Annotated in this window: 54 protein-coding genes (1 of these 54 running past the window's edge); 19 read left to right on the top strand and 35 right to left on the bottom strand. The window is 68.3% G+C overall.

Annotated features, from left to right (window positions below):
- On the bottom strand, positions 1-687 hold the 5' portion of the coding sequence (locus EJP67_RS32440) for an AbrB family transcriptional regulator (protein ID WP_126025822.1). It extends 396 nt beyond the left edge of the window; the window shows 687 of its 1083 coding nt (coding positions 1-687); it begins with the start codon at positions 685-687; its stop codon lies off the left edge, out of view.
- 78 nt (positions 688-765) lie between these two features.
- Between EJP67_RS32440 and EJP67_RS32435 the strand changes: the two genes are divergently transcribed.
- Positions 766-1644 carry a ChaN family lipoprotein gene (locus EJP67_RS32435; RefSeq protein ID WP_126025821.1) on the top strand — a complete coding sequence of 293 codons (879 nt, stop codon included), beginning with the start codon at positions 766-768 and terminating at the stop codon, positions 1642-1644.
- 40 nt (positions 1645-1684) lie between these two features.
- Here the strand turns inward: EJP67_RS32435 and EJP67_RS32430 are convergent, their stop codons facing one another.
- Both EJP67_RS32430 and aptA read right to left on the bottom strand, forming a co-directional pair.
- Entirely contained in the window at positions 1685-2266 is a 582-nt protein-coding gene (locus EJP67_RS32430; RefSeq protein WP_126025820.1) for a methylated-DNA--[protein]-cysteine S-methyltransferase, read from the bottom strand.
- A gap of 130 nt (positions 2267-2396) precedes the next feature.
- Positions 2397-3731 (bottom strand): omega-aminotransferase AptA, encoded by a 1335-nt coding sequence (gene aptA / locus EJP67_RS32425; RefSeq protein ID WP_126025819.1) that lies wholly within the window; start codon positions 3729-3731, stop codon positions 2397-2399.
- Positions 3732-3806: 75 nt separating this feature from the next.
- Between aptA and purU the strand changes: the two genes are divergently transcribed.
- A complete protein-coding gene (purU, locus tag EJP67_RS32420) occupies positions 3807-4673 on the top strand; it encodes a formyltetrahydrofolate deformylase (RefSeq protein WP_126025818.1) in 867 nt (288 codons plus the stop codon).
- 69 nt (positions 4674-4742) lie between these two features.
- Here the strand turns inward: purU and EJP67_RS32415 are convergent, their stop codons facing one another.
- From EJP67_RS32415 to EJP67_RS32400, 4 genes are all read right to left on the bottom strand, one after another.
- Positions 4743-5117 carry a YXWGXW repeat-containing protein gene (locus EJP67_RS32415; protein WP_126025817.1) on the bottom strand — a complete coding sequence of 125 codons (375 nt, stop codon included), beginning with the start codon at positions 5115-5117 and terminating at the stop codon, positions 4743-4745.
- 163 nt (positions 5118-5280) lie between these two features.
- Positions 5281-6600 (bottom strand): GDSL-type esterase/lipase family protein, encoded by a 1320-nt coding sequence (locus EJP67_RS32410; protein ID WP_126025816.1) that lies wholly within the window; start codon positions 6598-6600, stop codon positions 5281-5283.
- Positions 6601-6665: 65 nt separating this feature from the next.
- Entirely contained in the window at positions 6666-9962 is a 3297-nt protein-coding gene (locus tag EJP67_RS32405; protein WP_126025840.1) for a carboxyl transferase domain-containing protein, read from the bottom strand.
- A 13-nt stretch (positions 9963-9975) separates the two neighbouring features.
- Positions 9976-11589 carry an AMP-binding protein gene (locus EJP67_RS32400; protein ID WP_126025815.1) on the bottom strand — a complete coding sequence of 538 codons (1614 nt, stop codon included), beginning with the start codon at positions 11587-11589 and terminating at the stop codon, positions 9976-9978.
- An 85-nt stretch (positions 11590-11674) separates the two neighbouring features.
- Here EJP67_RS32400 and EJP67_RS32395 point away from each other — a divergent pair, with 85 nt between their 5' ends.
- The 3 genes from EJP67_RS32395 to EJP67_RS32385 all read left to right on the top strand — a co-directional run bounded on the left by EJP67_RS32395 (position 11675) and on the right by EJP67_RS32385 (position 17015).
- Positions 11675-12370, top strand: coding sequence for a TetR/AcrR family transcriptional regulator (locus EJP67_RS32395; protein ID WP_126025814.1), 696 nt, complete (start codon positions 11675-11677; stop codon positions 12368-12370).
- Between the two features lie 27 nt (positions 12371-12397).
- Positions 12398-13654 (top strand): branched-chain amino acid ABC transporter substrate-binding protein, encoded by a 1257-nt coding sequence (locus EJP67_RS32390; protein ID WP_126025813.1) that lies wholly within the window; start codon positions 12398-12400, stop codon positions 13652-13654.
- Positions 13655-13796: 142 nt separating this feature from the next.
- A complete protein-coding gene (locus EJP67_RS32385) occupies positions 13797-17015 on the top strand; it encodes a bifunctional cytochrome P450/NADPH--P450 reductase (RefSeq protein WP_126025812.1) in 3219 nt (1072 codons plus the stop codon).
- A gap of 15 nt (positions 17016-17030) precedes the next feature.
- On the opposite strand, the gene EJP67_RS32380 is transcribed toward EJP67_RS32385, so the two are convergent.
- Entirely contained in the window at positions 17031-17645 is a 615-nt protein-coding gene (locus EJP67_RS32380; protein WP_126025811.1) for a DUF1444 domain-containing protein, read from the bottom strand.
- Between the two features lie 196 nt (positions 17646-17841).
- On the opposite strand from EJP67_RS32380, the gene EJP67_RS32375 reads away from it, so the two are divergent.
- Genes EJP67_RS32375 through EJP67_RS32355 form a run of 5 tightly spaced genes read left to right on the top strand, consistent with a single transcriptional unit; the run spans position 17842 to position 23224 of the window.
- The gene (locus EJP67_RS32375) at positions 17842-20136 is read left to right on the top strand and encodes a type VI secretion system Vgr family protein (protein WP_126025810.1); all 2295 of its coding nucleotides are present in this window, start codon (positions 17842-17844) and stop codon (positions 20134-20136) included.
- Positions 20129-21295, top strand: a complete 1167-nt coding sequence (locus EJP67_RS32370; RefSeq protein ID WP_126025809.1) for a DUF2169 family type VI secretion system accessory protein — start codon at positions 20129-20131, stop codon at positions 21293-21295. Before EJP67_RS32375 ends, EJP67_RS32370 begins: the two co-directional genes overlap by 8 nt.
- On the top strand, positions 21292-21639 hold the full coding sequence (locus tag EJP67_RS32365) for a PAAR-like domain-containing protein (protein WP_126025808.1): 348 nt from the start codon (positions 21292-21294) through the stop codon (positions 21637-21639). The genes EJP67_RS32370 and EJP67_RS32365 overlap by 4 nt, the downstream gene beginning before the upstream one ends.
- Complete coding sequence (locus tag EJP67_RS32360) at positions 21639-22802, top strand: hypothetical protein (RefSeq protein ID WP_126025807.1); 1164 nt, start codon at positions 21639-21641, stop codon at positions 22800-22802. The genes EJP67_RS32365 and EJP67_RS32360 overlap by 1 nt, the downstream gene beginning before the upstream one ends.
- Entirely contained in the window at positions 22799-23224 is a 426-nt protein-coding gene (locus tag EJP67_RS32355) for a hypothetical protein (RefSeq protein ID WP_126025806.1), read from the top strand. The genes EJP67_RS32360 and EJP67_RS32355 overlap by 4 nt, the downstream gene beginning before the upstream one ends.
- A 57-nt stretch (positions 23225-23281) precedes the next feature.
- Here the strand turns inward: EJP67_RS32355 and EJP67_RS32350 are convergent, their stop codons facing one another.
- The 5 genes from EJP67_RS32350 to EJP67_RS32330 form a co-directional block, all read right to left on the bottom strand.
- The gene (locus tag EJP67_RS32350) at positions 23282-24067 is read right to left on the bottom strand and encodes an esterase/lipase family protein (protein WP_126025805.1); all 786 of its coding nucleotides are present in this window, start codon (positions 24065-24067) and stop codon (positions 23282-23284) included.
- A gap of 88 nt (positions 24068-24155) precedes the next feature.
- Positions 24156-24791 (bottom strand): TetR/AcrR family transcriptional regulator, encoded by a 636-nt coding sequence (locus tag EJP67_RS32345; RefSeq protein WP_126025804.1) that lies wholly within the window; start codon positions 24789-24791, stop codon positions 24156-24158.
- A gap of 26 nt (positions 24792-24817) precedes the next feature.
- Positions 24818-25276, bottom strand: a complete 459-nt coding sequence (locus EJP67_RS32340) for a phasin family protein (RefSeq protein ID WP_126025803.1) — start codon at positions 25274-25276, stop codon at positions 24818-24820.
- 54 nt (positions 25277-25330) lie between these two features.
- Positions 25331-25888, bottom strand: coding sequence for a hypothetical protein (locus EJP67_RS32335; RefSeq protein ID WP_206169590.1), 558 nt, complete (start codon positions 25886-25888; stop codon positions 25331-25333).
- Between the two features lie 167 nt (positions 25889-26055).
- Positions 26056-27765 (bottom strand): WS/DGAT/MGAT family O-acyltransferase, encoded by a 1710-nt coding sequence (locus EJP67_RS32330; RefSeq protein ID WP_126025801.1) that lies wholly within the window; start codon positions 27763-27765, stop codon positions 26056-26058.
- A gap of 215 nt (positions 27766-27980) precedes the next feature.
- On the opposite strand from EJP67_RS32330, the gene EJP67_RS32325 reads away from it, so the two are divergent.
- Both EJP67_RS32325 and rocF read left to right on the top strand, forming a co-directional pair.
- A complete protein-coding gene (locus EJP67_RS32325; RefSeq protein WP_126025800.1) occupies positions 27981-30053 on the top strand; it encodes a prolyl oligopeptidase family serine peptidase in 2073 nt (690 codons plus the stop codon).
- 1 nt (position 30054) lies between these two features.
- Positions 30055-30975 (top strand): arginase, encoded by a 921-nt coding sequence (gene rocF, locus EJP67_RS32320; protein WP_126025799.1) that lies wholly within the window; start codon positions 30055-30057, stop codon positions 30973-30975.
- A 6-nt stretch (positions 30976-30981) separates the two neighbouring features.
- Here the strand turns inward: rocF and EJP67_RS32315 are convergent, their stop codons facing one another.
- From EJP67_RS32315 to EJP67_RS32245, 15 genes are all read right to left on the bottom strand, one after another.
- Positions 30982-31545, bottom strand: a complete 564-nt coding sequence (locus tag EJP67_RS32315; RefSeq protein ID WP_126025798.1) for a DUF805 domain-containing protein — start codon at positions 31543-31545, stop codon at positions 30982-30984.
- Positions 31546-31595: 50 nt separating this feature from the next.
- On the bottom strand, positions 31596-32990 hold the full coding sequence (locus tag EJP67_RS32310; RefSeq protein WP_126025797.1) for a DUF58 domain-containing protein: 1395 nt from the start codon (positions 32988-32990) through the stop codon (positions 31596-31598).
- A gap of 11 nt (positions 32991-33001) precedes the next feature.
- Entirely contained in the window at positions 33002-33997 is a 996-nt protein-coding gene (locus EJP67_RS32305; protein ID WP_019657549.1) for an AAA family ATPase, read from the bottom strand.
- 14 nt (positions 33998-34011) lie between these two features.
- Complete coding sequence (locus tag EJP67_RS32300) at positions 34012-35280, bottom strand: DUF4350 domain-containing protein (protein ID WP_126025796.1); 1269 nt, start codon at positions 35278-35280, stop codon at positions 34012-34014.
- Complete coding sequence (locus EJP67_RS32295; RefSeq protein ID WP_240650851.1) at positions 35277-36071, bottom strand: DUF4129 domain-containing protein; 795 nt, start codon at positions 36069-36071, stop codon at positions 35277-35279. Before EJP67_RS32295 ends, EJP67_RS32300 begins: the two co-directional genes overlap by 4 nt.
- The gene (locus tag EJP67_RS32290) at positions 36058-36789 is read right to left on the bottom strand and encodes a hypothetical protein (RefSeq protein WP_126025795.1); all 732 of its coding nucleotides are present in this window, start codon (positions 36787-36789) and stop codon (positions 36058-36060) included. Before EJP67_RS32290 ends, EJP67_RS32295 begins: the two co-directional genes overlap by 14 nt.
- Positions 36779-37768 carry a stage II sporulation protein M gene (locus EJP67_RS32285; protein ID WP_126025794.1) on the bottom strand — a complete coding sequence of 330 codons (990 nt, stop codon included), beginning with the start codon at positions 37766-37768 and terminating at the stop codon, positions 36779-36781. The genes EJP67_RS32290 and EJP67_RS32285 overlap by 11 nt, the downstream gene beginning before the upstream one ends.
- Positions 37765-38487: an RDD family protein gene (locus tag EJP67_RS32280; RefSeq protein WP_126025793.1), complete on the bottom strand. Its 723-nt coding sequence runs from the start codon at positions 38485-38487 to the stop codon at positions 37765-37767. Before EJP67_RS32280 ends, EJP67_RS32285 begins: the two co-directional genes overlap by 4 nt.
- A 16-nt stretch (positions 38488-38503) precedes the next feature.
- Positions 38504-39022: an RDD family protein gene (locus EJP67_RS32275; protein WP_126025792.1), complete on the bottom strand. Its 519-nt coding sequence runs from the start codon at positions 39020-39022 to the stop codon at positions 38504-38506.
- A gap of 73 nt (positions 39023-39095) precedes the next feature.
- Complete coding sequence (locus EJP67_RS32270) at positions 39096-40097, bottom strand: FUSC family protein (RefSeq protein WP_126025791.1); 1002 nt, start codon at positions 40095-40097, stop codon at positions 39096-39098.
- Entirely contained in the window at positions 40094-40564 is a 471-nt protein-coding gene (locus EJP67_RS32265; protein WP_126025790.1) for a MarR family winged helix-turn-helix transcriptional regulator, read from the bottom strand. The genes EJP67_RS32270 and EJP67_RS32265 overlap by 4 nt, the downstream gene beginning before the upstream one ends.
- 43 nt (positions 40565-40607) lie before the next feature.
- On the bottom strand, positions 40608-41357 hold the full coding sequence (locus EJP67_RS32260) for a DUF2242 domain-containing protein (protein ID WP_126025789.1): 750 nt from the start codon (positions 41355-41357) through the stop codon (positions 40608-40610).
- An 86-nt stretch (positions 41358-41443) separates the two neighbouring features.
- Positions 41444-42106 carry a nucleoside/nucleotide kinase family protein gene (locus EJP67_RS32255; protein ID WP_126025788.1) on the bottom strand — a complete coding sequence of 221 codons (663 nt, stop codon included), beginning with the start codon at positions 42104-42106 and terminating at the stop codon, positions 41444-41446.
- A gap of 90 nt (positions 42107-42196) precedes the next feature.
- The gene (locus EJP67_RS32250; protein ID WP_126025787.1) at positions 42197-42718 is read right to left on the bottom strand and encodes an alpha-ketoglutarate-dependent dioxygenase AlkB family protein; all 522 of its coding nucleotides are present in this window, start codon (positions 42716-42718) and stop codon (positions 42197-42199) included.
- Positions 42719-42752: 34 nt separating this feature from the next.
- Entirely contained in the window at positions 42753-44027 is a 1275-nt protein-coding gene (locus tag EJP67_RS32245; RefSeq protein WP_126025786.1) for a Glu/Leu/Phe/Val family dehydrogenase, read from the bottom strand.
- Between the two features lie 230 nt (positions 44028-44257).
- Between EJP67_RS32245 and EJP67_RS32240 the strand changes: the two genes are divergently transcribed.
- From EJP67_RS32240 to EJP67_RS32230, 3 genes are all read left to right on the top strand, one after another.
- The gene (locus EJP67_RS32240) at positions 44258-44581 is read left to right on the top strand and encodes a DUF4148 domain-containing protein (protein ID WP_126025785.1); all 324 of its coding nucleotides are present in this window, start codon (positions 44258-44260) and stop codon (positions 44579-44581) included.
- Positions 44582-44707: 126 nt separating this feature from the next.
- Positions 44708-45166 carry a hypothetical protein gene (locus EJP67_RS32235; RefSeq protein WP_126025784.1) on the top strand — a complete coding sequence of 153 codons (459 nt, stop codon included), beginning with the start codon at positions 44708-44710 and terminating at the stop codon, positions 45164-45166.
- Positions 45167-45311: 145 nt separating this feature from the next.
- Entirely contained in the window at positions 45312-45779 is a 468-nt protein-coding gene (locus EJP67_RS32230; protein ID WP_019657564.1) for an Lrp/AsnC ligand binding domain-containing protein, read from the top strand.
- A 10-nt stretch (positions 45780-45789) separates the two neighbouring features.
- Here EJP67_RS32230 and EJP67_RS32225 read toward each other — a convergent pair whose 3' ends face one another.
- Positions 45790-46494, bottom strand: a complete 705-nt coding sequence (locus EJP67_RS32225) for a YggS family pyridoxal phosphate-dependent enzyme (RefSeq protein ID WP_126025838.1) — start codon at positions 46492-46494, stop codon at positions 45790-45792.
- A gap of 51 nt (positions 46495-46545) precedes the next feature.
- On the opposite strand from EJP67_RS32225, the gene EJP67_RS32220 reads away from it, so the two are divergent.
- The 3 genes from EJP67_RS32220 (at position 46546) to EJP67_RS32210 (ending at position 49727) form a co-directional block, all read left to right on the top strand.
- Positions 46546-47589 carry a type IV pilus twitching motility protein PilT gene (locus EJP67_RS32220; protein ID WP_126025783.1) on the top strand — a complete coding sequence of 348 codons (1044 nt, stop codon included), beginning with the start codon at positions 46546-46548 and terminating at the stop codon, positions 47587-47589.
- 28 nt (positions 47590-47617) lie between these two features.
- Positions 47618-48754, top strand: coding sequence for a PilT/PilU family type 4a pilus ATPase (locus EJP67_RS32215; protein ID WP_126025782.1), 1137 nt, complete (start codon positions 47618-47620; stop codon positions 48752-48754).
- Between the two features lie 64 nt (positions 48755-48818).
- Positions 48819-49727: an NAD(P)-dependent oxidoreductase gene (locus tag EJP67_RS32210; protein ID WP_126025781.1), complete on the top strand. Its 909-nt coding sequence runs from the start codon at positions 48819-48821 to the stop codon at positions 49725-49727.
- Positions 49728-49781: 54 nt separating this feature from the next.
- Here the strand turns inward: EJP67_RS32210 and EJP67_RS32205 are convergent, their stop codons facing one another.
- From EJP67_RS32205 to EJP67_RS32195, 3 genes are all read right to left on the bottom strand, one after another.
- Positions 49782-50600 carry a BON domain-containing protein gene (locus EJP67_RS32205; RefSeq protein ID WP_126025780.1) on the bottom strand — a complete coding sequence of 273 codons (819 nt, stop codon included), beginning with the start codon at positions 50598-50600 and terminating at the stop codon, positions 49782-49784.
- Entirely contained in the window at positions 50597-51208 is a 612-nt protein-coding gene (locus EJP67_RS32200) for an SIS domain-containing protein (protein WP_126025779.1), read from the bottom strand. The genes EJP67_RS32205 and EJP67_RS32200 overlap by 4 nt, the downstream gene beginning before the upstream one ends.
- An 85-nt stretch (positions 51209-51293) precedes the next feature.
- On the bottom strand, positions 51294-51671 hold the full coding sequence (locus EJP67_RS32195) for a YraN family protein (protein ID WP_126025778.1): 378 nt from the start codon (positions 51669-51671) through the stop codon (positions 51294-51296).
- 69 nt (positions 51672-51740) lie between these two features.
- On the opposite strand from EJP67_RS32195, the gene rsmI reads away from it, so the two are divergent.
- Positions 51741-52691, top strand: coding sequence for a 16S rRNA (cytidine(1402)-2'-O)-methyltransferase (rsmI, locus tag EJP67_RS32190; RefSeq protein ID WP_126025777.1), 951 nt, complete (start codon positions 51741-51743; stop codon positions 52689-52691).
- On the opposite strand, the gene EJP67_RS32185 is transcribed toward rsmI, so the two are convergent.
- The 3 genes from EJP67_RS32185 to EJP67_RS32175 all read right to left on the bottom strand — a co-directional run.
- The gene (locus EJP67_RS32185; protein WP_126025776.1) at positions 52688-53416 is read right to left on the bottom strand and encodes a glutathione S-transferase; all 729 of its coding nucleotides are present in this window, start codon (positions 53414-53416) and stop codon (positions 52688-52690) included. The two genes, rsmI and EJP67_RS32185, sit on opposite strands and share 4 nt — an antisense overlap.
- Positions 53417-53529: 113 nt before the next feature.
- The gene (locus EJP67_RS32180; protein WP_126025775.1) at positions 53530-54084 is read right to left on the bottom strand and encodes a hypothetical protein; all 555 of its coding nucleotides are present in this window, start codon (positions 54082-54084) and stop codon (positions 53530-53532) included.
- Positions 54081-55028: C40 family peptidase (locus tag EJP67_RS32175; protein ID WP_476718483.1), on the bottom strand; the 948-nt coding region annotated here is incomplete at its 5' end. The genes EJP67_RS32180 and EJP67_RS32175, both read right to left, overlap by 4 nt.

Here is a 55028-nt window from a genome sequence, read left to right as displayed (position 1 = left end):
GATGGTGAAGCCCATCGCCACCAGCAGCGGCCCGATGAACCACGGATTGGTGCGCTTCAGCGCGCGCATCGCGAGCGCGCCGATGCCGGTCGCCACCGCCAGCAACGCGAGGCCGCCGGGGCTCACTTCGCGCACGCCGGGCGGGTTGATCTCCAGCCCGTGCAGGCCGCTCCACTGCATCGCGAACGGGATGGTCACCGTCACCACCACCAGCCGCAGGCTGTGCGCCGCGGCCACGAGGTCGGTGCGCGCGCCGGCCGATTCGGCCATCAGCGTCATCTCCGAGGCACCGCCGATAGCGCCGGAGAAGTAAGTCGTGGCTCTCATGGATTTCGCCGGCACCTGCGGCATGCGCGACGCATGCATCGCGTGGAGCCAGCGCCCGAATCCCACGCCCAGCAGCAGCGCCCACGCGATCGCCAGCACGATCGCCCACCAGACGCTGGCCACCAGCGCCACCACGTGCGGCGTGAAGTACAGCCCCAGCGCGGTGCCGATGGTCCACTGCCCCGCGTTGCGCAGCGGCGTGTAGCTCGCGGTGGGTGCGCCGGCAATCGAGGCCAGCGACACCGCGAGCAGCGGGCCGATCATCCAGGGCAGCGGCGTGCGCAGCGCCAGGCACGCGCCCGCGGCAGCGAGCGCCAGCAGCAGCGTGGCCAGCACGCGAACGGGATATCGGGAAGACACGGACCGGAAGAAGGGACGACAGGGAAAAGCGGCGGCGGACGGCACCGCGGGCGCGCGCCGGGGGCATAGTATGGCGCGATGCTTCTTCCTCACCGGCCCGCTCGGGCTTCCTGGCTGCCGCTGCTGCTCCCCCTCTTCGCCGCGGCCACGCTCGCGGGCTGCTCGGCGCTTTCCAGCCTTTCCGCCTCGGGTGCCGATGCGCCCGACGCCCCCATCGCGCGCCGCGTCGCGGCATTGCAGCCGGTCGATGCCCTGCTGCTCGGCGAGCAGCACGACGCGAGCGAGCACCACGTCATCGAGCGCGAGACGGTCGAGGCGCTGGCCGCGCGCGGCCACCTCGCCGCGCTGGCGCTGGAGATGGCCGAGGAAGGCCGCAGCACCGCGCAGCTCGCGTCCACCGCCACCGAAGCGCAGGTGCAGGCCGCGCTCGACTGGAGCGACAAGGCCTGGCCCTGGGCCAGCTACGGCCCCGCCGTGATGGCCGCCGTGCGCGCCGGCGTGCCGGTGGTCGGCGCCAACCTGCCGCGCTCGCGCATGAAGAACGCGATGGCCGACGTCTCGCTCGACGTGCAGCTCAACGGCGAAGCTTTCGCCGCCCAGCAGGACGCCGTGCGCGACGGCCATTGCCGGATGCTTCCCGAATCGCAGATCGTTCCCATGACCCGCATCCAGGTGGGCCGCGACCGCGCGATGGCGCAGGCCATCGTCAAGGCGAGGAAGCCGGGCCAGACGGTGCTGCTCATCGCCGGCGCCGGCCACGTGGTGCGCGCGCTCGGCGTGCCGCAGCACCTGCCCGACGACGTGAAGATCGCCACCGTGCGGCTGCTGGCGGCGCCGGCTTCGGCGGCTGGCCCCGAGACCGGCGACTACGACCGCATCTGGCGCACGCCGCCGCTGCCCGAGAAGGACTACTGCGCCGAGTTCAAGCGCCAGGCCCGGCCGCAGCCCAGGACCTGAACGAGGCGAGGCAGAGGCGCGCCGCGCGGCCGGTCCCCGTTCAGAACGCGAGCTGCATCGTCTCCTGCACCGCCGTTGCGATTGCGGGCCTGCATTCTCCGGCGCCGGGCAGCGCACCTTCATGCTCCAGCAGGCGCCGCTTGCGCACGACACCGCCCGCGTAGCCCTTGAGCTCGCCGTTCCTGCCGATCACGCGGTGGCAAGGCACGACGATGCTGACGGGGTTCGATCCGTTGGCCGCGCCGACGTCGATGGCCGCGCGCGGATCGTCGAAGCCCAGCTGCTTCGCGAGTTCGCCGTAGCTGGTGGCGCGGCCCGCCGGAATGCGGCGCAGCGCGGCCCACACCTTGCGCTGAAGCGAGTCGCCCAGCGTGGCTACGGGCAGCGCTTCGATGGCGGCGAGATCGCCGTCGAAGTAGCGGCGCAATGCATCGGCCACCGCATGCGGTGCAGCGCTTCCTTCAGCCAGTTCGAACTCGCCTTCGTGCAACTGGCGCAGAAGACGATGCAGGCGGGCGCGATGGTCCGCGTAGTCCAGCGCATGGATCGCGCCGGCGTCGTCGACGACGAGAAGGAGCCCGCCCAGCGGCGACTCGATGCGGCTCAATTGCAGCTTCAGCATGATCGTGTCCTCGGAAAAGAGAAGGCGGCGGGGCCGCGAACATTCACATGCTGCGCGTTCCCCGCCGCCTTTACTCGCCGTATCCGGACATCGATCTGCGGCTGCCGCCGCATGTCCTTTCAGCGCTTGTTCAGGCGTGCGCCTTGATCGAATCGGCCAGCGTGTTCACCAGCGTGTCGATGTGCGACTTCTCCACGATGTACGGCGGCGCGATCACCAGCACGTCGCCCGCGGGCCGCACCAGCGCGCCCTTGTGGAAGCAGTCGAGGAAAATCTCGTAGGCGCGCTTGCCCGGCGTGCCCGCGATGGGCGCGAGCTCCACCGCAGCGGCGAGGCCGAGGCTGCGGATGCTGGTGACGTTGGGCAGGCCCTTCAAGGTGCTGTGGAAGGCGTCGCCCAGCACCTTGCCCATTTCGCCGGCGCGCGCGAAGAGGTTCTCCTGCCTGAACAGATCGAGCGTGGCAATGGCCGCGGCGCAGGCCACCGGGTGGCCCGAGTAGGTGTAGCCGTGGAAGAACTCGACCACGTGCTCGGGCGCGTCGGTCTTCATCATCGCGTCGTAGAGCTTGTCGCGGCAGATCACGCCGCCCAGCGGGATGACGCCGTTGGTCACGCACTTGGCGAAGTTCAGCATGTCGGGCACCACGCCGAAGTAGTCGGACGCGAAGTTGGTGCCCATGCGGCCGAAGCCGGTGATGACCTCGTCGAAGATCAGCAGGATGCCGTGCTTGTCGCAGATCTCGCGCAGGCGCTTGAGATAGCCCTTGGGCGGCAGGTACCAGCCGGCCGAGCCGGCCACCGGCTCCACGATGATCGCGGCCACGTTGCTCGGGTCGTGCAGCGGCAGGATGCGCGTCTCGAGCTCGACCAGCGGGTCTTCGGCCCACACCGGCTCCTCGTTGTGGATGTAGGCGTGGTTCACCGGATCGTGGATGAAGCGCATGTGGTCCACGCGCGGCAGGAACGCCGAGCCGAACACCTTGCGGTTGCCCGGTATGCCGCCCACCGACATGCCGCCGAAGCCCACGCCGTGGTAGCCCTTCTCGCGGCCGATGAACACATTGCGGTGGCCCTCGCCGCGCGCGCGGTGGTAGGCCAGCGCCACCTTCATCGAGGTGTCGGCGGCTTCCGAGCCCGAATTGCAGAAGAGCACCTTGTTCAGGTCGCCCGGGGCCAGCGAGGCGATCATCTCGGCCGCCTTGAAGGCACGGTCGTTGCTCACCTGGAAGGCGGTGGCGTAGTCCAGCGTGTCGAGCTGCTGCTTGATCGCCTCGTTGATCGGCTTGCGGTTGTGGCCCGCGCCCACGCACCACAGCGACGAGATGCCGTCGATCACCTTGCGGCCGTCGTGGGTGGTGAACTCCATGCCGTCGGCCGCCACGAACACCCGCGGGTCCTTGCGGAAATGACGGTTGGGGGTGAAGGGCAACCACTGGTTGTCCATGTTGAAGTCCTGGTAGGCCATGTCTCGCTCCTGCGGTTGGGTTATCTGGGAGGGGAAAATCGCGATTCTGGCACCCCTGCCACAATTACGCCCCTGATGACGACCTCTACGCCCACCTCGCCCGCCTACATCCTGAACCTCTACTGCCCCGACCGGACGGGCATCGTGCACGCCGTTTCGGGCTTCCTGCTCGAGCACGGCGCCAACATCGAGGAGGCGGCCCAGTACAACGACCACGACACGGGTCTTTTCTTCATGCGCGTGCGCTTCGCCTGCGGCGCCCACAGCGAGGCCGTGCTGCGCGAGGAACTCAAGGCCTTCGCCACCGGCTTCGGCATGACGCTGCAGCTGCACGCGGCCGCCGAGCCGATGAAGACGGTCATCATGGTCAGCAAGGAAGGCCACTGCCTCAACGACCTGCTGTTCCGCTGGAAGAGCGGCCTGCTCGCCATCGACGTGCGCGCCATCATCTCGAACCACCGCGACTTCTACCAGCTGGCCGCCAGCTACAACGTGCCTTTCCACCACATCCCGGTGACGGCCGCGACCAAGGCGCAGGCCGAGGCAAAGCAGTTGGAAATCATCGAAGCCGAGGGCGCCGAACTCGTGGTGCTCGCGCGCTACATGCAGATCCTGAGCGACAACCTCTGCCGCAGCCTCTCGGGCCGCGCGATCAACATCCACCACTCGTTCCTGCCGAGCTTCAAGGGCGCCAAGCCCTACTACCAGGCCCACGACCGCGGCGTGAAGCTGATCGGCGCCACCGCCCACTACGTGACGGCCGACCTCGACGAAGGCCCGATCATCGAGCAGGACGTGGCCCGTGCCGACCACACCGATACGGTGGAAGACCTCACGGCCCGCGGCCGCGACACCGAAAGCCAGGTGCTGGCGCGCGCGGTGAAGTGGCACAGCGAGCACCGGGTGCTGCTGAACGGGCACCGGACGGTGGTGTTCCGCTGAGCATCCGGCAGCAGGCCCCCAAATGAACATGCCCCCTCTTCAGGGGGCATGTTTGCTTAGGCAACGCCGTCAGTTGCGATTCGGATTGTTCGGCCGGCGGTCATAGCGGTTAGGCACGCCGTCGCCGTCACGGTCCCAGCGACCCGCGTTGTACTGCCAGCGGCCGCCTTCCTGGCGCCACTCCGGCGCGCGGTAGGCGTAGCCCGGGCGGGCGCGGACCCAGCCGCCGCCGATCCACACGTGGCGGCCGCCACGCCACTCGTAATGTCCCGGCGCCCACACGTAGCCGCGGCGCGGCGGGGGAACGCGCTCATAGCGCGGCGGAGGCGGCGGCGTCTGGATGGTGATCACAGGCTGCGCCTGCACGGCCGTCGGAACGGTCAGTGCGCCCACCGACAGAAGCGATGCAGCGCCGACAGAAAGAGCCAATGCAAGTTTTTTCATGAAGAACTCCTCATGAGTTGTTGGAGGAGCCTTCATGCTGCCCAGCCCTTGTGAACCTCCTGTAAGCCGTGCACGAAGTCTTGTGTAAAGCTGTGACGCGCCTTTGGGGTCTTTTTGGCTCTTGCTAGCGCTCACTCACACGCGCAGAAAGCCCGAAAAAGGCTCACTCCTGCAGTTCGCGCAGGTCGATGGCCGCCGCCATCGCCGCATGGCCGGCCTTGTTGGGGTGCAGGTGGTCGCCCGAATCGAACAGCGGGTTCAGCGCCTGCGGGTCGGCCGGGTCACGCAGCGCGGCGTCGAAGTCGATCACGCCGTCGATGTCCTGCTTGCCGCGGATCCAGCGGTTCACGGCCTCGCGCATGGCCTCGTTCGATTCGCTCCAGTAGGGCGTATTCCTGAACGGCGGCACGGTGCCTATCAGCACCTTCAAGCCCTTGGCGCGCGCCTGCTTCACGAGCTGCTGCAGCCCCTCGGTGATGCGCTCGGCCGTCGGCATGTCGCGCGGCTTCAGTTCAGCGCCCGGCACCTTGGCGAACATCGCGCGGCCGATGTCGTTGGTGCCCAGCAGGATGATCGCGTGCGTCGCGCTGCTCTGCTTCAGCACGTCGAGCTCGAAGCGCGAAAGGCCGCTGGGCCCGATGCCATCGGCCAGCAGGCGGTTGCCTCCAATACCCAGGTTGAGCACGGCGACGTCCTGTCCGCCAGGCTGGGTATCGCGCAGGCGCGTGGCCAGCATGTCGGGGTAGGCGCCGGTGGTGGCCTCCGTGGTGCCCGCCGTGATCGAATCGCCGAATGCCACGACGGTGCGAACGGACTTGGTGGTGAGTACGTCGAGCCCCGTCACGATCTGGTTGAGTACCAGCGTCGCCGGGTTCCTGAGCTTTGGCGTCATCACCGCGTTGCCGGCCGTCACCCACGTCGTGCCCGACTCCACCATCGACACCGTGGCGAAGGGCGTGGCGCGATCGAAGAAGGCGCTCACCATCACGGTCTGGCCCGCCTGCACCGGCAGGTCGATGCCGTCGCTCCAGGCCTCCGCGCCCGGGGCGATGGTGAGGCTGCTGCGGCCGCCGAAATGAAGCACGCGCAGCGTTGTCGGCGAGAACGCCTCGGCACCGGTGCCGCGCGCAACGCTCGCCGCGGCGATGCGCAGCGGCGTCTTGCCGAAACGATTGGAAAAACGGATGCGGATGCGCTCTCCGTCGAGCGACAGCTCCACCTTCTGGCGAAGCGTCTGCCCGCGCAGGTCATTGCCCGCGGGCGACGAGTAGCTGCCGCCGCCGGGGCTGGCGGCCATCTCGGCGAAGTCGACGGGCGCAACGGCCCAGCTCGCGACCCAGTGTGCCTCGGCAGGCTGGCGCGGACGCCCGTCGGGCGTGACGGCATGCACGCCGACGGCCAGCAGGGCAAGGAAGGAGGCAGCCACCCAGTGTGCGACGGCCACGTCGCGAAGGCGGGCCGCCCATCGGGAAAGCAGGTTCATGCACGCAAAGCGAATCAGTGTACGGAGCCACCGATCCCCCGAACGTGACGAGGTCTAAAGCCCGGTTACCAGGTGTCTACGTAAGCGACGGCCGCTCCTTGCGCCTTCGTCGCGGAAGACAGCCCACGCACCAACCAGGTGCGCGTGTCGGCCGGGTCGATCACTGCGTCGATTTCCAGCGTCTGTGCCATGTGGATGGCCTCGCCGTTCTCGTACTGCTGCGCCACCAGCTTTTTGAACAGCGCATCGCGCTCGGCGCCTTCGGGCGCGGCGGCCAGCTCCTTGCGAAAGCCCAGCCGCACGGCACCTTCCAGCCCCATCGCGCCGAATTCGCCCGTGGGCCAGGCCACCGTGAAAACAGGCGCATCGAAGCCGCCGGCCGTCATCGCCTGCGCGCCCAGGCCATAGCCCTTGCGCAGCACCACGGCGAAGAAGGGCACGCGCAGATGCGAGGCCACCATGAACATGCGGCACACGTGCCGAACCTGCGCCTGCGCCTCGATCTCGGGCCCGACCATGAATCCGGGCGTGTCGCACAACGAAACAATTGGAAGGCCGTGCGCATTGCACAGCTGCATGAAGCGCGCGGACTTGTCGGCCGCTTCCACGTCGATGGCGCCGCCCAGGTGATGCGGGTTGTTGGCCATCAGCCCGACCGGCCTGCCCTCGATGCGCGCGAGCGCGGTGACGATGCCCGCGCCGAAGCCCGCGCGCAGCTCGAGCAGCGAGCCGGTATCGGCCACGCCGCGCATCGCGGCGCGCACGTCGTACACGCGCAGGCGGTTCTCGGGCACCACGTGGCGCAGCGTGCGCGGGTCGGCGCACTGCCAGTCGGTGGTCGCGCCCTGGAAGTACGAGAGGTACTGCTTCGCGGCGGCCACGGCCGCGGCCTCGTCTTCCACCAGGATGTCGATCACGCCGTTGCGCGACTGCACGCCGCTCGGCCCGATCTGCTCCGGCGCGAAGGTGCCGAGCCCACCGCCCTCGATCATCGCGGGGCCGCTCATGCCGATGTTGCTGCCCTTGGTGGCGATGATCACGTCGGCGCAGCCCAGCAGCGCCGCATTGCCCGCGAAGCAGCGGCCATGCACGATGCCCACCACCGGCACCTTGCCCGAGAGCGCCGCGAACTGGCTGAAGGTGTGGTTGTTGAGGCCGGCCACGATCGGCATGTCGGTGTCGCCCGGCCGCCCGCCGCCGCCTTCCGCGAACAACACCACCGGCAGCTTCAGCTGGTGCGCCACAGCCAGCAGCCGGTCGGTCTTGTGGTGGTTGCGCATGCCCTGCGTGCCGGCCAGCACGGTGTAGTCGTAGGCCAGTACCGCGCAGCGCGAGGCCTCGGGACCGAACTGCTTCGCGTTGACGCTGCCCAGCCCCGTGACCATGCCATCGGCAGGCGTGTTGGCGATGAGGTCTTCCAGCGTGCGCCGCCGCGTCTGCGCGGCGATGGCGAGCGCGCCGTATTCGATGAAGTTGGCGGGGTCGCAGGCGGTGTCACACAGGTCCGCAATGTTCTCTCGCGCGGTGCGCCCGCCCTGTGCGTGGCGCTTGTCGACGGCCGCCTTGCGGTTGGCGTCGAGCGTGTAGGCATGGCGGTCGATCACCTTGCGCAGGTCGGGGCGGATCGCATCGAGATCGTGCTCGGCGCGTGCCTCGGCCTGCACGGCCTGCGCATCGACGGCTTCGAGCCGCACCAGCGACTGCCCTTCGACGAGATAGTCGCCCGGTGCGGCCAGCAGCGCCACCACGCGGCCGGCCACCGGCGCGTGCAGAAGGTGCTCCATCTTCATCGCCTCGAGCACGCCGAGCTGCGCGCCGACCGGCAGCACGTCGCCCACCTCGACCTCGAACTGCACCAGGCGCGCGGGCATCGGTGCTTTGACCGTGAGTTCGTCCGACTCGTCATCGGCAGCGACGGCCGCCTGCCCGGTCGGAGCAGCCACCGTCTTTCGCACCTGCTTCTCCAGCGTCGACGCGGCGGCGAGCAGATCGCCCAGATGCGCCTCCACGAAGCGCGTGTGCACCGCCTGCGTCGCGAACTCGGGCCGCGCCGCGATGGCGCGCAGCAGCGCGAGGTTGGTGGCGATGCCGTCGATGTGGCACTCGTCGAGCGCGCGCAGCGAGCGGCGCAGCGCGTCCTCGAAGCGCGGCGAGGGCGAATGCACGATGAGCTTGGCGAGCAGCGTGTCGTAGTGCGGCGAAGGCGCGAGGCCCGCATAGCCGTGCGTGTCCACGCGCACGCCGGGGCCGGCCGGCAGGTCGAAACGCGCAAGCGTGCCGCCCGAGGGCCGAGCGTTGCCCTGCGCATCGAGGGTCTCGGCGTTGATGCGCCACTGCACAGCGAAGCCGCGCTGCGGCGCCGTGCGGCCGGCCTCCACGCCAAGTTCGGAAAACGGCTGGCCGGCGGCCACGGCGATCTGCAGCTGCACCAGGTCCAGCCCCGTCACCGCCTCGGTCACCGTGTGCTCCACCTGCAGGCGCGGATTGGCCTCGATGAACACGAAGGGCAGCGTCGCCGATGCCGCATCGACCAAAAACTCGAAGGTGCCGAGCCCGCGGTAGCTCACCGCCTTGGCCATGCGCAGCGCGGCCTGCGTGACCTGCGCGCGCAACGCCTCGGGCAGCGAGGGGCTGGGCGCGATCTCCACCAGCTTCTGGAAGCGCCGCTGCAGCGTGCATTCGCGTTCGCCGAGGCTGGCCACGGCCTTGCCGTCGCCGATCACTTGCACCTCGATGTGCCGCGCGTTCAGCATCAGTCGCTCGACGTACACGCCCTCGATGCCGAAGGCCGCCCTGGCTTCGGACATGCAGCGCGCATGCGCCTCGGGCAGATCCTGCGCATTGAGCACGGCCCGCATGCCGCGCCCGCCACCGCCGCCGATGGCCTTGACCATGACGCCCGCGCCCTGCGCCTGTTGCTCGGCGAAGAAGTCCTGCGCCTGCGCGAGCGTCACGGCGCCGGCGCTGCCGGGCATCACCGGCACATCGCATTGCGTGGCGAGTTCGCGCGCGCGTGCCTTGTCGCCGAACAGGCCGAGTTGCTCCGGCGTGGGCCCGATGAAGACCAGGCTCGCATCCGCGCAGGCCTGCGCGAAATCGGCGCGCTCGCTGAGGAAGCCGTAGCCAGGATGCACCGCATCGCAGCCCTGCGCCTTCGCCACGGCGATGAGCGCGGCGACGTCGAGGTATGCGGAGGGGCCGGTGGCATCGAGCGCCACCGCCGTGTCGGCCAGCTGCACATGCAGCGCGGCGGCATCGTCTCGCGCATGCACCGCCACGCTGGCGATGCCCAGGTCGCGCAGCGCGCGTACCAGTCGCACCGCGATCTCGCCGCGGTTGGCAATCAGAACTTTGGAAAACAGCAAACGGAACCTCTCAGCTTTTGTCTTTGAGCAGGCGGCGCAGCACCTTGCCCGCACCGGTGGTGGGCAGCGCGTCGATGAAGCTCACCGCGCGCGGCGCCTTGTAGCTCGCCATGTTGTCGCGCGCCCAGGCGATGAGCGCATCGGCTTCGAGCACGGCACCGGGCTTGCGCACGATGAAGGCCTTCACCACCTCGCCCTTTTCGGCGTCGGGCTGCGCGACGACGGCCGCCTGCGCCACCGCCGGATGCTTGATGAGAATGGTCTCGACCTCCTCGGGGAACACGCTGTAGCCCGAGACCTTGATCATTTCCTTGAAGCGGCCGATGAAGGTCAGGTAGCCGTCGGCGTCGATCTTGCCCATGTCGCCCGTGTGCACCCAGCCGTCGCGCAGCGTGGCGGCGGTGGCCTCGGGCTTGTTCCAGTAGCCCTTGAAGGTGCCGGGGCTGGTGAGCACGATCTCGCCGACCTCGCCCGCGGGCAAGTCGGCCTGCGTGTCGGCATCGACGATGCGGATCGTCACGCCCGGCACCGGCACGCCTTGCGTGCCCCAGCGCGGCGCATGGTGCGGCGTGTAGGTGTCGCAGGTGTAGGTCTCGCTCAGGCCGTAGGCGGCCTCGAAGGACGTGCAGTTGGGCGCATGCGAGCGCCACTGCAGCGCCAGCGGCTCGGTGAAGGCGATGCCGAAGCTGGTCACCGGGTTCATCTTCAGGCTGCGCAGGTCGAAGGATGCGATGTCCGGCACCTGCATGCAGGCCACGTTCATCGGCGCGATGCTGTACCACCAGCTCACCTTGTACGCGGCGATGGCCTGCAGCGCCGCGCGCGGGTCGAAGCGGTGCAGCAGCACCGAGACGGCGCCGGTGAGCACCGGCACGTTGACGCCCATCAGCATGCCGGCGATGTGATACAGCGGCGCGATCGAGAGCAGCCGGTCGTCAGGCCCAACGCCGTTGCAGTCGGCCGCTGCGCGCGTCTTGAAGAGCGCGTTGCCGTAGCTCAGCATCGCACCCTTGGGCAGTCCGGTGGTACCGGATGTGTACGTCATGAGCGCCACGTCGTCCATGCCGATGGCCACCGGCTGCGGCTTCGCATCGGCGCGCATCACGGCGAGGAAGTCTTCGCAGTCCTCGGGCACGCTGCGTTCCGCCCTGCGTTCGGCGGCGAGTTCGGCCGGAAGGTCGAGCGCAGGATCCGCCGGCAGCAGGTCGGCGTAGTGCACCACGAACACGTGCTCGAGCGAGCTCCCGGGCTGCACCTTGCGCACCACCGGCAGCAGCGGCGCAGCCGCGACGATCACGCGCGCCTTCAGGTCGTTGACCTGGTAGGCCAGCTCGTGCTCCTTGTTGAGCGGCCCGCTCGGGCAGACGATGGCGCCGATCTTCTGGATGCCGAAGTGCGCCACCAGGTACTGCGGGCAGTTGTTGAGGAAGAGCACCACCGGCTCGCCCTTCTCCACACCCAGCGCCTGCAGCCGCGCGGCGAAGGCGTCGCTGGCGCGGTCGAGCGCGCTCCAGCTCGTCGCGTGGCCGTACCAGATGCAGGCGGGGCTGTCGCCGCGCTCTCGCGCGTGGGTGCGCAGGTACTCGTGCAGGGGCTGCTGCGGGCGGTCGGGCAATGTCTCCATGGCGTCACTTTCTCAGGGTTATCGATAGCAGCCCGCAAGGGGCTGGCGCTTGCCAATGGTGCATGGTGCACGAACAATCCTACCCATGGGTATAACTTCCGCGACACGGCAAAAACCCTCTGGCTCCGCTGACCAGAGCGGCGTCACGGCGCAGCCGCACCTGCCCCAGGGCACGGGCCGCCAGCGCGCGGCCACGCAGGGCACCGACACGCAGCGCGAGCGCATCCTGCAGGCGGCCGCGCAGCTCTTCGCGGCACAGGGCTACGCCAATACCACCATGGCGCAGATCGTGCGCGAGCTGGGCATGACCAAGCCCTTCGTGTACTACTACTTCCGCGACAAGCAGGAGATCTTCGAGACGCTGTCGTGGCGTCCCGCGGTCGACTGCTTCACCGCGCTCGACTTCGCCGCCACCGATCCGCGCCGCGCAAGCGAGAAGGTGCTCGACGGCCTGGAGCGGCTGATCCGCGCGACCATCTCGCACCACCCGGTGGCCTTCTTTCCCTACCGCGAGCCGCAGGTGTACCGGCCCGAGTACATCGCCGCGCAGAAGAAGCTGGCGCATCACTTCTACGAGCGGCTGTGCCCGCTGCTCGAAGAGGCGCGCGCCGACGGCGACCTCGACTTCACCGAGACCAAGATCACCGCGCTCGCGGCCTGCAGCCTGCCGGGCTTCCTCTACAGCTGGTACCGCCCGGGCGGGCGCCTCTCGCCCGACGAGGTCGTGGCCGAGCTCACGAAGCTGGCCAGCCGCGTGATCGGGCTGCGAATGAAGAACTGAAGACAACACCTCCGGAGACAAAGCACCATGAAGTTCAGGAAAGCGCCGCTGGCGCGGATCGCCCTTGCCTGCCTGCTGGCCGCGGCCGGCGCATCGCATGCCCAGCAGGCAACCTACAAGATCGCCTACATCGACCCGCTGTCGGGGCCCTTCGCCAACGTGGGCGAGCTGATGCTGATGCACACGCAGTACGCCATCGAGGACATCAATGCGAAGGGCGGCGTGCTCGGCGGCACGAAGCTGCAGCTGCTGCAGTTCGACAGCAAGCTCTCGGCCCAGGAAAGCCAGAGCGCGCTGCAGGCGGCGATCGACCAGGGCGCGAAGGCCATCGTGACCGGCGGCTCGGGCTCCTCGGTGGTCACGGCACTGGTGCAGTCGGTGGCGCGCTGGAACCAGCGCAACCCGGGCAAGGAGCTGATCGTGCTGAACCACTCCTCCATCGACCCCGAGATGACGGGCAAGGCCTGCAGCTTCTGGCACTTCCAGACCGAGGCCAACACGGCGATGAAGATGAAGGCGCTGGCCAACTACATCAAGAAGACGCCCGAGGTGAAGAAGGTCTACCTGCTGAACCAGGACTACGCGCACGGCAAGCAGTGGGCGAGCTACGGTCGCCAACTGGTGGGCCTGGCGCGGCCGGACATCCAGTTCGTGGGCGAGACGCTGCACCCCATCGGCCGCGTGAAGGACTTCTCCCCCTACATCGCCAACGTGAAGCAAAGCGGCGCCGACTCGGTCATCACCGGCAACTGGGGCCAGGACATGACGCTGCTGCTGAAGGCCGCGGGCGATGCCGGCTACAACCTGCGCTACTTCAACCACAGCGCGGGCTCGGTGCCGGGCACGGTCACGGCCGTGTCGCAGGCCAGGCTGGGCCAGCTGACCTGGGTGGCTGAATGGCACCCGGGCGAGGCCGACACGCCCAAGGTGGACGCGCTGGCCAAGGCCTACAAGGCCAAGACCGGCAAGGACTTCCTCGCACCGCGCATCGACATGACGCCGCGCCTGCTGGCCGCGGCCATCAACAAGGCCGGCTCCACCGACACGGTGAAGGTCGCGCATGCCCTGGAAGACCTGAGCTTCGACTCGGTGGTGGGCCCCGTGCGCATGCGCGCCGAAGACCACCAGCTGCTGCTGCCGCAGGTGGTCAACACCATCGTGCCGGTGGACGGCAAGACGGTGAAGATGGGCTGGGAAGGCACCAACTACGGCTTCCGCACCGACGCGGTCTATACCGGCAACGAGCTCGCGCAAGGCACGGAGTGCAAGATGGTCAGGCCCTGAGCGTGCACTTTCTTCGCGACTGCTGAAGAGGACGGGGGTTGTAAGGGAAACCCCGTCCTGCCTGCCGCCTGTGCCGTCGGGATACTCCGGCTTCGAAGCCCGGATATCAGAGGCGGGTCCATTCCAAAGGCACAACAAGACCATGGCAGGCAAAAACTCGCTCCATCCGATCCCGCATCCGGCGAAGAAACCCTTCGTCGGCAACCTGCTGTCGATCGGCTCCGACTCTCCCGTGCTCGACATGTGGAAGATCGCGCAGGACCTGGGCGGCATCTACTGGCTGGACATGCCGGGCATGCCGGTGATCGTGGTGTCCTCGCCCGCGCTGGTGGACGAGCTCTGCGAGGAAGAGCGCTTCGACAAGAGCACGCGCGGCGCGCTGCGCCGGCTGCGCGCAGCCTCCCACGGCCTCTTCACCTCCGACACGCACGAGGAGACCTGGTCGAAGCCGCACAACATCCTGCTGGCCAACTTCAGCCAGCGCGCGATGCAGGCCTACCACCCGATGATGCTGGACATCGCCGGGCAGCTGGTCACCAAGTGGGAGCGGCTGAACTTCGACGAAGAGGTGGACGTGGTGCGCGACATGACCGCGCTCACGCTCGACACCATCGGCCTGTGCGGCTTCGGCTACCGCTTCAATTCCTTCTACCGCGAAGGCTTCCACCCCTTCGTCGACGCGATGGTGCGCACGCTGGAGACGGTGCAGAACCGCCGCGGCCTGCCGCTGGAAGAGCTGATGCTGAAGAAGGAGCTCGCCCAGCAGCGCAAGGACATCCGCTACATGCACAAGATGGTGGAGGACATCATCGAGGAGCGGCGCGCGAGCGGCGCCGACATCGCCACCAAGCCCGACCTGCTGAGCTACATGATCGCGGGCGTGGACAAGAAGAGCGGCGAGAAGCTCACCGACAAGATGATCCGCGACGAGTGCATCGAATTCCTCATCGCGGGGCACGAGACCACCAGCGGCCTGCTCTCCTTCGCCATCTACTTCCTGCTGAACAATCCCGACGCCATGGCCAAGGCGCAGGCCGAGGTCGACAGCGTGTTCGGCCCTGACACCACGCAGAAGCCCACCTACGCGCAGGTCAACCGCCTGCAGTACGTGATGCAGGTGCTGAAGGAGTCGCTGCGCCTCTACCCCACGGCGCCCGCGATCTCGATGCGCGCAAAGGAAGAAACGAAGATCGGCGGCCAGTACACGATCAAGAAGAACAACATGGTCATCATGCATGCGCTGGCGCTGCATCGTGACAAGGGCGTCTGGGGCAAGGACGCCGACCGGTTCAACCCCGACCACTTCAGCCGCGAGGCAGAGCGCGAGCGCCCGGTGAACGCCTTCAAGCCCTTCGGCAACGGCCAGCGCGCCTGCATCGGGCGGCAGTTCGCACTGCAGGAGGCGGTGCTCACGCTGGGCATGATCCTGCAGCGCTTCAACCTGGTGGACCACACGGGCTACAAGCTGAAGATCAAGGAAGCGCTGACGATCAAGCCCGAGAACTTCAGGATCAAGGCGCTGCTGCGCGACCCGGCCACGCGCCCGCGCGGCAACATGAGCGATGCGGCCGCGGCGCCGGTGCAGCCCGCCAAGGCGGCCGAGCGCAAGCCGCAGGCGGCGCGCCATGGCACCTCGCTGCTGGTGCTGCAGGGCTCCAACCTCGGCACCGCCGAAGACCTGGCACGACAGCTCGCCGAGGCCGGCGAGATGCGCGGCTTCTCGACGCAGCTGGCCTCGCTCGACGACTACGCCGAACGGCTGCCGGCCAACGGCGCGGTCGCCATCGTCTGCGCCTCGTACAACGGTGCCGCACCCGACAACGCGGCGGAATTCCACCGCTGGCTCGACAAGGCCGACGACTCGCTCAACGGCGTGCGCTTCAGCGTCTTCGGTTGCGGCAACACCGACTGGGCCTCCACCTACCAGGCCGTGCCGCGCCGCATCGACGAGCGGCTCGAGGCGCTGGGCGCCGCGCGCATCCACTCGCGCGGCGAAGGCGATGCGCGCGAGGACATGGACGGCGCCTTCCAGGACTGGAGCGACGCACTCTGGCCTGCGCTGTCGAAGGCCTTCGGCATCAAGACGGGTGCCGACATGCCCGCGCAGAGCGAGCCGCTCTACACGCTGGAAGAGCTGCCGCCGCCGCAGAAGAACGCGATCGTCGATGCGCTCGGCGCGGTGGCGCTACGGGTGCTGGAGAACCGCGAACTGCAAAGCGGTGGCAACGGCGAGGCCGGCCGCTCCACGCGCCACGTCGAGCTGATGCTGCCCGAGGGCCTCGTCTACCGTGCCGGCGACCACCTGAGCGTGGTGCCGCGCAACAGCCCGGCGCAGGTCGAACGCGCGATGGCGCGCTTCGGCTTCGACCGCGCGGCCCATGTGCGGCTGCACGCGGCCACGGGCCGCAAGGCGGCGCTGCCGGTGGAGCAGGTGATTGCGGTAGACCGCCTGCTGGGCGACTATGTCGAGCTGCAGGACGTGGCCACGCGCAAGCAGATCGCCACGCTGGCGGCGTACACCGAGTGCCCGTTCACGAAACCCAGGCTGGAGGCCCTCTCGGGCAGCGACGAGGCCTCGCAGGCCGCATACAAGGCCGAGGTGCTGCACAAGCGCAAGTCGCTGCTCGACCTGCTGGAAGAGCACCGCGCCTGCCAGGTGCCGTTTGCCGTGTTCCTGGAGATGCTGTCGCCGCTCTCGCCGCGCTACTACTCGATCTCGTCCTCACCCGCGATGACGCCGGGCCGCTGCAGCGTGACGGTGGGCGTGGTGAGCGGGCCCGCCAAGTCGGGCATCGGCACCTTCGAGGGCGTGTGCTCCAACTTCCTGGCGCGCACCGAGGCCGGCGATACGGTGCACGGCGTTGTTCGCGAGACCACGGCCGAAGGCTTCAGGCTGCCGGAGGACGCGACCCGGCCGCTCATCATGATCGGCCCCGGCACCGGGCTCGCCCCGTTCCGCGGCTTCCTGCAGGAGCGCGCGGCGCAGGCCGAGGCGGGCACCGCGCTCGGCGAGGCGCTGCTCTTCTTCGGCTGCCGCCATCCCGAGCAGGACTTCATCTATGCCGACGAACTGCAGGCCTGGGCGCATCGCGGCCTGGTGAAGCTGCACACCGCCTTCTCGCGCGCCGGCGAGCGCAAGGTCTACGTGCAGGACCTGATCCGCGAGCAGGCCGCACACGTGTGGAAGCTGCTGGAAGCCGGCGCGGTGGTCTACGTGTGCGGCGACGGCTCACGCATGGAGCCCGATGTGCGTCGCACGCTGAGCGACCTTGCGCGCGAGCACGGGCACGACAGCACCACGTGGATGGACAAAATGATCGCGGACCAGCGCTACGTGCTGGACGTGTGGGCGGGGAACTGAGGCGGCGGCGGAAGCTCAGGCTTCCAGCGCCGGGGCGAAGGCGTCGAGCGTGCCGCGCACGCACCAGCCGTCGGCGGTCAGCGCCATCACCCTGTCGGAGAGCCCTTCGGACCCGGCAGCCGCCCTGAGCTTTTCGGCGGCAGCGCACATGCGGCCCAACGCTTCGGCTCCGCCGCGGCTCTCGGCGAAGTAGACGACGTCGCGTCTCGGCACCACCGCGATCAGCTCGCCCTCGAAGCCCTGCGCAAGCTGCTGCCAGAGATCGGGCAGCAGCAGCATGCAGGCCTCGAAGCCGTCGCCCGCGACGAGTGCCCTGTAGCAGCCGAAATCCCGCGTGCGGACGTTGGGCGCCACGAGCCGCAGCATGTTGTCGATGGCCAGTTCGTACATCGACTGCGTGTCGAGTCCTGTCTCCAGCAGCCCCTCGCGGGTCAGCGTGACGAACCGCGCCGAAGTGTCGACCACGAAGCTCACCAGCAGGTCGGAATCCGCGGCAAGGGGAAAGGCCACCGGCTCGTGCGCTTCGCGGTTGCCTCCGAGCGTCTCGATCAGGTCCAGCACCGGCCGCATCGCCTGCTCCACGAAGCCGGCATGCCTGATGCGGGGGTAGATGGGCGGGAGGCTGTGCATGGTGCGCCATTGTTTTGGGCGGACCAGCGGCGCCACAAGTGACGGAAGTCATGGCTCGCCGCAATCTTGCGCACACGAACGCAAGAACGCCGGAAATGCCCGATCTGTAGCAATCTATCGTCTTACTGGTGTTTCAGGCTCGAATTGCTACGATTTGCTTCGTCAGCCAAGAACCCAAGAGCTCCAGGGAGATTCCATGTCTGTCGGCGCAGCGCAGCTTGCGCGTGTCCTTACCGCTTCCTCGTCCGCCATGCCCACGCTCGGCAATGCGCCGGCGCTGGAACCCATCGCCATCGCAGGCGACGAGGGCCTGAGCAGCCTGTTTCGCTACACGCTGACGCTGGCCACGCCCGAGCAGCAGGGCTACAACGAGCGGCAGGCGGCCAACGTCGCCATCAAGCAGCTTGTGGGCGAAATGCTGGCCGCGCACATCGTGCTCGACGGCCGCCCGGGCTCCGGGCCGCAGCAGCGCCACATCTCGGGCCTCGTCACACGCGTACGCTTCCTGCGGCTGGAGAACCGGCGCGCGCTCTACGAAGCCGTGATCGAGCCCTGGCTCACGCTTGCCACGCGCACGAGCGACTACCGCATCTTCCAGAACCAGAACGTGCTGGACATCGTCAGGACGGTGCTCGGCAAGTACAGCCTGCCCTTCGAAGTCCGTGCAACGCGCAGCTATCCGCCGCGCGAGTTCCAGGTGCAGTACGGCGAGAGCGACCACGACTTCATCGCCCGGCTGCTGCACGAATGGGGCCTGTACTACTACTTCGAGCACGAGGAGAGCAGCCACAAGCTGGTCATCGTGGATGAGATGGCCTCGCACCAGCCCTTCGCCCACGAGGGCTACCAGAGCATCCCCTTCCACCCTGCGGACGCGACCGTGCGCGAGGAGCACTGCGACCGCTTCAACGCCTGCGAGGAGCTGCAAAGCGGCCGCTGGGTGACGGACGACTTCGACTTCACGCGCCCCAAGGCCGAGCTGCAGCAGATCAGCGCCATGCCGCGCAAGACCGCGCAGAACACCTGGGAGCGCTATGGCTGGCCAGGCGACTACGTCGTCGAGTCCGAAGGCGAGCAGCTGGTGCGCACGCGCATGGAGGAGACCGGCAGCCAGGGCGAGCTCGCCAGCGGCTCGGGCAACCTGCGTGCCGTGGTGCCGGGCTGCCTCATGACGCTGGAGCGGCATCCGCAGAACGAATCGAACCGGCAGTACCTGGTCACGCACGCGCATCTGCGGCTGCAGGACGTGGGCGACGCGAGTTCGCAGCAGGAGTTCGAATGCCGCGTCGACTTCGACGTGATTCCGTCGAGCAAGGTCTTCCGCGCGCCGGCGCCGCCGGTGCCCAGGCCGCGCACAACCGGGCCGCAGACCGCCATCGTCACCGGCCCGGCCGGCCGCGAGATCTGGACCGACGAGTACGGCCGCGTGAAGCTGAGCTTCCACTGGAACCGCTACTGTTCGAAGGACGAGAACAGTTCGTGCTGGGTGCGGGTGTCCTCGCCCTGGGCCGGCACCAACTTCGGCGGCATCCAGATCCCGCGCATCGGGCAGGAGGTGATCGTCGATTTCGAGAACGGCGACCCCGACCGGCCCATCGTCACCGGCCGCGTCTACAACGCCGACAACATGCCGCCGTGGCCCCTGCCCGACAACGCCACGCAGAGCGGCCTTCTCACGCGCAGCTCCGAGGGCGGCAGCGAGGCCAACGCCAACGCCTTGCGCTTCGAGGACAGGAAGGGTGCCGAGCAGGTGTGGCTGCACGCCGAGCGCAACCAGGACATCGAGGTCGAGCACGACGAGACCCATTCCGTGGGGCGCGACCGCAGCAAGAAGGTGGGCCGCAACCAGATGGCCACCATCGGCATGGCCTACATGCACAACGTGGGGCTGGCCAAGATGGTGAACATCGGCCTGGCCTACTCCTTCAACGTCGGCATGCTGCGCAACACCGCGGTCGGCATGATGGACAACACCATGGTCGGAAAGACGCAGACCACCAACGTCGGCGAGAAGTACCTGCTGTCCGTGGGCGGCGACAAGGGCAGCCACATCGAGATGGACGGCAAGACCATCTCGCTGCGCGTGGGCGCATCGGTGGTGCAGCTCAAGGCCGACGGCTCCATCGCGGTCACGGGCAGGAAGATCAACATCACGGCGCAGGGCGACGACGTGACCGTCAACGGCGAGCACATCTGGCTCAACCCCGTGGGCGGCGGCGCGGCGCTGCAGCCGGACGCGGTGCCCACCCCGCCGCCGGCCGAGCCTCCTGGCAGCCCGCTGGCGAGCCTGGGCGCGCTGATGGGCGGCAACCCGGCCGACCTGCTGGGCAAGGCGGGGCAGCTCGCGTCTATCGCGCAGCAGGTGGCCGGAAGCGCTGGTGGTGGCGGCGAAGCAGCTGGCCAGGTGACACAGGTACTGGGCACCGTCTCCGCGGCCGTTTCTGCCGGCGTCGGGAAGATGGCGGCGGACAGGGACGACAGTCATGGCTGAGCCCGCGCCGCCGATTCCCGAGCCGCGCCTCGCGCAACTGCGCAACGCGACGCCCTTTCCTCACTTCCAGTTCGACAAGATGGGCAAGGGCCGGCGCTTCCACGACGTGGTGGTGGTGTGCGCGAGCTTCGTTCTCGCGCCCGGGCGCCTGGAGCCGGCAGCGTTCCACCGCGGGCCGGTCTTCGCCGACGAGCCGTGGGACGCCGACCATGCCACGCTGTCGAGCCTGCGCGCCGCGACCGACCTGCTGCTGCGCAAGCCCGGTGCCGACGTCTACGTGACGGGCACCGCGCACGCCCCCGGCTGGACGCCGTCGAGCGAGTGGCATGCGCAGCTGCTGGTGCGCCGGCAGGAGGAAACGCTGCTGCACAAGGCGCTGCGCCTGACGGGCCCGCGGCACTGGAACTGGCAGGAGGACACCGCACAGCGCGGCCTGTCCGATCCGCAACCCACGCTCGCCGTGCCGCTGCGCTATGAACTCGCCTATGGCGGATGGGGCTTCGACCAGGGAGACGATGAAGCAGCCCAGCCCCGCACGCACGCAGCCAACCCCTGCGGCACCGGATGGTTCGGCAGCGCAGCCCGCGAAGACCACCCCGGAGGCCGCCACGCCACCGGGCAGCCGTTCTTCGGTCCGCAGATCGAATACGCCGGTGCACCGCTGCAGCACGCCAACCAGGAGGACGCGCAGCCCGCCGGCTTCAGCCCCATCGCGCGCTTCTGGCAGCCGCGTTTGGCGCTGGCCGGCACCTACGACGACGCCTGGCGCCAGCGTCATGCCGGACAGCCGTACATGGACTACGCCGACGATTTCGACGAGCGCTTCTTCCATTACGCGCCCGCCGACCAGGTCGTGGCCGCCGGCCTGCGAGGCGACGAGTCGGTGCGCATGAGCGGCTTCTTCGCATCCGCGCCGCATATCGAGTTCCAGCTGCCGCAGCTGGGGATCGAGGCGCTGTGCAGGGACGGCGGCGGCACCGAGCGCAGCGAGGCCATGCGTCTCGACACGGTCCACGTCGACCTCGACGAGATGCTCGTGCACCTGACCTGGCGGCTCACGCAGGACCAGGAGCTCGACACGGTGGCGGTCGATCTGTTCCACCGGCCGATCGCCGAGGCTGTCACGGGCATGGCGGAAGTTCATGGAGTGCCCGCATGAACACCGAGAAGCACATCGCCGATGCGGAGTCGGGCTTCATGGTGGTCAACGTCGTACCCGACTTCTGCATCGTCGGCAAGCAGGTCGTTCCCTTCGACATCGTGTCGATCCTTCCGCCCGAGAAGGCGGCCTACTCGCACACCGTGTTCGCGCGCAGCGAGAAGGTGCTGATGGTCGACAGCATCGTCAAGGGCGTGACAGGCAACGCCGGCAGCGGCGTGCGCTCGGGCGTCTCGCTGGGAGCGGGCAACGTGAAGATCATCTCGGGCTCGCAGACCGTCTTCGTCGAAAACCGTGCCGTGGCACGCCATGGCGATCTTTGCGAGATGAACGGATCGGCCTGATGAGTTCGACGCCCGACGACAAGAAGACGCTGGGACAGGTGCTGTCCACCTCTTCTTCGTCCCCCTTGTCGACCCCGGCCTTCAACAGCAACGGCACCCTCGGCCGAGTGCTGACCTTCGAGGTGCCCAAGGGGCCGATGCTGCGGCGCCGGCCCGGCATCTGCAGCGAACGGTACGAGCGCGAGAGGGCAGAGTTCGAGAAGCTCCCGTTGTACCAACGAATGTTCATCGGCACCGGCCGCGACGCGCGCCTGGAACCGACCGACGCACTGCAGTCGGCCAAGACCTTCCAGCGGGCATGCGAACAGATGCCCGACGAGATCCCGAAGGCGGCGCTGGACGACAAGCTCCAGCAGCTGAACGACCACTACAGCGGCAAGAACCCCCTGCCGCCCGAACAGTCTCTGGAGCTGAAAAGAAGGACATCCTTCCTGCAGGATGTGTATACGCCCGGGCCGCGCTGGGAGAACAGCACTTCCGGCGCAGAGAGCGCCTGGCTGAGCGAACAGAACCTGCGCTTCGGCAACTCGCTGGGCATCGCCTTGCTGGGCCCTCTGTTCGGTGCCCCTGGCGCCGCCACGCGTGTGCTCGGCGGGTCGGAACAGCAGGTTGCAGCGGCCAATCAGTTCGGGGCCAGCGCGTTCGACATGGCTACCGCGCATGTGGGCTTCGGCGGGAAGAGGCCTGCCCCCGAGCCTTTGCCGAAACCGGGGAGCGACGTGGTGCGTGGAGCACCTCTCGAGCCCGGCGTCAGGCCATCGCCTGGAGTCGTCGTGAAACGACCGGCGAGCAACTTCGGGGCACCGCTTTCCTCAAGGCACAGCATCCGTAGCGTGCGGCAAGGGGGCCTCAAGAAAGGCCAGAACACGGTCGCCGAACCCGGCATCGACATGAAGAGAGACGTCGATGCCATCAACGCCGGTCAGGGAACCAGGGACGGCAACTTCTATACAGTCAACGGCCGAACATACGAATTGATCCGCGGCGACCACCTGGTTCCTTCCAGCGGCCCGGGCTTTCATTCGCTCAATCGAGGGGAATTCGATGCACTGGGAATCTTCAACAAGTTCGGAGACACCCCCCAGGCCTTCGGTTACGCGACGAATGCCGCTGGCGAAGCTGGTGCAAACAGGGCCTTGAGTATCTGGAGACTTGGACAATGATCTGGTTTGACGCTGCGCTGGAACAGGCTGTTGGCGCAGAACCCCTGCGCCGCGGTCTGTCGACCCTCCTTGAGGTCAATTGCGACGCCGTGAAGGTGGTGCACGACATCACCGAGATGAGAAATGATGATCCTGCTACGTGCCTGGTCGATTCGCGATCAGGAGAAGCGTTCTCCCAGATCATTTCCATCTATCTGACGATCCCCATCCCCGAGCGCGGCATTCTGGATGGTGCCAGTCGTCTGGCGAAACTGCTTCAGGTCCGACTGCTGCTGGCCGATGACGAGAGCCAGGATCCATACGCGTTCATCCTCGTGTCAACGGCAGGATCGATGACCAAGGTTGAAGTGGATGCAGAGGAACTGGATTTGAACAACCGCTACGTGATCTTTGAGCCCAATGGCAATTCAGCCAGCACGTGACAGCGCAGTCATTGGCCGCACGTCCCGAACCTGACAAAAGCCACCAGCCAGGTCTTGTCAGGCGTCCCGATCCGGATCCGGATACACCAGTGGCCCCAGCACCCCGCGATTGAAGGGCTTCCACTGCCCCTCCGGCTGCGCCAGCCGGTCGGCCACCGCATAGAGCACCGCCGGATGCGCGCCCAGCCCCAGGTGGCTGGCGATGACTTCGATGTTCTCCGACTGCGGGCCGGTCTTCTCGATGCTGCAGCGCCATGCGACGACGCCGTCGGTGCGGCTGAAGATCGAGGTGGTTGGCACGGGCGGCGTGGGCTGCACGAACTTCATGCGGCGCGGGTCGTGCGAGCTCTGGCCGCTCACGCCTTCGTACACGCGCCATGCGTTGGTGGCGCGCGGGCTGCCCGAGAAGGGGCTGCCCAGGGTGATGACGCCGCGGATCATGTGCGAGTACGACGACGCCAGCATGCGCGCATACACGCCGCCGAGGCTCCAGCCGATGATGCTGACCTTCTGGCCGCTCTCGTCGTGCAGCTTCTTCAGCAGCTCGACCATGCCCTGCTCCACGCCTTCGCGCGGGCCGAAGTTGCGCCCCTGGCCCCAGCCGTGGGCGTCGTAGCCACGGCTGCAGAGGTAGCGGCGCAGCAGCAGCGTGGAGCCGTCGCCGGCCACCAGGCCCGGCAGCACCAGCACCGGGTGCCCGTCGCCGCGCGGCGTGAGCTGCAGCAGCGGCCACATGGCGATGCCTGCGCCCGTCTCCCACAGCGCGCGACCCTCGGCCAGCAGCAGCAGGCGCGACGGCGGGGTGAGGTCTTCCTTGGCGTAGGTGGCGGTAGCGCTGGTCATGATGGATGGCTCCTTTGTGGTTCTTGTATCTGCTTCAGAACGAAGGTGAGGCCGGCAAAGCGAATGCCCCGTCGGACGGCAGCGACATTTATCCGAGGTATTTGGCCCTCAGGTAATCGAGGTAAGCCCTCGATTCGCCGGAAACATACGGGGAAACCAGCGTGAGCGTGTAGAAGGCCGCAAGGCCAGGGTCGGCCTGCGCCAGCGCCTCGCGCCCCGGCACCAGCCGCTCGAAGGAGAGCCAGCAGGTGGTGGTGAAGACCATCTGCAGCGCCAGGATGCGGGCCTGCTCTGCGCTGGTCTCGATGACGCCCGAGGCCACGAGGCTCTCGCACAGCGTCTGCGCGGCCAGCAGGTTCTGCGCGGTGAGGGCCTGCGCGCGCTGGCCCAGGGCCGGGTATTCGCTGGCCAGGAAGGCCATGTCGCGGTAGATGAATCGATATTCGTCGATGGCCTCGAAGCGCAGGTGCAGCGCGAGCCAGAGGTCGTCGATGGCCGCGATGGAGGCCGACGAGCCGTTCAAGGCCTCCAGCCGCTGCTCGAAGCGCCGGAACAGCCATTCGACGATGAGCTGCTTGGCCTTGAAGTGGTAGTGCAGGTTGCCCGGGCTGATGCCCAGCTCGGCCGCGATCTTGTGGGTCGACACGGCCGCGAGGCCTTGCGCATTGAAGAGCGCCAGGCTGGCCTGCAGGATGCGGTCGCGCGTGGTGTTGGAGCTGGCCACAGGCGGCTTGCTGCGTTGCCTGCCGTTCAGCGCTTGCCGCGCCCGCGGGATGTGCCTGCGCCCGTGCCGGTGCCGGCTTCGAGCTGAGCCACGCGCTCGCGCAGCCTGGCCACCTCGTCGCGCAGGGCCCGCACCTCGGCCGCGTCGGGCATGCCCAGACGTTGCATGGCGGTGGCGACGCGCTGGTCGAACACGTCCTCGAACTTGCGGATGCCGAAGCTGTCGAGGCCCAGGCTGGGGACCTTGCCCTGGCCGATGCCGAGCAGGCCTTCGATCACGTTGGCCTGGCGCTTGGCGACGTCGTTGCGCACGTTGTCCAGTGCCTTGAGGCCGGCGCGCAGCAGGCCCTCGGCCTTGCTGCCCGTCTGCTCCGCCGCCTTCTTCGCGGCGGGGGCCTTCTTCTTCGCGGCCGGCGCCTTCCTGGCCGCCTTCGCGGGCGCCGCCCTCTTCTTCAACCTTGCAGTTTCGTCGGGACGGGTGGCCATTCGGTACTCCAGATGCCGGAAGAAAAATGAAAAGGGGCGCCATGCGCCCCAGGATCAGGCCGCCTTGCGGGCAGTAGCGCGGCGAACCGGCTTCTTGGCGGCGGCGGCCTTGGCCTTCACCGTGCGGACCGGCTTGGCGGCTTCTTCGGCGCCGTTCACGCGGGCTTCGATCTGCTTCGTGCCGGCGGCGATGCGGTCGGCGATCTGCACCGAGACGGTGGCCAGCGGCTGGTTCAGCGCGCCGAGGGCGTTGATCACCGAGGTGGCGACCGGCGATTCGACGCGGGCCACGCGGCCGGCGACGGCTTCGATGCCGCTGGTGGTACCGGCGGCGACGCGGTCCATCACCGAGACGATGCGGCCGGTGTCGATATCCACGCGGTTGGCCAGGAAGCCGTTGATCTTCTCCTGCGCGCCGATCAGGTTGGCCTTGACCTGCTCGCTCACCAGCGGAAGCTGGCGGCTGCCGAGGAATTCGCTGTAGCGCGAAGCGGCGCCGCCCAGCAGGCGGTGCACGCCGGCACGGTAGGCACCGACCAGGGTCTTGCCCGCGTCGTTGTACTGGCCGACGACGTGGACGGCAGCGGAGGCGATGAAGGTTTGCGTGGACATGATGAAGATTTCCTTGAAGTTGATGGGCTTCGCGAAGGAAACAGAGGGACTGGATCAGTCGCGATGGGCCTATCTTCTTCCAGGGGGCCTAGGCCTGGAAAACTAGAACGGTCGGAAAACTAGTCCAACTGCCCCAATTTTCTTTCCGGGCCTGCCCCTTGTGCCGGTCAGGCCGCGGCGGCCCTGGGCGCGGAGCCCGAAGAACGCTTGGCCGGGGCGGCCTTGCGGGCCGGAGCCTTGGGCGCGGCCTTCTTGGCAGGGGCCTTGACCGGTGGCTTGGCGGCCGCCTTGGCAGCCGCTTTCACGGGTGCCTTCTTCGCCGCGACCTTGACCGGGGCCCTCTTGCGAGCGGCCGGCTTCTTCTTTGCGGCGGCAACGGGCATGGCTTCGGCCTCGTCGTCCGAGGGCTCCGCCACCGTCTTCGGCGGCACCGGAGCGGGCGCGGCGCCGGCTGCGGCCGGGTGCTTCTGCGTGAGCTCCATCAGCAGCTTGTGCTCGGCCAGCATGTAGTCGCCGATCTCCGTGATGTCGGGCACGGCGCGGCGGCAGGCGATCAGGCCGTAGTCCATGCGGCCGTTGTAGCTCTGCACCGTGACGTTGAGGGCCGTACCGTGGCTGGCGATGGACACCGGGTAGTAGCAGGTGACCAGCGCGCCCGCGAAGTACATCGGGAAGGGCGCGCCCGCCACGTTGGAGATGGCGACGTTGGCCGCCGGCGGCAGCAGGTTGACGATGCCCGAGCGCCCCACCATCGACGCGATGCCCGACACCAGCCAGGGCGCGGCGAAGGTCGGGAAGTCGTCGAGGATCACCGCCTTGAAGCGGTTCATGGTCGACTTGGAGCTGGTCGACGAGGCGTTGATGGCCTTCAGCCGCTGGATCGGGTCGGTGATGTCGCTGGCCAGGCTCACCAGGATCATGCTGGCCTGGTTGTTCGCCGTGTCGTCCCCCGCCTCGCGCAGGCTCACCGGCACGCCGGCCACCAGGGGCTTGGCCGGCAGCTCGTTGTTGTCGGCCAGGTAGTGGCGCAGCGCGCCCGACACGGTGGCCAGCACCACGTCGTTGAGCGACACGCCGAAGTGCTTGGCGATGTACTTGGTCTCGGCCAGCGAGATGGTGCGCCCGGCGAAGGTGCGCTGGTTGGTGATCGACACGTTGAGCGAGGTGCGCGGCGCGAAGAGGTTGAACTTCTTCGGCGCGGCGGCCGCGTCCTTCTCGGCCGCCTTCTCGTCGGGCCTGGCAAGTCCGCTGATGGCGCGCGCGATGGCGGGCGCCATCTTGAAGAGCTTCACGTACTGCTGCGCGGTGTTGCGCAGCGCCGCGGTAGCGAGTTCGGCCATGCCCAGCTGGTAGTTGTTGCCGCGCGGGCGCGATCGCGGCGGCTTCACCACCCGGCCCGTGGCCTCGAGGTCGAAGATGGCCTTGCCCACTTCCACGCCGGCCTGCCCGTCGATGCCCGCGTGGTGCACCTTGGTGTAGAGCGCCACCTGGCCGCTCTTGAGGCCGTCGATGATGTAGAACTCCCACATCGGGCGGCTGCGGTCGATGAGCGACGAATGCAGCCGCGCCACGTACTGCTGCAACTGCCGGTTGGTCCCGGGCTTGGGCAGCGTGATGTGGCGCACGTGGTAGTCGAGGTCGATGTCGTTGTCTTCCACCCAGACCGGATTGGTCATGTCGAAGGGCATCAGCGCGAGCTTGCGCGTGAACACGTCGGCCAGATGGATGCGGCTGGCCATGAACTTCTTGGCGTCCTCGTAGAAGTCGCCCGTGTAGCCCTTGGGCAGGTCGAGCACGTTGAGCGAACCCACGTGCATCGGCATTTCCGGCGTTTCCAGGTGCAGGAAGGTGGCATCAAGACCGCTCAGGTGTTTCATGTGTAGTGTCTCCTTGGTGGGGCATGAGCCGCTTGGCAGGATACCGTGCGCATCGCGTTCCCGGGCCCTCGCTTATTCAGTGTTTCCACCGAGGGCAGGCACCGGCGCGACAGGGGTTTGCCCCAGTAATTCCAAAGTACGGATACTGAAAAAAGCACCGCAACAACTGCTCACAAGACGCGGTGTCTTTCACGGCGCCTCCGTACACTGGGGCCATGACATCCAGCCTCCCCCCGCAGCAGCATCAGCAACAGGACGAAGACGAGAACCTCTGGCTAGAGGACATCGATGGCGAGAAGCAACTGGCCTGGGCGCGTGCCCAGAACGCCATCACGGTTCAGGCCTACGCGCAGTCGCCTGCGTTCGAGGCGCTCCAGCAGGGCATCCTCGAGGTGCTCGACTCCGACGAGCGCATTCCGATGGTCCGCAAGATCGGCCCGCGCTTCTTCTACAACTTCTGGCGCGACAAGGAAAATCCGAAGGGCATCTGGCGCCGCACCACGCTCGACGAGTACCGCAAGCCCCGGCCCGAATGGGAGACCGTGCTCGACATCGACGCGCTGGCAGCGGCCGACGGCGAGAACTGGGTCTGGCACGGCGCCGACTGCCTGGAGCCCGAGTACAGGCGCTGCCTGATCTCGCTGTCGCGCGGCGGCGCCGACGCCGACGTGGTGCGCGAGTTCGACCTGGAGGCCAAGCAGTTCGTCGAAGGCGGCTTCTCGCTTCCGGAGGCCAAGAACCACGTCGGCTGGAAAGACATCGACCACCTCTACGTGGCCACCGACTTCGGCCCCGGCTCGATGACCAGCTCCAGCTACCCGCGCATCGTGAAGGAGTGGCGGCGCGGCACGCCGCTCGAAAGCGCGGTGACGGTGTACGAAGGCCTGCACGAGGACATGTCCGTCAGCGCCTGGCGCGACAACACGCCCGGCTTCGAGCGCGACTTCGTCTCGCGCCAGATGGACTTCTACGAAAGCGAGACCTGGCTGCGCGGCACCGACGGCAAGCTGGTGAAGATCGACGTGCCCGACGATTCCAACTCCGACATCACGCGCGAATGGATGCTCGTCGAGCCGCGAGAAGACTGGACCGTGGGCGGCGCCACCTACAGGTCGGGCTCGCTGCTGGCCGCGAAGTTCGACGACTACATGGCCGGGCGGCGCGAGCTCACGGTGCTGTTCGAGCCCGACGACACCACCGCGCTCGACGACTATTCGTGGACGCGCAACCATCTGGTCCTCAACGTGATGCACGACGTGGTGAACCAGCTCGAGGTGCTCACGCCGCCCGCGGACGGCAAGGGCCCGTGGAAGCGCGAGAGCCTGGGCGGCGCGCCCGCGCTCTCGACCATCGCTGCGGGCGGCATCGACGAGGACGAGAACGACGACTACTTCCTCACAGTGAGCGGCTTCCTGCAGCCGACCACGCTCTACATCGGCACCATCGGGCAGGGAGAGCCGCAGGTGATCAAGGACAGCCCCTCCTTCTTCGACGCCTCGCGCCATCGCGTAAGCCAGCACTTCGCCACCTCGAAGGACGGCACGCGCGTGCCCTACTTCGAGATCGCGCCGAAGGACCTGAAGGCCGACGGCACCAACCCCACGCTGCAGTACGCCTACGGCGGCTTCGAGATTCCGCTGCAGCCCGCCTACAGCGGCAGCATCGGCCGCGCATGGCTGGACCAGGGCGGCGTGTACGTCGTCGCCAACATCCGCGGCGGAGGCGAGTACGGCCCGCGCTGGCACCAGGCCGCGCTGCAGGAGAACCGGCTGCGCACCTGCGAGGACTTCGCGGCCGTCTCCGAGGACCTCATCGCCCGCGGAATCACCTCGCCCGCGCACCTGGGCGCCATGGGCGGCAGCAACGGCGGCCTGCTGATGGGCAACATGCTCACGCTGTACCCGCACCTGTACGGCGCCATCGTGAGCGAGGTCGCGCTGCTGGACATGCGCCGCTACACGCACCTGTCGGCGGGCGCCTCATGGATCGCGGAGTACGGCGACCCCGACCAGCCCGAGGAGTGGGAGTTCATCCGCACCTTCTCGCCCTACGAGAACGCGAGGCCGGGGCTGGCCTGTCCGCCGGTGCTCTTCACCACGTCCACGCGCGACGACCGCGTGGGCCCGGTGCATGCGCGCAAGATGCACGCGAAGATGAAGGCGCTGGGCTACGACAGCAGCTTCTACGAGAACCTGGAAGGCGGCCACAGCGCGGCCACGGACAACAAGGAGTCCGCCTTCATGGACGCGCTGGGCTACGCATACCTGTGGCGACACCTGAGGAATTGAAATGAGCAATGCCAACGTCACCCTCGAACTGATCGGCGCGCCCACCGACGTAGGCGCCAGCGTGCGCGGCGCGGGCATGGGCCCCGACGCGCTGCGCGTGGCGGGCCTGCCCGAGGCGCTCGCGCGGCAGGGCTATGCGGTCGTCGACCGCGGCAACCTCGCGGGGCCGGCCACGCCATGGACGCAGCCGCCGAGCGGGCTGCGGCATCTCGACGAGGTGATCGCCTGGAACCGCTCGGTCTACCAGGCCATCGACACGGCGCTGGGCGCCGGCCACGTGCCGCTGATGATGGGCGGCGACCACTGCCTGGCCATCGGCTCGATCAGCGCGGTGGCATGGCATGCGCGCAAGCGCGGCAAGAAGCTGCGCGTGCTGTGGCTCGATGCGCACTCCGACGTCAACACCGAGGCCACCAGCCCCAGCGGCAACCTGCACGGCATGCCGGTGTCGTGCCTGCTGGGCCACGGGCCGGCGGTGCTCACGGGGTGGAGCGGCGAGCGCGCGGCGCTGCAGCACGACGCGATCCGCTTCATCGGCATCCGCAGCGTGGACAGCGACGAGAAGGAAGCCATCCGCACGCTGGGCCTGAACGTGTTCGACATGCGCCACATCGACGAGCACGGCATGCGCACCACCATGACCGAGGCGCTGCAGGACGTCGACGAAGACACGCACCTGCACGTGAGCTTCGACCTCGACTGCCTCGACCCCGCCGACGCGCCCGGCGTGGGCACCGGCGTGCGCGGCGGGCCCACCTACCGCGAGATGCAGCTGTGCATGGAGATGATCGCCGACACCGGGCGGCTCGGTTCGCTCGACGTGGTGGAGCTGAACCCGGCGCTCGACGTGCGCAACCAGACGGCCGAGGTGGCCGTGGAGCTCATCGAGAGCCTGTTCGGCAAGTCGACGCTGGTGAGGTAGAAAAGCTCAGGGCCGCTCGACCTGCGCCGCCTTGGCGCGCGTGGTGTAGCCCTGGTAGGCCGGCAGCGCGACGGCAGCGAGGATGCCGAGCACCGTGATCACCGGCAGCAGCCATGCGCCGATCAGCACGCCGATGCCGTTGGGCGGCGGCGGCGCGCCGAAGCGGTTGCGGCCCTTGGTGCCCGACTTGAAGACCCAGATCAGGGCGACGAACGGAATCAGCGCCAGGAACAGCATCCAGCCCGACCAGTCCATGTCGTGCGAGCGCTGGATGCCGGTCAGCACGTAGAAGACCAGATACGGAATCGCCAGCAGGAAGGTCAGCCCGCCGATCACGCCCTCGGAGCGCGCGAGGCCGGTGAAGCCGAGGATGCCGCCCATCACCGCGGCAGCGATGATGAAGATGATGTACGAAAAAAGCGTGTACGCCAGGAAGCGTGCCCGGCCGATGCGGCCCTTGGCGGACCACAGCTTCACGGGCTGCACGGCATCGGAGCCGCCCTCGTACACGTCGGCCACCGTGGAGCGCGGCGCGGCGTACGGATTGGGATTGGTGAAATCGGTCGTCATGTGCTTCTCTCTCCTCTGATTTATGAAGAACCCATTGTGGGCAAAGACCTTTACAAAAGGCCAGCCCTTTTGACCGCGTGGTAACGATTCACCAGCGCCACCGCAAGGTCGGCCGGCTCCACGTCGACCGACAGCGGGTCGTTGCCCACCACGCGCGCGAAGGCGTCGCGGCGCGACTGCTCGAACAGGTGCGCCGCCGCCACGTCGACCGCGTCGCGCGCATGCACCAGCGGCTGGCTGGCGATGCGGCCGAGCACGCGCTCGCGCAGGCTCGCGACCAGCACGAGATGCTTGCGGCGCAGCAGCTTGATGGCGGGGCGCAGTTCGGCCGCGTCCTCGTCGCGGAAGTTGGTCAGCACGATGACCAGCGCGCGCCGCTTCTGCACGCGCAGCAGCTCCTGCGCGGCCAGCAGGTAGTCGGAATGGGTGGCGCCGGGCTGGATGTCGTGCAGCCGGTTCATCAGCGCGTTGAGCGTGGCGCTGCCCTTGCGCGGGGCGAAGTCGCGGCGCTCTTCGGGCGGGCAGCCGAAAGTCATGGCACCGACTTCGTCGCCCTCCTTCAGCGCGACGTAGCTCAGCAGCATCAGCGCGTTGAGGGCTTCGTCGAAGTGGCTGTTGCTGTTGCTGTTGCTGCTGCTGTTGCTGCCGGCCTGCTGCGCCGGCACGCCTTCGTCGGCGCGCATGCGACGGCCGCAGTCGAGCAGGAACAGCACGCACTGGTCGCGGTCGTCCTGGAACTCGCGCACGATGGGCCGGCGCTGGCGCTGCGTGGCCTTCCAGTCGATGTGGCGCAGCGAGTCGCCGGTCTTGTAGTCGGCCAGCTGCCGGAAGTCGGTGCCCAGCCCGCGCTGCGCGTATGTCTTGATGCCGATCTGCGCCAGCCGCCGGTCGCCCGAGAGCCAGGCATAGCGCGCGAGCGCGGCGAAGTTCGGGTACACGCGCAGCCGGCGCGGCTCGCCGAGCGTCTGCCGCACTTCGAAGCAGCCGAGGCGGGTGCGCCAGCGCAGCTGGGTGGCGCCGAACTGCGCCACGCCGCGCTGCGTGGCGGTGGCCGTATAGCGGATCGCGACGCGCGAGAGCGCCGGCACCACGTGCTCCTGCGGCAGGCCCTCGAAGGCGAAGTGCGTGTCGAGCTCGTCGAACACCGACACCCGCCAGGCCTGCGCGCCTTCGTTCACCAGCGTGAGGGTGAGCACCGTGGGCACGCCCAGCGAGAACGCGCCCGGCAGGTTGCGCTCGATGCGCAGCGGCGCGGCGCGCCAAAGCCGCAGGCTCTGCCAGAGATCGGCGCCCGCCAGCACGAAGCCGAGCGCCAGCAGCACGCCCGCCACGACGGCGACGTAGTCCACCGGCACGCCCAGCAGCAGCGCCACCGTGGCGGCGACACCGAGGCCGGCCAGCGCCAGCACGGGCGCGCGCGCGGGGATCGGAATGGCAGCTCGCATCCGCGCTGGGCTTACAGCCTTGGAGCTTCGACGCTGTCTCGCGCGGCACGCAGCAGCGTGTCGACGCTCAGGCCTTCGAGCTGCGCATCGGGCGAGATCATCACGCGGTGCCGCAGCGCCGGCAGCGCCTGGCGCGCCACGTCGTCGGGCGTGATGAAGTCGCGCCCGGCCATCAGCGCGGCGGCGCGGGCGGCGCGCACCAGCGCCATGGTGCCGCGCGGGCCGGCACCCGACGAAAGCCCCGGCCAGTCGCGCGTGGCGCGCGCGATGCGCACCGCGTAGTCGATCACGCGCTCGTCGGCCTGCACCAGGCAGGCCAGCCGCTGCAGCTCGAGCACCTGCGCCTCGTCGAGACAGGGGCGCACGGCTTCCAGCGGAAACTGGTTGCCCGCGCGCTGCCGCGTGGTGAGCTGCACGATGGCGTTCTCCTCGCTGTGGCTCGGAAAGCCGATGTCGATCTTCAGCAGGAAGCGGTCGAGCTGCGCTTCCGGCAGCGGATAGGTGCCCTCGGTGTCGATCGGGTTCTGCGTGGCCATCACCATGAAAGGGCGCGGCAGCGCCATGGCCTTGCCTTCGAGCGTGACCTGGTACTCCTGCATGACTTCGAGCAATGCGCTCTGGGTCTTGGCCGGGGCGCGGTTGATTTCGTCGGCCAGCAGCAGGTTGGTGAACACCGGGCCCTGGTGCACCCGCAGGGTGCCGAGGCTGCCGTCGCCGCGCGATGCGATGTCGAGCACCGCGTGGCCGGTGACGTCGGAGGGCATCAGGTCGGGCGTGAACTGCACGCGCGAGTAGCGCAGCGTCATGGCCTGCGCGAGCGCGCGAGCGAGCAGGGTCTTGCCGAGCCCCGGCACACCCTCGATCAGCACGTGGCCCGAGGCCACCAGCGCGACCAGCGTCTGGTCGACCGCCTCGAGCTGGCCGACCACGGCCTGGCCGACCTCGGCGCGCAGAGTCTGCAGCCACTGGGCCGCACGCGTCAGTTCTTCGGGTTGGATGGCTTGCATGGGCGTCTCTCGGTTCAGAATGAGGAAGAGGAAGAAGAAGGTGATGAAGAAGAAGTCCGCGGCGTGAACGGCCCGTTCGCGTCGAGCCGGCGGCGCGCGGTCTCGAGCACTTCCAGGTCGATCGCCATCGCGCCGGCGTGGCGGGTGCGGGCCCCGCCCATCGCGCGCAACAGCATCGCCGGCTCCAGCCCCGTTGCCTGCGCGATGGCGGCTGCTCGCGCCACCGCATCGCGAAACGCGTAGCCGCGCAGCTGCCGGCGAGCCGATTCGTCGAGCGCGCGCAGCTGCGCAACGTGCAGCGCGCCCGGGCCGTGCGCATGCAGGAAACCGGCGGTGCCGCGCACCTGCTCGGCCATGGAGCGCCGGTGCGTGCCGGCCGAAGGCGCCAGCGGCCCGAAGCGCACGGCCGCGCGCCAGAGCGCGGCGAGCAGCGCCAGCATGCCGACGACCAGCGCCACCCAGCCCTTCTGCCAGAGCCACAGCATGAAGGGCTCGCGCGCCTCCTCGGCGACGAACCAGATCTCGGCACCGCCGCGCGCCTGCACCGCCGCGGCGGCGAACAGCGCGTTGTCGCCGCGCAGGAGGCTGTCGTTGTGCCAGAGGCCCCAGGGCATCACGGTGACGGTGCCGCGCCCGACGCCGACGCGGATCGCCTCGGTGCCGCGCGAGCCGGTCGCGGTCCACAGCGCGGGCGGCTGCTTGTCGGCGGGCCGGTAGCGCGAGGGCGACCACCATGTGCAGAGCCGGTAGCTGCGTCCGCCGGCGAAGCTCGCGGGAACCGTTGCGGGCTCATTCACCGCGTGGCAGTCCGCGTCCCTGGCGGACGGGTCGGGAATGCGCGGGATGCCCGATTTCCGCCTCTTCTTCGGCTCGGGCGTTTCCTTCTCGTTCTTTTCTTCCGATGCAGGCTGCTTCTCGCGCACCAGCGGCAGCCAGTCTTCGAGCTGGTCGCCGCCGACCAGGTAGCTCGGCATCACGAGGTGCCCGCCCTGCTCGACCCACTGGCGCAGGCGCTGCCCGCGCTCGGGAAACATGTCCCAGTGGCTGGAGCCGAGCACCAGCCGCGCCTGCGCGGGCGGCATGGCGTCGAGGCTGTCGCGCTTGACCACCTTCATGCCGAGCTCGCGCAGCATCGCCTGCGCACCGTAGAAGCGGTTCGTCCTGGCCTCTCCGCTCGCGGGCGTCGACACCTCGGTGTCGGCCCATTCGGTGGCGGTGACCAGCCAGAAGCCGGCCAGCGCCAGCACGAGCACCGTGAGGATGCGGGCCACCCAGGCGTTCATGCGGCCGCGCCCTGCATCAGGCTGTCGTCCTGCACGGCCGCGGCCGGTTTGGCTGGCAGATACATGTCGAACTCGCCGCAGATCGCCAGCACCTGCGCGGTGGAAGGCAGCCGGCCGCCGTACGCCGCCAGTTGCCACGCCTCGATCAGCCGCACGAAGAAAGCTTGCGCGTCCGGCGACAGCCGGGTCGAGGCCAGCACCACGCACTCGCCCTCGGTGCTCGCGGCGCGCACCGGCACCGCATGCGCATGCACCAGCCGCGACAGGGCGCCGCGGTACAGCAGCGACAGCGCAGGCCGGTGCTGGCCACGCTGCCAGAGGCCGGCGGCGGCATTGCCGATGTCGTCGGGCAGGCTCTCGGGCCGGATGTCGAGGCTGCCGACGTGGCTGGGCAGCGGTGCCTTGCCGGGCCGCGTGCCGCCGGCGCGCACCCTGATCCATCGATGAAGGCGAACCGCCAGCCAGGCCAGCGCCAGCGCGGCCAGCCCCCAGATCAGCCAGCGCGCGCCCTCGGCCACGGCCCGCACGAAGTCGCGCAGCCAGTCGAGGCTGTCGGTCTTCTTCTCGGGCTCTTCCTCTTCCTCGTCGCGCTCCCTGAAGCGCAGCTTCTTCTCGGTCCTGGTGCCGGGCATGTTCGGGTCGGCGCGGACCTTGTCGGCGGCGGCCTGCACCTGCTCGCGCGTCAGCACCGTCTCGGCCGCGGTGGAGGTCGCCGGCAGCATCAGGCTGGCAGCCCACACGGCCAGCACCGCTGCCGCAACGCGAAGCCTGCGGATATCAACGGAACCCACGGCGGAACTCCTGTTCGATGTCCCAAGCTTCCAGCTCGACCCGGCGGTTCAGGTACATCGCGAACCCAGCCGCCACGTAGAACGGCTCCAGCACGCCGACGACCAGCGCATACGCGCCTGCCGTCAGCAGGCTCTGCACCGTCGAGTCCGACTGCGTGAGCCAGTTGAAGAGATCGCGCGAGCTGCCTTCGGGCGCGAACCAGAACAGCAGCGACAGCAGGCAGATGTCGAGCGCCATCTCGACGTTGGCGAACACCAGCTGCATGCCGGTGGCCGAACCGCGCCGTCCGCTCAGCAGCTGCGCGCGCCGCTTGCGCCGTGCGCTTCCGCGCTGGCCCTCGAGTTGCTCGATGGCCTGGGTTAACGAGCGCCAGGGCGAGAAGCGCCGCCACAGCAGCGTGCGCAGCAGCTGGCCGCCCCACACTGCCCGGCGGTTGGCCCAGAGGTCGGACCAGCGCGTCTCCTGCCCGAACACGGCGCGCGAATGCACGAAGAGCAGGCTGCGGTCGAGCCAGGGCTTGAGCCAGAAGATCAGCAGGCTGGGCAGCCAGCCGGCGATCTCGACCGTGCCAAGGGCCAGCAGCACCATGACGATGTGCACCGGCAGGAAGGTGCGCCACACCGAGCGCGCATGGCTGCGCACCAGCTGCGCGCCGAGATCGGCGGCCTCGGCCATGGGCCGTGGCCGCAGCGCGATGGCGAGGCCGTCAACGCGCATGTTCGTCCCCTGTCTTCGCGGCGGCGCTCGGCCGGCCCTGCCAGCCCAGGTAGGCCAGCACCAGCACCCAGCAGGCTCCGCCCACGCCGTACTTCACGGCCGGCGCGATCCATCGCGCCGACGACCAGAAGGCTTCGACCGCGGCGGCGATCAGCAGCAGCCCGATCACCCCGTAGACGATCACCACCGCGTGGCGCGCCGCCAGCCGCAGCGCCTCGAGCCGCGTGTGCCGTCCGGGCGCCACCCACGAATAGCCGAGCCGCAGGCCCGCCGCGCCCGCCAGCACGATGGCGGTGAGTTCGAAGGCCGAGTGCGTGACGACGAAGGAAAGGAAGTTCTGGGCATGCCCCGCCGCGATGAGGTAGCCGCCCACGGCCCCGATCTGCACGCCGTTGAACACCACCACCGCCGCGCTGCCCACGCCGGCGAAGATGCCCGCCGCGAAGCAGCGGAACCCGATGCCGATGTTGTTCATGATGTAGTAGCCGAACATCTGCCAGTCGTCGTCCGCGCTGCGCGTGCGGCCCAGCGACTCGGCGCTGTCGCCGTACATGGAGTCGAACTCCTGCACCGAGCTGGCGTCGAGCAGGTGCAGGATGAAGCCCGGGTCGCGCCAGGCGGCCCAGCCCGCCATCAGCAGCGGCAGCATGAACATCAGCGCCGACACCAGCAGGTAGATGCGGTGCGCGCGCACCGCCTCGGGAAAGTCGACCAGCGCGAGCCGCGCGAAGCGGGCGAGGCCGTAGTCGTGGCGGCGGTAGATCAGCCGGTGCGCGCTCTGCGTGAGGCCCTCCAGGCGCTGCGTGAGATGGATCGGATAGGCGCGCGCCTGCGCCAGCGCGAGGTGCTCGCACACGCGGCGGTACAGCGTGGCGAGCCGGGCGCCGTCGAACTTGCGCTTGGTCTCGGCCGTGCGGATGACGGCTTCGAGCTCGGCCCACAGGGGTGCGTAGGCGGCTTCGAAATCGAGCGGGGTCATCGCACCGCCCTTCCCTGCGCATCGGCACCGGAGCGCCGGCCCAGCACCCACTGCGCCACGCCGAGCAGGCGCTGCGAGGCCGAGGCGCCGGTGGTGTCGGGCCCGAGCACCGGTTCCGCGACGCGGGCAAGCTCGTCGAAGCGCTCGGGCGTGAGGCGGGTGGCGCGCCCGGCCCACGAGACGATGGCCATCTGCTCGCGCGCCGACAGCGGCCGCGCGGGCGCCTGCGGTTCGGCCGGGGGCACGCTGCCGTGCAGGCTCACCTGGTCGCTGAACACCACCAGCGTGCCGGCGGCGAGGTCGCCCAGGCGCTTGCTGTCGTGGCGCCACAGCATCGACACGATGCCCGCGCCGTAGAAGGAAGGCACGAAGTCGGCCGCGCGCAGCAGGTTGCGCGTGAGCGCGGCGGCGGGCGTGACGGGCAGGCCCGAGTCCATCACCACGCGCAGGCCCATCACGCGCTTGCCGGGCGTGGCGGCCGCGCGCGTCAGCTCGAAGACCACAGGGTAGAACCACTCCAGGCAGAAGTAGGCGATCAGCAGGATGCCGAAGCCCATCTTGCCCAGCATGCCGACGCCGATGGAGATCGCGACGAAGATGCCGAGCCGGATCGCGAAGTCGATGAGGTAGGCCAGCCCGCGCGCGACCAGCCCGGCCGGGCGCAGCGAGAGCGCGATGCCTTCAGGGGTCTCGGCGGTGTAGAGCGTGTCGAGGCGCACTGGCGTCGCGCCCGGCTCAGGCTTGCAGCACGACGGTGTCGGCGATCTGGTCGTGCAGGCAGCGGCGCGACGCGCGGAAGATGAAGAGGCAGTCGATCAGCACGTAGATCGGCCCGAGCAGCGGCCAGATGCTGGTGAAGAACATCGGCCCGTCGCGCAGCGCGAGGATGCGGCCGATCTGCGCCTGCGAGCCGTCGGGCCGCGCGATCCGGATCCTGAAAAGCGCCTTGCCGATGGTCTGGCCGCGGGTGGCCAGCAGATAGCCGTGCAGCACGAGATAGAGGACGACGCCGGAGGCCGCGCTGGAGATGCGGGGCTCCCACATGCCGAGGCCGTCGTCTTCCCAGAGATTGATGGGCGTGAACTTCGCGAGGAGCCAGATCGCCACGATGGAGATGCCCGCGTCGAGCATCGCGGCGAGAAAACGCGTGCCGCGCGATGCGAGCTCGCCCGACTGGCCCCCGCCCGGCTGCACCACGTCTTCCACATGGGATTGCGGAGGCGCGTAGCGCGCGTCCTGCGACTGGTCTTCCATGCCCGTCCCTCTCCGAAACGAATGAATTTTCGGAAGATTCTAGGGCGGTTCGATGCCCGCTCCGGCCGGCCGGCTAAGCCGGCGGGCGCGCGGCGAGCGTGGTTTGCAGGCGCCGCAGATCGTCGAGCAGCAGGTTCAGCGGCGCCGCCAGCAGCGCGTTCGAAGCGCCTTCGCCCGACGAAGCCTGTGCTGCGCAGCGGGCCAGTTCGTCCAGGTCGGACGGCGCGGGCTTGCCTTCGAGCGCGTCGGCCATGCCCGCGATGGCCGCGCCGGCCGCCTGCGCGGCTTCGGCCCGCGTGCCGGGCGCCAGGCGGAACACGCGGTCGAGCACCGTGGCGTCCTGGAAGATGCGCGCCGCCAGCCGGGCCTTGTCGCGATAGCTGCCGCTCGTGCCGCCCCGGCGCCACCATCGCGCTTCGAGGTCGGCGCTGCCGGCCAGCGCCGCCAGGCGGACCAGCGCGGCGCGCGTACCTGCCTGGATGCGCTCGATCTCCCCGGCATCGATGGGACGGCGCGAGGCGGACATGCGCCTTGCGATGCCGCGCAGCAGCGCCGCGCAGCCCTCGTCGAAACGCGCGCCCGCGTGGTACTCCGACATCACCGTCGAGACCACCAGCGCCACGCCCACGCCGATGCCGATCTGCACCATGCGCAGCAGCGCCACCTGCAGCGGCGAATGGCCGGGAATGCCGCCGGCAGACAGGATGATGAGCGCCGCCACCGGCGCGCTGCGCATGCCCGGCACCGAGGCGCTGGCGAAAGCGAGCAGTACGACGAGGGCCAGCGTGGTCGCGATCGGCTGTGCGCCGTGATGCTGCAGCCAGACGCCCGCCATGCCGGCCAGCGCGCCAGCCGCGGTGCCGCGCACGCGGTCCCAGCCGGCGTCGAGCGTGGAACCGGCGCTCGGGCGCATGACGATCAGCACGCTCATCACGGCCCAGAAGCTCTCGGGCAGATGCAGCGCGGTAGCGACGCACCATGCGATGGCCACCGCCACGGCGAGCTGCACGCCGGGACGCCAGCGGCCGTTGCGCCAGGGGTCGGCGAGGCGTTGCAGCGCGCGCGCGCCGTTCATGGCCCGGGCGGCTTCGCGCCGCCGTCGAGCGCGGCCGAAATGCCGTCGATCAGCCCGCAGGCTTCGAGCAGCAGGGCGCGCTGGCCTTCATCGAGCGTGGCTCCGATCGCCTCGGCCAGCGCCGCCTCGCGCGTGCGCATGATCGCCTTCAGCCGTAGCATGCCCTCGGGGGTGAGCGACAGCAGCCACTGGCGCCCGTCGGCCGGATGCGGCGCGCGGCCGATCCAGCCCTCGGCTTCCAGTTCGGCCAGCAGCCGGGTCAGCGACTGGAGCTTGACGCGCTCGAACCCCGCCAGCGCGGTGGGCGTGCACGGCCCGTGCCGGTGGAGCTGGCCCAGCACGCTGAGCTTGGCCACGCTCGGCCCCTCCGGCGTGGCACTGCCGCCGCGAAGCTGGCGGGAGAGCAACGACACCGAGGAGCGAAGACGCGAGGCGCATTGCGCCGTATCGGGGATGGTGGGAGCCATGCCCGGATTGTAAGACGCGTCTTGGTATCCAGGCCTTTCGGCGTCAGCCCCGGTTGGGCGATGAAGTCACAGGGTAGGTGACGGCCGGCGCCGGCTCGGAGGCCGGAGCGATGGCGGGCGCAGGCGCAGGCACAGGCATGGGCACCGGGGCCGGCGATGCGACCGGCGTTTCCTCGGGCTTGGTCGCGGCCTCGTCCTCGGCTTCTGCCTCCGGGCCTTCCAGGAAGCGATCGAGCAGCGCGAAGAAGCGGTCGTAGAAGCGCTCGTCGGTCAGCGTCTCGCTCGCCACTTTCACCATCGCGTCGTCGCTGCCCGAGAACGGCAGCGAGAGCGAGCCGATAGCGCCCACGCCGAGGCTCGCCGAGTTGTTCACCTTCTTGAGCCCGTAGCGGTCCTGCAGCGCGGTGGCGAAGGCCACGGTGCTCCTGCTCGTCTTGCCGCCGCGGGTGCTCTCGCGCGCGCAAACCACGCGGAACTCGACTTCCACATGCACCTCGGCCGCCGGCTGGAAGCTCTTGCGCCCGGTCACGAGGTCGGAGTTGGCGGCCGTGATCATGTAGCCCTGGCTCAACAGCGCACGGCGCGCGGCCTCGCAGGTCTGGGCCTCGGTGGCCTCGTAGTCGCGGGTGTGGGTGGTGGTGGAGCCGAAGGCCTCGGGTTCGTAGTTGACCCGGCGGGAGGTACTGCCGCAACCGGCGAGCACGAGAACGGCGCAGAGCAGGCCCAGGGCGAGAACCGGTTTACGGACCGGGGCACGGATGGCGAACAGGGAATTGGAGTGCATGGACGGCATGAAGCGGCGAATGCTAACCGGCGGCCTTGCCGGCAAGCCTTCGAGCGCGCCCGTGCAAGCGCGTTCCCGCCGCAATGCCGAAATTTTCAGGACCAGGGCAGCACGTGATGCGCGCGCACCCGCGTCGCCGCGATCAGCCGCGCGTTCGGCGCATCGGTGCTCTCCACCCAGGCGCGCGCTTCTTCGGCGCTGCGGCCGAACTGCTGGTGGCGGCGCACCAGCCGCGCCTCGCGCACCGCGTCGTCGATGTCCACGTACCAGACCTCGTCGAGCATCGCCGCCGCGCCGGCCCACGGGCCGACGTCGTGCAGCAGGTAGTTGCCTTCGGTGATGACGAGCTGGGTAGAAGGCAGCACCGCGATCGCGCCGGCGATCGGCTCCTCGATCTCGCGGCGGAACTCGGGCGCGTAGACGATGCCCCCGTCGGGCCGCTGCTCGCGCAGGCGCTGCAGCAGCGCGACGTAACCGGCGCTGTCGAAGGTGTCGGGAGCACCCTTGCGGCCGGCGCGTCCGAGCCGTTGCAGCTCGACGTTGGCAAGGTGGAAGCCGTCCATGGGAACGACCTGGGCACGCTCCGCGCCCACCGCCTGCAGGAGCGCCGCCGCGAGCGTCGACTTGCCCGCGCCGGGCGCGCCGACGAGCCCCAGCAGCCGCCGCTGCCCGCTGGCCATCAGGGCCTGCAGGCGGGCGGCGCTTTCAGGGGGAAGTTCAGGAAGTGAGGGACAGTTCTGCGCGGGAGGAGTGCTCATCCCCTGAGCGTAGCTTCTCTGGGCGTCAAGAAATCATCAGCCAGCGGAAAGGCTCTCGAGCGCGACTCGCGCGCTACACGAGCAACGCCGTCATTTCAGGATCGCACGAAACGTCAGGCTGATGCGCTCGCCAACGCCTTCGGCCTTGGGAATGGCGTGGAGCCACTCCCGTTGGACGGCGTCGGACATATAGAGCAGCGAGCCGTGGGAAAGCGGGTAATGGAAGCGCAAGCTGCTGTCAGCCTTGCTGCGGTACGCGATAGACCGGGTGGCCCCGACCGATACGATGGCGACGCCGGTGCCGGGTGCCAATGCCGCGATGTCGTCCGAATGGAAGCCCATCGACGACGCGCCATCGGCATAGTGGTTCAGCAGGCAATTGTTGGGACGGAACCCGAGCGTGGCTTCGATCCTGCCGCACAGGACTTCCAGTTCCGGGGGAATCGGCACCGCCTCATAGGCAATCTGCGAATAGTCGTAGGGCACGCCGAAGCTGGCGGTCTTGCGTGCGCGCATGCGCTCGTCCCACGTCACCGCGGACCGAAGCCATTCAAGAAGGGCATCGGGCGACGCGATGAACGCGGGATCGAGGTGGATGGGCGGGCCGCTCATGGGCCCGCAGGATACAGGGACCGTTGCTTCGCGATCAGGGATACAGGCCTCGCTCCTGGCGAGCCATCAGGATGCGTTCGCAGGCCACCGCGTAAGTTGCGGTGCGCAGCGTGATCTTGTGCTTGTCGGCCGTGTCCCAGATGTGGTTGAGCGCGTTCATCATGATGCGGTCGAGGCGCACGTTGATCTCGTCCTCGTCCCAGAAGAAGGACGAGAAGTCCTGCACCCATTCGAAGTAGCTGACCGTCACGCCGCCGGCGTTGCAGATCACGTCGGGCACCACCAGCACGCCGCGCTCGGCGAGGATGTCGTCGGCCTGCGGCACGGTGGGGCCGTTGGCGCCTTCGAGCACGAGCTTGGCGGTGGTCTTCTGCGCGCGTTCGGCGGTGAGCTGGCCTTCGAGGGCGGCCGGAATCAGGATGTCGCAGGGCGTGTTCCAGAAGTCCTCGTTCGGCACGATGTCGCCGCCGGCCTTGAAGCCGACCACGCCGTCGGTGCGCGAGATGGGCACGAGCTTGGCGAGGTCGAGGCCGTTGCTGTTGACGATGGTGCCGGTGTGGTCCTGCACGGCGACAATCTTGGCGCCGGCGTCGGCGAAGAGTTCGGCCGCAACGGAGCCCACGTTGCCGAAGCCCTGCACTGCGATGCGCGCGCCGCGCAGGTCCATGCCGAGGCGGCGCGCGGCTTCGCGGCCGGTGACGAACACGCCGCGGCCGGTGGCCTTCACGCGGCCCAGCGAGCCGCCCAGGTGCAGGGGCTTTCCGGTGACGACGCCGGTGGCGGTGCCGCCGACGTTCATCGAGTAGGTGTCCATCATCCACGCCATGATCTGCGCGTTGGTGTTGACGTCGGGCGCGGGGATGTCGGTGTGCGGGCCGATGATGATGCCGATCTCGCTGGTGTAGCGGCGGGTGACTTTCTCGAGCTCCTGCAGCGAGAGTTTCTTCGGGTCGACGCGGATGCCGCCCTTGGCGCCGCCGTACGGCAGGTTCACGGCGGCCGTCTTGATGGTCATCCAGGCCGACAGGGCCATCACTTCTTCGAGCGTGACGTCGGGATGGAAGCGGATGCCGCCCTTGCCCGGGCCGCGGCTCATGTTGTGCTGCACGCGGTAGCCCTCGAAGTGGGCGATGGTGCCGTCGTCCATCTCGATGGGCACGTCGACGATGAGCGCGCGCTTGGGGCGCTTGAGGGTTTCGACCCAGCGGGCCAGCGGGCCGAGGTACGGCACGACGCGGTCGACCTGCGAGAGATAGGTGCCCCACGGGCTGTTGGCTGTAGGACTGACGAAGGAGAGTTGTTCGCTCATATGAGTTCCCTTGCTTGGTTTGTTAGGGTGGCCGCAACGATAGACCTCCGCCGCGCGTTGCGCCATGGCTTATGCGCGCCGCGGAGGCGGTTATGCAAGAGAGGTTGGCTGGCCTGCCGGGTCGACATTGCGCCGATGTAATCGCGGCGTGCGGAGGTTGACCGGCTCGCTTCCTAGATTGGCATGGTCGCGCCATCCCGGCGACGACGGACAACCAGGAGATACCGACCATGCCGCACCGCAAGATTCTTGTTTCTTCCTCCCTTCTCGCCGCCGCGCTGATTCCGCTGGCAGCGTCCGCCGCGGGCGAATACCACTTCGCCCCCACCGAGGCCGGCGTGACGCGCTTCCCTGATCACGCGAAGCAGGATCCGTCGCGCGACAGGGTCGTGGCAGAGCTGGCAACGGCGCAGAAGCAGCCCGCCTGGAACAACGTGAGCCGCGGCGCGCCCTGGCCTGCCGCGCGCACCGGCCAGCCCGCCACGCGCGAAGCGGTGGAGGCCGAGGCCATCAAGGCGATGCGGGCGGGAACGATCCCCTCGGGCGAGCGATAGGCATGCGCCACATCCGTAGATGACAGAAACGTCATCGACGGGTTATCGACCCAGCAGATCCGCTTCGTAGAGTTGGCTTCACCAACCAAGGCAAACCAACCGACGTCACACATCAAGGAGTAACGAATGAGCAAGCAAGCTTCCGCCACCCGTCTGATCGGCACCGCCGCCCTCGCCGCCCTGCTGGGCACGATCGCCGCGCCGAGCTTCGCCGGCAACTACGCCGAGGGCGATCCGCGTCCCGCGCCGCTGGTCTCCTCGACCACGCGCGCCGCCGTGACCGCCGACGCGGTGCAGTGGCTGAAGACCGCGCCCACGCAGGGCTACACCAGCGGCTACGAGCAGCAGGCGGTGGTGGTGTCGGCCAACTCCCGCGCCGCAGTGGCTGCCGACACGCAGCTGTGGATCCGCTCGGGCCTGGCGGCCAGGCAGAGCGGCGAAGCCGGTGCCGACACGATGAGGCCCGGCTACCGCGAGGCCGCCGCCGAGTACGCACGACTGCGCGCGAGCCCTGCCTACAGCGCGCTCGTCGACCAACTGAAGAACCAGCAAGCGGCCGCGCAACCGCAGACCCAGCTCCGCTGACGGGGACGGAATGCCTCGGCCTCCCCCCGCTCCTTGGGTAAGCGAGGGTAGGCCGGCGGCAGTTCCTTGGTTCTATCTCCTATAGCCTGCCTCCATAACCCGCATCTTTTGCCACGAATCGATGCCCGAGCCGGATAATCCTCCGATGCTCGACCTGGACCGCATCGATCTGCGTCTGCTGAAGATCCTTCAGGAAGACGGCCGCATCACCAACCTCAAGCTCGCCGAGGCGGTGGCGCTTTCGCCCACGGCCGTGCTGGCGCGGGTGCAGCGGCTCACGCGCGACGGGTTCATCCAGGGCTACGAGGCACGGCTCGATCCGCACAAGCTGGGCCGCGGCTTCACCGTCTTCGTCGAGGTGCTGCTGGACCGCACCACGCCCAACGTGTTCGACCAGTTCAAGGCCGCCGTGCAGGTGCGCGACGAGATCATGGAATGCCACATGGTCGCCGGCGGCTTCGACTACCTGCTCAAGACCCGCATGGCCGACATGGCCGCCTACCGCGAGTTCGCGGGCACCGTGCTGTGGCAACTGCCCGGCGTGCGCGAGACGCGGACCTATGCGGTGATGGAGGAAGTGAAGAACAGCGCGCGGCTGCCGCTGGGGGTCTGAGACGGGCCCGTCAGGCCGGCTTGGCGTAGTTGCGGCCGCCGAAGATTGCCGTGCCTACCCGCACCATCGTGCTGCCGGCGCTGATGGCGGCTTCGAGATCGCCGCTCATGCCCAGCGAGAGTGTGTCGAGCGCGATGCCCGCGTCGCGGATCGACTGGTACACCGCATGCGCGCGCAGGCACAGTTCGCGCTGCGCTTCGAAGCCGGTCGCCGGCTCGGGAATCGCCATCAGCCCGCGCAGCCGAAGTTGTGGCAAAGCCGCCACAGCGCGGGCCAGCGCGAGCACCTCTTCCGGCGGCACGCCGGACTTGTTCGCGCCGCCGTCCACATTAACCTGAAGGCATACATTCAGCGGCGGCAGATGCGCCGGCCGCTGGGCCGAAAGACGCTCGGCGATCTTCAATCTGTCGATGCTGTGGACCCAGTCGAAGTGCTCGGCCACGGGCCGCGTCTTGTTGCTCTGGAGCGGCCCGATGCAGTGCCATTCGAGGGAAGAACGCAGGTCCGCGAGCGCTTCGATCTTGTCCAGCCCCTCCTGCACGTAGTTCTCGCCGAAGGCCGACTGGCCCGCCGCATGCGCCTCGCGCACCGCATCGGGGCCGAAGGTCTTGGACACCGCCAGAAGGCGCACTCCGGCCGGGTCGCGGCCGGCCGTTACACATGCCTTCGCGATCCGGTTGTTTACTTGCTGGAGGTCGTCGCCAATCATCGTCATAATCGTCCAAAATCGTATCAAAACGTCACGAAACCCGAGCCGAGGAGCCCCGTGGACATCACCCAACTGCTGGCGTTCAGCGTCAAGAACAAAGCCTCCGACCTGCACCTTTCCGCGGGCCTGCCGCCCATGATCCGCGTCAACGGCGACGTGCGCCGCATCAACGTCGACGCGCTCGACCACAAGGGCGTGCACGCCATGGTGTACGACATCATGAGCGACACGCACCGCAAGCACTACGAAGAGTTCCTGGAGGTCGACTTCTCCTTCGAGATCGACGGCCTCGCGCGCTTCCGCGTGAACGCCTTCAACCAGGCACGCGGCGCCGCCGCGGTGTTCCGGACCATTCCGTCCAAGATCCTCACGCTCGAGCAGCTGAACGCGCCGAAGATTTTCGGTGAACTGGCGCTCAAGCCGCGCGGGCTGGTGCTGGTGACGGGCCCCACGGGCTCGGGCAAGTCGACCACGCTGGCGGCCATGATCAACTACCTCAACGAGAACGAGTACGGCCACATCCTCACGGTGGAAGACCCGATCGAATTCGTGCACGAGTCGAAGAAGTGCCTGATCAACCAGCGCGAGGTGGGGCCGATGACGCTGTCGTTCTCCAACGCCCTGCGCTCCGCGCTGCGCGAAGACCCCGACGCCATCCTGGTGGGCGAGCTGCGCGACCTCGAAACCATCCGCCTGGCCATGACCGCCGCGGAAACGGGCCACCTGGTGTTCGGCACGCTGCACACCTCCTCGGCCGCCAAGACCATCGACCGGATCATCGACGTGTTCCCGGGCGAAGAGAAGGAAATGATCCGCGCCATGCTGTCGGAGTCGCTGCAGGCCGTGATCTCGCAGACGCTGTGCAAGACAAAGGACGGCCAGAGCCGCGTGGCGGCGCACGAGATCATGCTGGGCACACCGGCCATCCGCAACCTGATCCGCGAGGCCAAGGTGGCGCAGATGTACTCCACCATCCAGACCGGCCAGGGCTCGGGCATGCAGACGCTGGACCAGAACCTGACGGAACTGGTGCGCCGCAATACCATCTCGGCAGCGGAAGCCCGCGGGAAAGCCAAGATCCCCGAGAACTTCCCCGGCTGACCCCAGGCCCTCCCGGAGCAAAGACATCATGGAACGCGATCAAGCCAGCCAGTTCATCAACGACCTGCTCAAGCTCATGGTGAGCCGCAACGGCAGCGACCTGTTCATCACCGCCGACTTCCCGCCGGCCATCAAGGTCGACGGCAAGGTCACCAAGGTTTCGCAGCAGGCGCTGGGCGCGCCGCACACGCTGGCGCTGACCCGCTCGATCATGAACGACCGCCAGACGGCGGAGTTCGAGCGCACCAAGGAATGCAACTTCGCGATCTCGCCCACCGGCATCGGCCGCTTCCGCGTGAACGCGTTCGTGCAGCAGGGCAAGGTCGGCATGGTGCTGCGGACCATTCCCGCCAAGCTGCCGACCATCGACGGCCTGGGCATGCCGCAGGTGCTGAAGGACGTGTCGATGACCAAGCGCGGCCTGTGCATCCTGGTGGGCGCCACGGGCTCGGGCAAGTCGACCACGCTGGCGGCGATGATCGACTGGCGCAACGAGAACTCCTACGGCCACATCGTGACGGTGGAAGACCCGGTCGAATTCGTGCATCCGCACAAGAACTGCGTGGTGACGCAGCGCGAAGTGGGCATCGACACCGACAGCTGGGAAGCCGCGCTGAAAAACACGCTGCGCCAGGCGCCGGACGTCATTCTGATGGGCGAAATCCGCGACCGCGAAACCATGGAGCACGCCGTGGCTTTCGCCGAAACGGGCCACCTGTGCATGGCCACGCTGCACGCCAACAGCGCCAACCAGGCGCTGGACCGGATCATCAACTTCTTCCCCGAAGAACGCCGCGCGCAGCTGCTGATGGACCTGTCGCTGAACCTGCGCTCGCTGGTTTCGCAACGGCTGGTGCCGACGGAAGACGGCCTGGGCCGCGTGGCCGCGGTGGAAGTGCTGCTGAACACGCCGCTGATTTCCGACCTGATCTTCAAGGGCGAGGTGGGCGAGATCAAGGAAATCATGCGCAAGAGCCGCAACCTGGGCATGCAGACCTTCGACCAGGCGCTGTTCGACCTGTTCGAGAGCCACTCGATCAGCTTCGAGGACGCCATCCGCAACGCCGACTCGGCCAACGACCTGCGGCTGCAGATCAAGCTCAACAGCCAGCGCGCGCGCAGCACCGACCTGGCGGCGGGCACGGAGCACTTCGCGATCGTCTGAGGCCGCGGGAGGCCGGCCTCCGCCGCGCGGCGCCTGCGGCGGAATGGCCTTAAGCTGTCGCCCCATGAGCAGCATCAACCCCCGCACCTACGAATCCATCCCCGCGCGGACCGTGGCCTTCATCGGCCTCGGCGTCATGGGCGGCCCGATGGCCGGCCACCTGGCCAGGGCCGGCCACAGCGTCACGGTCTACAACCGCACCGCCGCCAAGGCGCAGGCCTGGGCCGAGGAATTCGGCCCGCCCGGCCGCCACGCCGCTACCCCGCGCGAAGCGGCCGCCGGCGCCGACATCGTGTTCTGCTGCGTAGGCAACGACGACGACCTGCGCTCGGTGGTGCTGGGCGACGACGGCGCCTTCGCCGGCATGAAGAAGGGCGCGGCGCTGGTCGACCACACCACCGCCTCGGCCGATGTGGCGCGCGAGCTCTCCAAGGCAGCGCAGGCGCTGGGCCTGCACTTCATCGACGCCCCCGTCTCGGGTGGCCAGGCCGGCGCGCAGAACGGCGCGCTCACCGTGATGTGCGGCGGCGACGCGGCGGTCTTCGAGCGCATCAAGCCGGTGGCCATGGCGTTCTCGCGTGCGGTCACGCTGCTCGGCGAGAGCGGTGCCGGCCAGCTCGCGAAGATGGTGAACCAGATCGCCATCGCGGGGCTGGTGCAGGGCCTGTCGGAAGCCATCGCCTTTGGCCAGCGCGCCGGTCTCGACATGGAGGCCGTGCTGGGCGTCATCAGCAAGGGCGCAGCCCAGAGCTGGCAAATGGAGAACCGCGGCAAGACCATGATCGAAGGCAAGTTCGACTACGGCTTCGCGGTCGACTGGATGCGCAAGGACCTGGGCCTGGTGCTCGACGAAGCCAAGCGCAACGGCGCGCGCGTGCCGGTGACGGCGCTGGTCGACCAGTTCTACGCCGACGTGCAGCAGGCCGGTGGCCGGCGCTGGGACACCTCGAGCCTCATCACGCGGCTCAAGTGACGCAATGAAGAAAGCCCGCATCAGCGGGCTTTCCTGTCTTGGCGTGCCGGATCTTCAGCGCACCGGCGAGGTCGTCACGCCGTTCGAGGAAGGCGCCGGCGTCGACGAGCCCGCGGGTGGCAACGGCTCCATCGGCGGCAGCGGCACGCGCGAGGTGGAAGACGACGAGGGCGCGGACGGCGTTGCCGAAGTCACCGGCGCCGGCCCCGTGCCACCGCGCTGCGCGGCAGCCTGATTCGCCGCCTGGCTGGCCGCCAGATCGGCTTCGCTCACGACCTCGACCACGCGCACCACCTTCACCACGCCCGACACGCCGCGCGTGATCTCGGTCGCGCGATCGGTCTCGCGCCGCGTGGCGATGCCCATCAGGTAGACCACGCCGCGTTCGGTCACCACCTTGAAGGAGTTCGCGAAGATGTCCTTGGCGTCGAGCAGCGAGGCCTTCACCTTGCCGGTGATGTAGAGGTCGTTCGAGCGGTCCTGGAAGGTGCTGGAGGAACCGACGGTCAGCTCGTTGACCACCGAGCGAACGTTCACGATGCGGCTCACCTCGTCTTCGACGCGGCGGCGGTCGGCATCGCTGCCCACGGCGCCGGTCAGCAGCACCTGGCGGTTGTAGCTGGTCACGCTCACGTACATCTGGTCGTTGGCGATATCGCGCACGCGGGCGGCGGCACGCAGTTCGATGCCCTGGTCGTCCAGCTGGGCGCCCGAGCTGCGGCGGTCGGTGGCCACCATGCCCACGCCCACCACGGCCGCGCCGCCCACGACGAGCGGCACGCAGGCGGAGAGGCCGGCAACCATTGCGGCGCCCAGTGTCAGGGCGAGAGCGAAACGCTGGGTCGATGTCGTCGTCATGGTCGTCAAGGTCATGAGGAAGCTTCCTGTTCTCCGAGTAACTGGGCGTCCACGCCGTCGCACAGGCAATGCAGCGCGATCTGGTGGATCTCGTGGATGCGCGCCGCACGCTCGTGCGGCACGCTGATCTGGACGTCGGTCTCGCGCAGCGCGCGGCCGATGGCGCCGCCGGCGCCCGATGCCGCGTTGCCCAGCAGCGCGACCACGGTCATGTCGCGCTCGTGCGCCGCGGTCACCGCCGCCAGCACCGGGGCCGACTGGCCACTGACGCTCAACGCGAGCAGCACGTCGCCGGCCTGGCCGAGCGCGCGCACCTGGCGGGCGAAGCGGTCGGCGTCAGCCGCGTCGGCACTGTCGGCGGCGGGGTCGGTGGCATCGCCGGGCAGCGCGATGGCGCCGAGCTCGGGCCGCTCGCGTTCGAAGCGGCCCACGAACTGCGCGGCGAACTGGGCCGCCAGCAGGCCCGACACGCCTGCGCCGCAGGCGAGCACCTTGCCGCCGCTGGTCACGCAGGCGAGGATGGCCTGCATCGCTTGGGAGATGGGTTTGCTGAGGACCGGCCCGGTCTGGTACTTGAGGTCGGCACTGTCGATGAAGTGCTGCTGAATCCGTTGCTCGAGCATGGGGCGGGATGATAACTGGGGGCTGTGAAACAAGACGTTCGAGATGTGGAGCACTCATCGAGGCTTCAGTTCCTCGAACTGTTCGTCAACCGGCGTCGAAGGCCGCCCGCAGCCACGTGATCTTCTCTTCGACCAGCACCACGTCGAAGCGGCACGGCGGCACCGTGCGCAGCCGGCTCAGGTAGTGCTGCGCGGCGAACACGATGCGCCGCTGCTTCAGCCCCGTGATGCTGCCACCCGCGCCGCCGTGCGTGCCGGAACTGCGATGGCGCACCTCCACGAACACCAGCGTGCCCGTGGGCGACGGGCGCGGATCGCGCATGATCAGGTCGATCTCGCCGCCGCCGCGCCCGGGCGTCCGATAATTGCGGGCGAGCAGCACGAGGCCCGCGTCCCGCAGGTGGTCGAGCGCGGCGTCTTCCGCCGCATCGCCCCGATGCTTCGTTGTGGTGTCGGTCTTCATGGCCCTCCCTGGCCGGCTCTCGAGAGTCTTCTTTTTCCTGCTGCCTGTTCGTTCCGACGGAGAAACCCCTTGGCTTCACTCGCTCCCGCCTCTTTCGGCGCAGCCCTCGCGGCAGCTCATGACGCCGCGGGTGCGCAGCATTATCCGCAGGGCACGCTCTACGTCGTCGCCACGCCCATCGGCAACCTGGCCGACATCACGCTGCGCGCCCTGCACGTGCTGCAGTTGGTCGATGCCGTCGCCTGCGAGGACACCCGCCACACGCAGAGCCTGCTGCGCGCCTACGGCATCGACCGGCCCGGCTCGCAGCTGCTGGCGGTGCATCAGCACAACGAGGCCGAGGCGGCGCAGGCGGTCGTCGCTCGGCTCGCGCAGGGCGAGCGTATCGCCTACGTCAGCGACGCCGGCACGCCCGGCGTGAGCGACCCCGGCGCGCGGCTCGCGGCCGCGGTGCGCGCCGCCGGACAACGCGTGCTGCCGCTACCGGGCGCAAGCAGCGTGACCACGCTGGTCGGCGCGGCGGGGCTGGTGGCCGAGGGCGGCCACGACGGCAACGCCAGCAGCGCTTTCGTCTTCGCGGGCTTCCTGCCGAGCAAGGCCGGCGAGCGCGATGCGGCCGTGCAGGCGCTGTCGCAGGAACCGCGCGCGGTCGTGCTGCTGGAGGCACCGCACCGCATCGAGAATCTCGCGCGCGCCCTGGCCACACTGGGCGACCGCCGCGTCACCGTGGGCCGCGAGCTCACCAAGCAGTTCGAGGAAATCGCCACCGTCGCCGCGGATGCCCTGCCCGACTGGTTCGCCACCGACCGCGACCGCACGCGCGGCGAGTTCGCGCTGGTGCTGCACCCCGTGGCCGTGAGCGGTGACGGCGGGGCCGAAGGCGAGCGCGTGCTGCGCCTGCTTCTGGCGGAGCTGCCCGTGAAGACGGCCGTGAAGCTGGCGGCGGAGATCAGCGGCGCCCCGCGCAATACGCTGTATGACGCCGCGCTGCGCATCCGCGACGAGGCGGAGCAGAACTAGCCGTCCAGTTCGGCATAACGCCTGAAGATGCCATCTTCGTTGAACGCGATACGGCGCGGACTCTGCAGATAGTCATGCACGCGCTGACGTCGCTTGACGTTGGCATGCAGCCTCTCCACCGCGGGCGTGGCGGAGAGTGCCCGCGCCGAAGCCTTCGGAAACGCGTAGCGCAAACCGTCCACAAGCTGGAACAGCGACAGGTCGGCGTAGGTCAGCGTGTCGCCCACCAGATGCTGGCTGCCCGCGGGATTGCGCTGCAGCACGCGCTCGAACCAGCCGAGGAACTTCGGGATGCGCTCCTCGCGAAAGGCCTTCGCGCGCTGCACGGCCGCGTCGCGCTGGTCTTCGTAATAGGCGCCGACCGAGATCGGATGGTGCGTGTCGTGCGCCTCGGCCACCGCATCGGCGATGGTGAGCTGCAACTGGTGCGTCCAAAGCCCGTCCGATTCGCCGACGCCCGACAGGCCGAGCCTGGGGCCCAGATACAGCAGGATCGCGGCCGTCTGCCCGACCACGATGTCGCCATCGACGAGGAACGGCGGCGCGAAGGCAGGGCGCGCGGCCTCCGGGTCGTCCAGCCGCTCACCCAGAGCGGATCCGCCACCGCCCTCGCCCTCGGGCAAGCGCGCCACGTCGACGTAGTCCGCGCCGGCAGCTTCGAGCGCGAGCCGGACGAATTCACCTCGGCCCTGGATAGTGGGCCAGTAATGGAGTTGGTAGGGCATGCGGGAGATGGTGGCATGGGTGTGGCGATCCCCGCAATAGCATGAAGCGCAAGATACCCATTCATGGAAGCTCCGCAAATCCAAGGTCTCAACGGGCGAGCAAAAGGATGAACCTAAGGCGCACGCGTAACGGGCGGCAGGAGCACGCAGAACGCATCTTCAATATCTCGGGCGGATGGTGACGCGTCACCCGGCCTCATCTCAAAAGTCTTGATCTTTTTCCTGCCGGTTACGAAATTCATCATTTTCGGACCATTCTTTTTGGAGTACACAATGACTCCATCCAGACCTTCGTCGATCTCTCTATCGGCGTCCCTGAAAGACTTCAAAAATCGATTCAAGTACTGAAGAGATTTTCGATCTTTTTCGATAAACACTTTTCTAATCAACTCATCAGTTATTCCGGGGGGACGCTTTTCCATGTAGAGCACCGACCCCCATTCATGCCAGGAAACACCGCACTCAGCATCGACCCTTCCTGACTCCACAAAATCCTTGACCATCTTATTGATCAACTCCCGGCTCGGGCTTTCATCCAAATTCACCCAGACAACGAGTCTATCGTCTCTGTATCCGGCGAAGGATTGCGAGGAAGACCCCCAGAGAAGGAAAGCAGCCAAAAACGAAACGAACAGTTTATTAAAACCAAACATCGACCACCCTTTCAAGAAATATCTTCACTCAAACCTCCCTTCTTTCCCCCAGGCTTTTCCGGAGGAATTCCCAAGATTAAATTCAGCGACACAACATTTTCCTCGTTCAACCCGGGTTCTACCAGATCCTTTTTCGATTGCTCATAGTAAGCAATGGGGATGAAATATTTCAAATAACTCGAGCTTCCGGATTTTCTTATTTCCGCTTTTCCATTTTTATTTCTCACCATTACCTGAGTTCGTAAATTTTTGGCAAAAGCAGAAAATCTGATCTGACTCCGCTGATTGCCTCCAAGAAGGATCAAGTCCTCGTCACCGCTTTTTGCATAGACAAACCCGACGTGCCGGCCATGCCCCTGTCTCGATGTGACCATGGCGATGGCGCCATAGATCGGCCTATCCAATTCAACGAACAAGGGATTTCTGACTTTGGGCGGTGTCTTCTCCGATTTCTCTTTTGGCCCGTCGACTTCATAAAACCCATGCGCGCGTGCTTTCGCCACCTTGCGATTGGGATAGCCAAGGTTTTCAATTGGATATTTCGCCTGCATCAGGCACCAGTTCACAAACGCGGCGCACCACGCATTGCTGGGGCCGTCCATGGCCTTGAGTCCGTCGTCCACCTCGACGTGGTAATTGATCTTGTCTTGGAGCGTGATTTCGAGTTCGCCCCGCCTGAGCTTCGCTTCCGCAATCGCGACGGGCATCCAAGGAGCCCGCCCCGGGACCGGATTGATCAGCGCCAGAACCTTCCCTTCGCCTTCCTTCGACCGCTCCGAGTCCGATGGCCTGATTCCGGATGGAGCGGGAGGCGGCGAAGGAGAGACCACTTTTGGCCTCAACAGCGCTGCCGGGCTTGGCGGCGCACTCGCAGCCGGTGGCTTGGCGGCGGCCATGCCGGGAGGAGGAGCAGTTGAAGGCCCGTGACCCGACTTGGTCTTGCCGCTCCCCGCAATCAA

It is taken from the genome of Variovorax guangxiensis, from assembly GCF_003952165.1.
Classification (GTDB): domain Bacteria; phylum Pseudomonadota; class Gammaproteobacteria; order Burkholderiales; family Burkholderiaceae_C; genus Variovorax; species Variovorax guangxiensis.
This window is presented reverse-complemented; position numbering and strand designations above follow the sequence as displayed.

What these genes read in the sequence shown, in the direction of transcription:
- EJP67_RS32435 (WP_126025821.1), top strand. Translation starts at nt 766, where the DNA reads ATGCTTCTTCCTCACCGGCCCGCTCGGGCTTCCTGGCTGCCGCTGCTG.
- EJP67_RS32430 (WP_126025820.1), bottom strand. Translation starts at nt 2,266, where the DNA reads ATGCTGAAGCTGCAATTGAGCCGCATCGAGTCGCCGCTGGGCGGGCTC.
- aptA (WP_126025819.1), bottom strand. Translation starts at nt 3,731, where the DNA reads ATGGCCTACCAGGACTTCAACATGGACAACCAGTGGTTGCCCTTCACC.
- purU (WP_126025818.1), top strand. Translation starts at nt 3,807, where the DNA reads ATGACGACCTCTACGCCCACCTCGCCCGCCTACATCCTGAACCTCTAC.
- EJP67_RS32415 (WP_126025817.1), bottom strand. Translation starts at nt 5,117, where the DNA reads ATGAAAAAACTTGCATTGGCTCTTTCTGTCGGCGCTGCATCGCTTCTG.
- EJP67_RS32410 (WP_126025816.1), bottom strand. Translation starts at nt 6,600, where the DNA reads ATGAACCTGCTTTCCCGATGGGCGGCCCGCCTTCGCGACGTGGCCGTC.
- EJP67_RS32400 (WP_126025815.1), bottom strand. Translation starts at nt 11,589, where the DNA reads ATGGAGACATTGCCCGACCGCCCGCAGCAGCCCCTGCACGAGTACCTG.
- EJP67_RS32395 (WP_126025814.1), top strand. Translation starts at nt 11,675, where the DNA reads ATGGGTATAACTTCCGCGACACGGCAAAAACCCTCTGGCTCCGCTGAC.
- EJP67_RS32390 (WP_126025813.1), top strand. Translation starts at nt 12,398, where the DNA reads ATGAAGTTCAGGAAAGCGCCGCTGGCGCGGATCGCCCTTGCCTGCCTG.
- EJP67_RS32385 (WP_126025812.1), top strand. Translation starts at nt 13,797, where the DNA reads ATGGCAGGCAAAAACTCGCTCCATCCGATCCCGCATCCGGCGAAGAAA.
- EJP67_RS32380 (WP_126025811.1), bottom strand. Translation starts at nt 17,645, where the DNA reads ATGCACAGCCTCCCGCCCATCTACCCCCGCATCAGGCATGCCGGCTTC.
- EJP67_RS32375 (WP_126025810.1), top strand. Translation starts at nt 17,842, where the DNA reads ATGTCTGTCGGCGCAGCGCAGCTTGCGCGTGTCCTTACCGCTTCCTCG.
- EJP67_RS32370 (WP_126025809.1), top strand. Translation starts at nt 20,129, where the DNA reads ATGGCTGAGCCCGCGCCGCCGATTCCCGAGCCGCGCCTCGCGCAACTG.
- EJP67_RS32365 (WP_126025808.1), top strand. Translation starts at nt 21,292, where the DNA reads ATGAACACCGAGAAGCACATCGCCGATGCGGAGTCGGGCTTCATGGTG.
- EJP67_RS32360 (WP_126025807.1), top strand. Translation starts at nt 21,639, where the DNA reads ATGAGTTCGACGCCCGACGACAAGAAGACGCTGGGACAGGTGCTGTCC.
- EJP67_RS32355 (WP_126025806.1), top strand. Translation starts at nt 22,799, where the DNA reads ATGATCTGGTTTGACGCTGCGCTGGAACAGGCTGTTGGCGCAGAACCC.
- EJP67_RS32350 (WP_126025805.1), bottom strand. Translation starts at nt 24,067, where the DNA reads ATGACCAGCGCTACCGCCACCTACGCCAAGGAAGACCTCACCCCGCCG.
- EJP67_RS32340 (WP_126025803.1), bottom strand. Translation starts at nt 25,276, where the DNA reads ATGGCCACCCGTCCCGACGAAACTGCAAGGTTGAAGAAGAGGGCGGCG.
- EJP67_RS32335 (WP_206169590.1), bottom strand. Translation starts at nt 25,888, where the DNA reads ATGTCCACGCAAACCTTCATCGCCTCCGCTGCCGTCCACGTCGTCGGC.
- EJP67_RS32330 (WP_126025801.1), bottom strand. Translation starts at nt 27,765, where the DNA reads ATGAAACACCTGAGCGGTCTTGATGCCACCTTCCTGCACCTGGAAACG.
- EJP67_RS32325 (WP_126025800.1), top strand. Translation starts at nt 27,981, where the DNA reads ATGACATCCAGCCTCCCCCCGCAGCAGCATCAGCAACAGGACGAAGAC.
- rocF (WP_126025799.1), top strand. Translation starts at nt 30,055, where the DNA reads ATGAGCAATGCCAACGTCACCCTCGAACTGATCGGCGCGCCCACCGAC.
- EJP67_RS32315 (WP_126025798.1), bottom strand. Translation starts at nt 31,545, where the DNA reads ATGACGACCGATTTCACCAATCCCAATCCGTACGCCGCGCCGCGCTCC.
- EJP67_RS32310 (WP_126025797.1), bottom strand. Translation starts at nt 32,990, where the DNA reads ATGCGAGCTGCCATTCCGATCCCCGCGCGCGCGCCCGTGCTGGCGCTG.
- EJP67_RS32305 (WP_019657549.1), bottom strand. Translation starts at nt 33,997, where the DNA reads ATGCAAGCCATCCAACCCGAAGAACTGACGCGTGCGGCCCAGTGGCTG.
- EJP67_RS32300 (WP_126025796.1), bottom strand. Translation starts at nt 35,280, where the DNA reads ATGAACGCCTGGGTGGCCCGCATCCTCACGGTGCTCGTGCTGGCGCTG.
- EJP67_RS32290 (WP_126025795.1), bottom strand. Translation starts at nt 36,789, where the DNA reads ATGCGCGTTGACGGCCTCGCCATCGCGCTGCGGCCACGGCCCATGGCC.
- EJP67_RS32285 (WP_126025794.1), bottom strand. Translation starts at nt 37,768, where the DNA reads ATGACCCCGCTCGATTTCGAAGCCGCCTACGCACCCCTGTGGGCCGAG.
- EJP67_RS32275 (WP_126025792.1), bottom strand. Translation starts at nt 39,022, where the DNA reads ATGGAAGACCAGTCGCAGGACGCGCGCTACGCGCCTCCGCAATCCCAT.
- EJP67_RS32270 (WP_126025791.1), bottom strand. Translation starts at nt 40,097, where the DNA reads ATGAACGGCGCGCGCGCGCTGCAACGCCTCGCCGACCCCTGGCGCAAC.
- EJP67_RS32265 (WP_126025790.1), bottom strand. Translation starts at nt 40,564, where the DNA reads ATGGCTCCCACCATCCCCGATACGGCGCAATGCGCCTCGCGTCTTCGC.
- EJP67_RS32260 (WP_126025789.1), bottom strand. Translation starts at nt 41,357, where the DNA reads ATGCCGTCCATGCACTCCAATTCCCTGTTCGCCATCCGTGCCCCGGTC.
- EJP67_RS32255 (WP_126025788.1), bottom strand. Translation starts at nt 42,106, where the DNA reads ATGAGCACTCCTCCCGCGCAGAACTGTCCCTCACTTCCTGAACTTCCC.
- EJP67_RS32250 (WP_126025787.1), bottom strand. Translation starts at nt 42,718, where the DNA reads ATGAGCGGCCCGCCCATCCACCTCGATCCCGCGTTCATCGCGTCGCCC.
- EJP67_RS32245 (WP_126025786.1), bottom strand. Translation starts at nt 44,027, where the DNA reads ATGAGCGAACAACTCTCCTTCGTCAGTCCTACAGCCAACAGCCCGTGG.
- EJP67_RS32240 (WP_126025785.1), top strand. Translation starts at nt 44,258, where the DNA reads ATGCCGCACCGCAAGATTCTTGTTTCTTCCTCCCTTCTCGCCGCCGCG.
- EJP67_RS32235 (WP_126025784.1), top strand. Translation starts at nt 44,708, where the DNA reads ATGAGCAAGCAAGCTTCCGCCACCCGTCTGATCGGCACCGCCGCCCTC.
- EJP67_RS32230 (WP_019657564.1), top strand. Translation starts at nt 45,312, where the DNA reads ATGCTCGACCTGGACCGCATCGATCTGCGTCTGCTGAAGATCCTTCAG.
- EJP67_RS32225 (WP_126025838.1), bottom strand. Translation starts at nt 46,494, where the DNA reads ATGACGATGATTGGCGACGACCTCCAGCAAGTAAACAACCGGATCGCG.
- EJP67_RS32215 (WP_126025782.1), top strand. Translation starts at nt 47,618, where the DNA reads ATGGAACGCGATCAAGCCAGCCAGTTCATCAACGACCTGCTCAAGCTC.
- EJP67_RS32210 (WP_126025781.1), top strand. Translation starts at nt 48,819, where the DNA reads ATGAGCAGCATCAACCCCCGCACCTACGAATCCATCCCCGCGCGGACC.
- EJP67_RS32205 (WP_126025780.1), bottom strand. Translation starts at nt 50,600, where the DNA reads ATGACCTTGACGACCATGACGACGACATCGACCCAGCGTTTCGCTCTC.
- EJP67_RS32200 (WP_126025779.1), bottom strand. Translation starts at nt 51,208, where the DNA reads ATGCTCGAGCAACGGATTCAGCAGCACTTCATCGACAGTGCCGACCTC.
- EJP67_RS32195 (WP_126025778.1), bottom strand. Translation starts at nt 51,671, where the DNA reads ATGAAGACCGACACCACAACGAAGCATCGGGGCGATGCGGCGGAAGAC.
- EJP67_RS32185 (WP_126025776.1), bottom strand. Translation starts at nt 53,416, where the DNA reads ATGCCCTACCAACTCCATTACTGGCCCACTATCCAGGGCCGAGGTGAA.